This is a genomic window from Nocardia abscessus NBRC 100374 (assembly GCF_000308455.1).
In the GTDB taxonomy this organism is placed as follows: Bacteria; Actinomycetota; Actinomycetes; order Mycobacteriales; family Mycobacteriaceae; genus Nocardia; species Nocardia abscessus.
In genome coordinates this window covers 1-57671 of record NZ_BAFP01000032.1, presented here as the reverse complement: position 1 = coordinate 57671, position 57671 = coordinate 1, and the positions used below count along the sequence as shown (strand labels likewise).

Here is a 57671-nt window from a genome sequence, read left to right as displayed (position 1 = left end):
CCGCTGGCGCACTCCGTCGCCGCTGCCGGGCTGGACCGTGTTCGATGTGGTCGCCCACATCATCGGCACCGAGTCCTGGCTGCTGGGCGATCGCCCGCCCGCGCACGACCCGACCAGGGCCAAGACCGATGTGCGCACACTGCCCTACGTGCGCAACGAGACCGCGGTGCTCAACGAGATCTGGGTGGACCGGCTGCGCCCGCTGCCCGGCGCCCGGCTGCTCGAGCGCTATCGCGAGGTCGTCGAGCGCAGGCGTGCGGCGCTCGACGCGCTGGGTGACGCCGAATGGGAGAAGGAGACGGTCTCGCCGATCGGGCAGGTGACCTACGGCAGGTTCATGCGGGTGCGGTTGTTCGACTGCTGGATGCACGAACTCGACATCGCCGACGCGCTCGGCGTGACGGTCGAGGAAGGCGGGCCACGCGGCAAGCTGGCGTTCGACGAGTTCGCGGGCAGCATCCCGCGCGTGGTGGTCAAGAAGGGCGACGCGCCGGACGGTGCGCGGATCACCTTCGCGCTGAGTGGTCCGCTGGCCACGACCTTGCGCATCCAGGTGGCGGGCCGGGCGAGCTATGTGGACGCGTTCGACGAACCGGCCACCGTCGAGATCGGCTTGGACTCGGGGCTTTTCGTGCGGCTCGGTGGCGGCCGGACGACCGCCGAGGAGCACTTGGACGAGATCACCATCCACGGCGACGGCGAACTCGGGCAGCGCCTGATCCGCCACTTGGCCTTCACCATCTGACCCGCGGTGCGACTCTTCCTGTCCAGCTACCGCTTCGGGGCGCACTACGACCGGCTCGTGGCACTCGCCGGCCCGCCCGGCCGGGTCGCGCTGATACCGAATGCCTGCGACGCCTGGCCGGAAGCGTGGGCCGGAGCCGTGACCAGTGACATGACGCCACTGCGCAAGCTCGGCTACACCCCGGAGGTGCTCGACCTGCGCGAGTTCGTCGGCCAGGAAGCCGAGTTGGAACGGACGCTAACCGAATTCCCGCTGGTGTGGGTGCGCGGCGGCAACACGTTCGTGTTGCGCGCCCAGTTCGCCCGCAGCGGCGCGGACCGGGTCCTCCCCCGGCTGCTCGCCGCCGATGCGCTGGTCTACGCCGGATACAGTGCCGGCGCCTGTGTGCTGACCCCGGACCTGCACGGCCTGGAGTCGGCCGACGATCCGGCCGAGGTGGAACCGGCCTGCGGAATCGAACCGCGGTGGGACGGGCTGGGATTGGTCGATCGCCGCATCGTGCCGCACATCGATTCGGCCACCGACCCCGACGGTCACTGCACTCGGCTCGCGGCCCGTTACCGCGCCGAAGGCGTCGAGCACTGGGCGCTGACCGACAACGACGCGATCGTCGTCGACGGTCCGCGCACCGAAGTGCTGATCAATCCTGTGCCGTGATGGAAGTCGGCAGCCGCAGACCGGCCCGCGCTGCTCGAGAACACGGCGCGGTCGGATGACGCGCTGTGCCCGCCCGCGCCGCGGGTGAGCGGCGCTCGCGACCAGCACCTCAGTTCGCGCCGGGTATCAGTTCCGGTCTCGGCTCGACCGAGCGGCGGAAGACCACCCAGCGCATCGCGCTGTACATGTAGACGGCCTCGCACGCGCCCGCCAGCAAGCGGGACACGTGATACTGCAGGCCGAGCGCGGCGAGTCCGCTGCCGACGCCGAGGATGAACGCGAGATAGTTGACGATCACCACCACGACGTACACCGCGGCCTGCCTGCCGACCGGCGCGTGCGAATGGAAGTTGAACGTGCGGTTGAGCACGAAGCTGAGTCCGAACGCGCACACGTAGGCCACGGTCACCGACAACCAGATCGGCAGATCGAACCAACCGTGCAAGACGGTGAGCAGCGCCAAGTCGACAGCGAAGGTGCCGCTGTTGATCAGCGCGAAGCCGAGGAAGGTCGGCGGGACAAGACGATTCAGCCCGAACGGCAAGCGGCCGATGACGGCCTCGCACCAGTGGGTGAACCGGTCGGCGATCGTGTCGGCGGTCTCGGACAGCTCGTGCACGCGATCAGCGTGCCAGCGGTAGGTGTCCGTCAGATGAGCGGGCGGCGACCGGCCGGTGGCTCAGCTGATCTGTGCCCGGCTGGGGCCATCGTCGCTGTTATCCAAACCGGACCAGGCCGCGAGGCAGCGTCGCCGCGCGACGTCGTCGGCCTCCGCCGGCAGCGCCTCCAGCAACTCGCGGGGGTCGCGACGCCAGGTGTCGGCCAGGTCGGCCGGCGCCTCCTTGCCGAAGACACCCGAGCGGTCCAGCCCGTTCAGCCATTCCTCGTGCTCGCCCGCGTGCACCCGGCGCAGCACGTCGGGATCGATGGCTTTCGTTTGCCACACGCGCGGGGGTCGGCCGATCAGCAAATTCCGGGCGCCGGAGGCTAGCGTGAAGGTTGTGGACCTGCATGACCTGATCGCGGCTCTTCCCGACGGCACGGTGCTCACCGACGCCGACCTGATCGCCGGCTACCGGCAGGACTGGGCGCGCGACCCCGACGCGGGCACCCCCCTGGCCGTGGTGCGTGCCACCAGCACCGAAGACGTGGCCGCGACGCTGCGGTGGGCCACCGCGCACCGCGTCCCGGTGATCCCACGCGGAGCCGGTTCCGGGCTGTCCGGCGGCGCGACCGCCGTCGACGGAGCGATCGTGCTGACCACCGAGCGGATGCGCGAGATCTCCGTCGATCCGGTGACGCGGACCGCGGTGGTGCAGCCGGGACTGCTGAACGCCGAGGTCAAGCGCGCGGTCGCGGAGCACGGTCTGTGGTACCCGCCCGACCCGTCCTCGTTCGAGATCTGTTCGATCGGCGGCAACGCCGCGACCAACGCGGGCGGGCTGTGCTGCGTCAAGTACGGCGTGACCACCGATTACGTGCTCGGGATGCAGGTCGTGCTCGCCGATGGCGCCGTCGTGCGGCTCGGCGGCCCGCGTTTGAAGGACTCGGCCGGGTTGTCGCTGACCAAACTGTTCGTCGGCAGCGAGGGCACGCTCGGGGTGATCACGGAGCTCACCCTGCGCCTGCTGCCCGCGCAACCGCCGCAGAGCACGGTCGTCGCGAGCTTCGCCACGCTCACCGCGGCCACCGAGGCGATCCTGACGATCACCGGTGAACTGCGGCCGTCGATGCTCGAGTTCATGGACTCGGTGTCGATCAACGCCGTGGAAGACGAGTTGCGCATGGGTCTGGACCGGCAGGCGGCCGCGCTGCTGGTCGCGCGTTCCGACGCACCCGGCGAATTCGCCAGGCGCGAGGCCGAGATCATGGCGGCGGCCTGCGAGAAGGCAGGCGCGACAGAGGTTTTCCACACCGAGGACCCCAGCGAGGGCGAGGCATTCGCGGCCGCACGGCGTTTCGCGATTCCCGCCGTGGAGAAACTCGGGCCGCTGCTGCTCGAGGACGTCGGCGTGCCGCTGCCCCGGCTCGGCGAGCTGGTGACCGGCATCGCCGAGATCGCCGAACGCAACGCGGTGACGGTGTCGGTGATCGCGCACGCGGGCGACGGCAACACCCACCCGTTGATCGTGCACGACCCTGCCGACGCGGACCTCACCGCGCGGGCGCACCGCGCTTTCGGCGAGATCATGGATCTGGCCATCGCCCTCGGCGGCACCATCACCGGTGAGCACGGCGTCGGACGATTGAAGAAGGCGTGGCTGCCCGATCAGCTCGGCCCCGACGTGATGGCCCTGACCCGGCGCATCAAGGACGCGCTCGATCCCGACGGCATCCTCAACCCCGGCGCGATCCTGTGACCGCCGCAACGGAACATACCCCGCCGACAAGGAGTTCTACCCGAACATGACGACCAGGCTCGAGCACAACGTCGCCGACACCCGTTTCGAGATCTACATCGACGACACCCTCGCCGGGTACGCCGACTACGCCGAACGCGAGAATCCCAAAGTCCGCGACTTCCACCACACCATGACCTTCCCCGAATTCCGGGGCCGGGGAGTAGCCGCCCAGGTCGTCGGATTCGCCCTCGACGACTCCCGCGCCGACGGGTTCTCCGTCATCCCCACCTGCTGGTACGTGGAGAAGTACATCGCCGAACACCGGGAGTACGCGGACTTGGTCTCCTGACCGGCCCAGGACAACCGTCCTGCACCGCACCCCGAAGCCGGTCTCAACGGCCGCGCGCCGCGAGCAAGCCTCGGATTTCGATCTTCGTCATGCCGTGCACCGCGGTCAGAATCCGTTCGGCCGCGTCCGGTTCGGCACTGCCCAGCAGCTCACCCAGAGCTTTCGGAATGACCTGCCAGGTCACGCCGAAACGGTCGGTCAGTGAACCGCCCGGCCCTTCGTGGCCGCCATCGGTGAGGCCCGCCCACACGATGTCCACCTCCTCCTGCGTATCGCAGTCGACGTACATCGAGAGCGCTCCGGTGAAGGCGAACTGCGGTCCACCGTTGTAGGCGATGTACCGCTGTCCGGCCAGTTCGAAGGTGACGGTGGTCGCGCGACCGTCCGCGGCGCGCTGTACGTCGAGGATCTCGGAGTCCGCGATCAGCCCCGTGTAGTGGTCGGCGGCCTGCTCGGCCTGGCCGTCGAACCACAGGAACGTACTCACTCGCATGCTTGTCCTCCTCTGTTGCGTGCCGCGACCCGTGTGAACTTCGTGTAGTCCTTCAGTTCGACCGCATCGGCGACTCTTTCCATGCCTCGCCCGACCAGGCGTCTGGGCAGCAACGGCAGCATCCGGACGGACAGGTTGCGCAGCCGGAGCTGGGCACGTGAGTCCGGCATCAGGCCGCCGTCGCCGGCGCTGCGGGCGAACTTTTGGGCGTGCTCGACGAACTCGCGCATCTCCCGCTCGTAGGCGGCGTAGGCGACGCGATGGTCACCATCGGCCGCGGCGAGTTCGCCGGCCAGGACATACGCTCCGACGAGCGCCAGGCTGGTACCGATGCCCGACATCGGCGAGGCGCAGTAGCCCGCATCCCCGAGAAGTACCGTCCGGCCGCGTGACCAGGTGTCCACGTGAACCTGGTCGACCCGGTCGAAATAGAAATCGGGCGCCTCCCAGATCGTCGCGAGCATCCGGGGGATCTCCCACGCGTCGCCCTCGAAGGCGGAGACGACGATCCGCTTCTGCTCGTCGATATCCCGCTTGTCGTATCGCAGCGATGCCGAGCGCAGGAAGAACCCCGCCAACGCCTCTCCGGCAACGGGTTTCGGATACAGGCCGGCTGTCCTGCCGGGTCGACCGTCGCCGCCGGGCATGGTGTACATCAACTGCCAACCATCGTGCTCGAGCGCGGTGGTAGTACTGAACAGCGATACGTAGCAGCCGAGACCGCGGATGTAGTGCTGCTCTGGCCCGAAGACCAGCGCGCGGACGTTGGAGTGCACACCGTCCGCACCGATCAGCAGGTCGAATCGCCGGGATCCGCCTTTCTCGAAGTCGACGCGCACGCCGTCGTCGTCCTGTTCGACCGCGGTGATCGAGTCATCGAAGAGGTACTCGACGTCGTCACGGGTCGTGTCGTAGAGGATCCGGGCCAAATCGGTACGGAGAATCGCCATCTCGGCGACGGGCCCGCCCGAGTGTCCGAATACGTCGGTACCCATCGATGCGACCCGTTTGCCCTCGCGATCGACGAACGCCATACCGCGCGCTCCGGTGTGCGCCTGCCGGACCTCGGCGACGATGCCGGTGCGCTCGGCCACTTGCCGGGCGGTACCGCGTATATCGACGGCGTGACCACCGCTGCGAGGTGCGGCCGCGCGCTCCACCACCGTCGGATGGAAACCGTACTTACCCAGCCAGTACGCCAGGGTCGGCCCGGCGATCCCGGCCCCGGAGATGAGGATGCTCCGATTCTTCATACGTACTCCCTGCTGACAGTGACTGCCGATCGAGGTGGACGGCTACGGCGAGGGCCGTTCGCCACGCGCATTGTGTGCGTACGGCGTATTTGATCTGTGGACAACCGTAGCTGCGCAAGTCGAAATACGCTATCTCGCAGGCAAATAAGTGCACTAGATGAGCCAGAATTGAACTAGTACACTTGCGGTTGGCAGTGTCCTGAAGTGATGGATCGGAGAGCCCAATGTCGTCATCCGCGCAGCGGCCGGAACCGCCGTACCGGACGATCGTCGCGGAGATCCGCGCCCGGATCGAGACCGGCGATCTGCGCCCCGGCGATCGGGTGCCCTCCATCCGGCAGATCGCCCAGCGATGGGGCGTCGCGGTCGCGACCGCGACCAGAGTGACGGCGACCCTCCGCGAGGAGGGGCTGGTCGAAGCGCGGATCGGTTCCGGCACGGTGGTCAGCCCCCGTGCACGGCCGCCCGCTCCGGCGGCGCCCCACCCCGCCACCACACCACGGCCGTCCGCCCTCTCCGATCAGGCACTGAACCGGAACCACTTGGTTCGCAACGCGATCAGGATCGCCGACACCGAGGGGCTGGACGTGGTGTCGATGCGACGACTCGCGGCCGAACTCGGCGTCGCCCCGATGTCGCTGTACCGGCACGTGGCCAACAAAGACGAACTGCTGACACAGATGGCCGACATGGCCTTCGGTGAACTCGAGCTACCCGAGCCGGGGCCGGACGGGTGGCGCGCCAAGCTCGAACTGATCGCCCGCAGGCAATGGCAGCTGTGCCAGCGGCACCTGTGGCTGCCCAAGGTCATCTCGTTCACTCGCCCCCTGCTCGCGCCCAACATGATGGCGCAAACCGAGTGGACGCTGCGCGCCCTCGACGGACTCGGGCTGCCCATGACCACACGGATGCAGGAAGCACTCACCCTGCACGCACTGGTCGTCGCGCTGGCTTCCTCGATGGCGGAGGAAGTCGAAGCGGAACAGGACACCGGTATGACACTCGACCGATGGCGGATCGCGCTACGGTCCCGAGCACGCGAACTCCTCGACAGCGGACAATTCCCGCTCCTGGCCACCATCCCCCAAAACCCGTCCCCGAACCTCAACGAGCTGTTCGAATACGGCCTCGCACGCCATCTCGACGGCTTCGCCACCCTGCTGCGTCCGTGAGTGGCACACCACTGAGAGGTCTACTCGCGATTCACCGCAACCATGTGCCACTCGTGGAGGCCGTCAGGAGGGCTGGCGGTCGCCGTCAGCGATGCCGGCGGTGAAGGTATTCCAGGTGTCCGGGGTGAACACCAATGCGGGGCCGGTCGGGTTCTTCGAGTCCCGCACGCCGACGTGGCCTCCCTCGAGGAAAGCGACCTCGACGCATGCTTTGTCAGCCCCGCTGTGGCGGCTCTTGAACCACTTCGCCCCGGATAGGCCAGTATTCACCGTGCGCACTCCCTTGCTATCTGCCGGAGCAGGTTTTTACTCTGATCCGGGTTCAGCGCCGCGCGCTCGAACTGCTGGTAGGCATCGACATACCGGCGCACAGCGCCGAGCTTCTCCAGGTAAAGATCGCCTGTGTAGCTCTCGACGTAGACAACTGTAGGCTCCTTCGGCTGCCGCTTGCCGTCACCCCCGGACTTCAAAATCACGAACGGCCCGACGGCCACGCCCATGGGGAATCCGGCGGAGAAAGGAAGCACCCGGATCGTGACGTTAGGCAAAGCCATGAGGTCCACCAGGTGACGGAGTTGGGCGGACATGACGCGATCGTCACCGACGATCCCGCGTAGCACGGACTCTCGAAGGATGGCGTTCACGAGTACGGGTTTCGTTTTGCGTGTGATCAGCGCTTGGCGCTTGCGTCGGAGGTGTACCCGACGCTCGTGTTCCAGCGGTGTCTCGTCCGGGTAGCCAGCGCGAATCAGCCCACTCGCGTACGCGGGGGTCTGGAAGATCCCCGGAACCAGTTCCGGTTCGTACCAGGTCAAAGCCCGCGCGGTGGCTTCCAAGTCCACGAACACATCGAAGTTCTGCGGAATCAGGTCGCCGAACTCATGCCACCACGACTTCACACTGGCCTGGTTCGCGAGCCCGACCAGGGCGTTCGTGTACTCCTCGGTGAAGTCGTAGATCTTGCACAGCGCTTCGATATCGACGGTGCGGATTCGCTCGGTCTTGCCCACTTCCATCCGCTGAACAGTGCTGACACTCCACTGCATCCGTTCACCGACATCAGCCAACGTCAATCCGGCCGCTTCGCGACCGTTGCGCAGGTGTCTGCCGAGCTGACGACGAGGGAGGGTCGAGCCACCGCTTTCGGCCATGCCGCGTTCCTGTCTACTTGGGCGGCCCGGGCTTCTCATCTCCGGGCCAATTCTCAATGCAGAATGAAAAACGTGCTGGTGGAGCTGATGAGATCTCATCTTCACGTAGTTCATCGGGCACGTCCAGTGGTTCTCTGAAGCTGCGCCCGGCAGGGAATGCGGAAACGCGGACCCCACAACGAAGTTCGCTCCCGCCCTCGTTCTCGATCCGGGGTCGTCGGGGACCGGGCGCGCACCTGAACCCCTCCGATGAAGCAGAGGTCTCGATGCGCCACATAGCGTTCGGCGACACGCCGTTGTCTCGCTGCCACTACTACCGGCAGGTGTGCGGTCTGCCCGCGATCGTGGACCCTCCCCAGATCGGACGCATCATCGTCCGAACCGGAATGGTCTGGGCAGTGACCATGCCCGCTGTGCTGGGTCAACACGTGAAGGTGTGGATGCAGAACCACGGCCACGAGCTGGGGCCGATTCTGTCGCATCCACGGTCGAAACGGTGGACGTTCATCATCCGGCCGGACCTGCCGGACGACGTACGGCTGTTCGCCGAGATGTTCCGCTTGAACGTGTCCATCGTTCGTTACGGCGGAACTATCGCGCTGCCGAGCCCCGCAGATCGAGGAATCCGGTTCCGTGCGTGGACAACGCGGCCGAACACGGCATTTCGCCCCTCCGGTCGTCTGGTCGTCGCTGCGATCCGCAGCTGCGTGGCCGAAAAGATCGCGCGCCGTAAGCGATGGGCGGCATATGCCTGACCGCCCAACATCCCCCATCCCATCCGAGCCGGATGTTCACCTGTCGGTGTTCTGGCACGGCGCTCGCCTCGACTTCATCGCCTGCGTCACGGCCGCATGCCTTTTCGTCCAGGAATGGCGCGCCCGCCACTGGCACGACGCCGTAGAAGTATCCACAGACGACACCGACGGCTACCCCAGGCTGCCGTGCGAACGCCTCTACTTGGAGCCCTGACAGCGACTTATCGAATTGAAGGCCGCGGTGGGTAGAAGCCGACTGCCGTCGCGGTGCACGAACCGGGACGGCAGTCGGTCTTCAGCGAAACATCACTTCAGCAGCGCGCGCGACATCACCAGACGCTGGATCTGGTTGGTGCCCTCGTAGATCTGAGTGATCTTGGCGTCGCGCATCATGCGCTCGACCGGGAAATCGGTGGTGTAACCCGCGCCGCCGAACAGCTGGACGGCGTTGGTGGTGACTTCCATGGCGACGTCGGAGGCGAAGCACTTGGCGGCGGCGGAGATGAAGCCGAGGTTCTGCTCGCCGCGCTCGGCGCGGGCGGCCGAGGTGTACACCATGAGGCGAGCGGCCTCGACCTTCATCGCCATGTCGGCGAGCATGAACTGGGTGTTCTGGAAGTCGGCGATCGACTTGCCGAACTGCTTGCGGTCCTTCGTGTAGGCGATGGCCGCGTCCAGCGCGCCCTGGGCGAGGCCGACGGCCTGCGCGCCGATGGTGGGGCGGGTGTGGTCGAGGGTCTGCAGCGCGGTCTTGAAGCCGGTGCCCGGCTCGCCGACGATGCGGTCACCCGGCACCCGGCAGTTCTCGAAGTACAGCTCGGCGGTGGGCGAGCCCTTGATGCCGAGCTTGTGCTCCAGCGGGCCGACCACGAAGCCCTCGTCATCCTTGTGCACCAGGAACGCCGAGATGCCGTTGGCGCCCTTCTCCGCGTCGGTCACCGCCATCACGGTGTACCAGGAGGACTTGCCGCCGTTGGTGATCCAGCACTTGGAGCCGTTGATGATCCAGTCGTCACCCTCCCGCTTGGCCCGGGTGCGCATGCTGGCCGCGTCGGAGCCCGCCTCGCGCTCGGACAGCGCGTAGGAGGCCATCTCGCCGTTGACGATGTCCGGCAGCACCTTCTGCTTCAGCTCCTCGGAGCCGTTCAGGATCAGGCCCATGGTGCCGAGCTTGTTGACGGCGGGGATCAGCGAGGACGAGCCGCAGACCCGGGCGACCTCTTCGATCACGATGCAGGTGGCCACCGAGTCGGCGCCCTGGCCGCCGTAGGCCTCGGGCACGTGCACGGCGTTGAAGCCGGAGGCGTTGAGGGCGGTCAGCGCCTCCTCCGGGAAGCGGGAGTTGCCGTCGACGTCCTTGGCGTGCGGGGCGATCTCCTTCTCCGCGAGAGCACGGATCGCGGCGCGCAGCTCATCGTGGAAGTCCTCGAGCTTGAACAGGTCGAAATCGGGGTTTCCCGCCATCGGGCTCACTCCTGGTCGTCGGTGGTGACCGCTGATTTCCGCCGAGCGAAGTCAGCGTATCGGCACTCAGTGCCACATCTTGGTCAAGTATACCCACATGAACGCTGATCACATGGGGAGATGACGTGGCACTCAGTGTCAGATCGATCGCACTTCTAGCCAGCTCACAGCGTACCGAGCTTGCGGACCAGCAAATCTGCGATCTGCCTGGGCGGGGCGTCGCGCGGGAACACGGCGACCACCAGTTCGTCGGCGTTCGCGGCACGCCCGGCGCCGCGCGGAATCGCGGACAGCTCCACCCGCAGGTCAGCGGCGCCCGCATCCGATTCGCCGCGCACCATCCGGCGCAGCAGATAGTTGTGCGTCGCCGTCACCGCGGCGGTGAACTGCACCCGTGCCAGATCGGGGACCTCGGGCAGCCGCTCGCGCAGGTAGTCGGTGAACAACCGCTCGTAGCGGAACACCGTGACGATCTCCCGCTCCCGCAGCGCGGGCACCCGGCGCACCACTTGATACCGCCGCGCCGCGATCTCCCGCCACTGCGTGAATCGCTCGAACACCAGCACCACCGCAGCGCACACCGCCTCCCACGGGTCCTCGCGCGACGCGGATAGGAACTCCGCCGCCTGCGCCAGCTGTGACTCGTGATCGGCGAAGATCACGTCCTCTTTCGACCGGAACTGCCGGAAGAACGTCCGCCGGGAGATCCCCGCCGCCTCCGCGATCTCGTCCACACTCGTCGCCTCGTACCCCTTCTCGGCGAACAACCGCAACGCCTGATCCACCACCGTGAGCCGAAAATGCGCGGTGTCGTCGCCTCCCCGCGTCCGAGCGATATCCCCTGTAGTCACGCACTCACCGTAGTCAGGAGCCGAAGGCAAAGGTTCCCCACGCCGGATCGTTTCGATTATTTTGCTGTAGTGCCCTCACATGCCGAACTCACCACACTGCAGGCAGCGGCCATGTTGAAGATATCGCAGCCCTTCGTTGTGGCGCTCCCGGATGCAGGCGAGATCCCGTTCCGCCAGGTCGGGCGGCACCGCCGGGTTCGCTACAACGACTTGGAGCAGTACCAGCGTCGAGCCGAGGCCGAGAGCCTGGCCGCGATGGACGAACTGGCGCAACTCGGCCACGACCTCGGCATCTGACCACGAGCCGGTCGATTACAACGCGGCTTCCAGTTCGGCGCGGTGCTCGGCGACCCACCGGTGTGCGGCGCGGATGCGTGCGGGCACGCCATCCGCGCGGAGGCGCACCATCGCGGGTTCGCCTGCCGCGGCGGCGGCTTCGATTCCGCGCTGACATCGGTCCTGCCACCACAGCACCGCGTCGATGAGTTCGTCGCGTTCGCCGGTTCCGTAGGCGTCACACATCAGCCGCAGCAACGTCGCGGTCGCTCGGATATCGCTGATGCCGGGGCCGAGATCGAGATATTGCCAGCACGCGTGCGCCAGATCGTGAATTCGCCGCCCGGGAGCAGCGAGGTCCCAATCCAGGAATCCCACCGGCCGCATGCCGTCGCCGTGGTCTCGGTAAACGGTGTTCTTCGGTGACAGATCGTTGTGGCAGACCACTTCCTCGCCTGCGGCGAGGTCGGTGCCCGCGGTCAGGTCGTGGAACGCGCGGACCAGCTCCGCTACCCGCGCCAACGCCGCTCGGGTGCCGATCGACGGTGAGCGGTGCCCATCGACCGGCACGTACCCGTCCAGGTAGGTGAGGATCTCGCGGCCTCGGTCGTCCATGCCCAGCAAGCGAGGCGCGCCCGCCCACCTGAACTGCTCGAACCGGGCGAGTAGTTCGTGGACGAATTCAGCACGCGGGCCCGGATGGCGGCGAACGGTGTCGCCGACTCGAACTACCACGTTGACAACACCCCCACGCAGCGGAACTTCCGGCACCGCGTGCGGCTCAGCCCAGGAGCTTGGTGCGCAAAGCGTCGTCTTTTTCCAGGACCATCTGCTCGAGCCCGGCTTGGAACTGTTCCATGCGGGTGCGCAGGGCTGGGTCGTGGGCGGCGAGGATGCGGGCGGCGAGCAGGCCCGCGTTGCGGGCGCCGCCGATGGAGACGGTGGCGACGGGGACGCCCGCGGGCATCTGGACGATGGACAGCAGGGAGTCCATGCCGTCGAGGTACTTGAGCGGAACCGGCACGCCGATCACCGGGAGCGGGGTGGCGGAGGCGACCATGCCGGGCAGGTGGGCCGCGCCGCCCGCACCGGCGATGATGACCTTCAACCCGCGGTCGGCGGCGTCGCGCGCGTAGTCGAGCATGCGCTGCGGGGTGCGGTGTGCCGAGACGACGCCCACCTCGAAGCGGATACCGAACTCCGCCAGCGCTTCGGCGGCGGCCTCCATGGTCGGCCAGTCGGAGTCGCTGCCCATGATCAGGCCGACCGCCGGGGTCACAACCCCTGCTTCACTCATGCGGATCCCATCCATCGGTCCATACCGCGTGCGACATCCAGTGCGCCGCACGCTCGGCCTTCTCCCGTACCTCGGCCACGTCGTCGCCGAGGATGTTGACGTGCCCGATCTTGCGGTCGGGACGCTCGCCCTTGCCGTACAGGTGCACCTTCACCTCGGGAATCCGGGCGAACAGGTGGTGCAGCCGCTCGTCCATCGACATCGCCGGAGCCTGCGGCGCGCCGAGGATGTTCGCCATCACGGTGACCGGCGCCAGCGGCGTGGTGTCGCCCAGCGGATAGTCGAGCACCGCGCGCAGATGCTGTTCGAACTGGCCGGTGCGAGCGCCGTCCATCCCCCAGTGGCCGGAGTTGTGCGGGCGCATCGCCAGCTCGTTCACCAGCAGCTTCCCGTCGACGGTCTCGAACAGCTCCACCGCCATGACGCCGACCACACCGAGTGCACCGGCGAGATTCAACGCCATGGTCTCCGCCGCGGCGGCCGTGTCCTCCGGCAGGTCGGGCGCGGGGGCGATCACCACGGCGCACTGTCCCTTGCGCTGCACGGTCTCCACCACCGGCCAGGTCGCCGCCTGCCCGAACGGTGAACGGGCCACCATGGCCGACAGCTCTCGCTTCAGGTCGATCTTCGCCTCGGCGAGCAACTGGACGCCGTGCGCGAGCTGGTCGGTGACGATCGCCGCGGCGGCCTCGGCGGCCTCGGGCATCCACACGCCACGCCCGTCGTAGCCGCCGCGCACCGCCTTCAGCACGATCCGCCAGCCGTGCTCCTCGCCGAACCGCACCGCGTCGTCGACCGAGGTCACCGGCGTGAACGCGGGCACGGGCAGCCCGAGCGCGCTCAGTTTGGTGCGCATCGCCAGCTTGTCCTGCGCGTAGACCAGCGCTTGCGGCGGCGGCTGCACATTCACGCCCTCCGCGACCAGCGCCGCCAAGTGCTCGGTCGGCACGTGCTCGTGGTCGAAGGTCAGCGCGTGCGAACCGACCGCAGCCTTGCGCAGGGCGGTCAGGTCGGTGTGGCTGCCGAGCACCACCTCCGGGCTCACCTGGGCGGCCGGGTCCTCGGGGTTCTCGGCGAGCACGCGCAGCCGCTGGCCCAGCGCGATCGCCGCCTGGTGGGTCATGCGCGCCAATTGACCGCCACCGATCATGGTCACGGTGGGCATGGCGGATGGATCGAAGGAACGTGCGCTCACGTCGGACAATATTGTCATGTCCGGCGGGAATGATCGGTACCGGTACACTCCGGTCTTGTGTCATTCGTCGACGACGTGGTCAGCGTCCTCCCCAAGCCGCTGCAGGATATCGCGTACCGGCACCGGGAACTGATCAAGTTCGCGATCGTCGGCGCGACCACGTTCGTGATCGACAGCGGCATCTTCTACGCACTGAAGTGGACGGTGCTCGCGGAGAAACCGGTGACGGCCAAGATCATCTCCGGCGTCATCGCGGTCATCGCGTCCTACATCCTGAACCGGGAATGGTCGTTCAAGAATCGCGGCGGGCGGGAACGTCATCACGAGGCGCTGCTTTTCTTCGGCGTCAGCGGTGTCGGCGTCGTGCTGGCCTTCACGCCGCTGTGGATTTCCAGCTACGTCTTCGACCTGCGCCAGCCCAACGTGAGCTTCACGGTCGAGAACATCGCCGACTTCATCAGCGCGTTCGTCATCGGCAATCTGCTGCAGATGGCGTTCCGTTTCTGGGCGATGCGCCGCTGGGTCTTCCCGGACGAAATGAGCGAACTGGAAGCCGAATTCGTGGATCTCGTGGAAGAGGAACTCGGCCGCAACTGACTCACCGCGGCTCGGGCGCCCCCGAGTTGGCCGGCCGGACCTTCGAGGACCCGAGGAACACCGCGAACAGCGCGGGCCTGCGCCGCTGCAATTCCAGCCGCCCGCCGTCCGCCTCCACGAGTGCCCGCGCCAGCGCCAGCCCCACGCCGGTGGAACCGCCCGCGGAGAAGCCCCGATCGAAGATGTGCGGCGCCAATTCGTCGCGCACCCCGTGGCCTTCGTCGGCCACCTCCACGCACACCAGCGGCTCGCGGCCGACCCCCGGCCGCACCGTGCGCACCGACACCGTGCAGGTCCCGCCGCCGTGCATGAGGGCGTTGTCCACCAGCACCGCGACCGCCTCGCGCAATCGCGACCCCGTGATCGGGGCGCGCAGCGACTCGTCACCGGTGAGGGTGAGCGTCCGGCCCGCCTCGGTGAACGGGTGGGTCCATTCGGCGACCACACCGCGCAGCTCGGCCATCACCGGCACCGGATCGCGATCGGCCGCGTCTTCGTCGCGGGAGGCGCGGACCAGGTCGTCGATCGCGTCGGTGAGCCGGTCGACCTGGGCCATCGCCTCCTCGGCCTCGTGCACCACCTCCGGATCGGCGTGCGCGGACAGCTCGTCCAGCCGCAGCCGCACGGCGGTCAGCCTGCTGCGCAACTGATGTGAGACGTCCGCCACCAGGGCGTGTTCGCGCTGCAACCGTCCGGCGATCTCCACGGTCGCGGAGTCGAGCACGTCGGAGACACGGTCCAGCTCCGCGATGCCGTGCCTGCGCGGGTCGGGCCGGAAGTCACCCATCGCCAGCCGCGCCGCGCGCGCCGCCACGTCCCGCAGCGGGTCGGCCACCCGCCGCGCGGTGACCACCGCGACCGAGACCGCCGCGCCGAGCGAGGCGAGCACCGCCAGCGCGACCACCGCGACCGCCTGGCGCTGCATGGCGTGCATCGGGGCCGCGGGCACCTCCAGGCGCAGCGACCCCGACGTGCCCATCGACAGCGACTCGATCAGCGGGTCCGCTACCTCGCCCACCCCGATGTCGCGGCGCGAGGCGTTGTCGGTCCGCGACGGATAGACAATGGTGAGCCTGCCGTTCTCGGGCACCAGCGGCGCCACCGAACGGATGTCCAGCTCGCCGGACACCATGCCGTCGCGCTCCTGAGCGATGATCTCCGCGGCGATGCGATCCAGCCGGTTCTGCAAGTCGTTTCGCGTGATGTCCTCCACCCACAACCACGCCGTGTAGATCAGCGGCACACCGAGCACCACCGTGGTGAGAGTCAGCACGGTGAGCATCGAACGCAGGATGCGGCGGCGCACGTCAGTCGGTGTTCAGCCGGAATCCGACACCGCGAACGGTGACGATGCGGCGTTCCGCCATGGGCCCCTCGTCGCCGATCTTGCGGCGCAGCCAGGACATGTGCATGTCCAAGGTCTTGGAGCCGCGCAACTCCGCGTCGCCCCAGACCTCGCGCAGGATGGTCTCGCGCGCCACCACCTGGCCCGCCCGGTCGATCAGCACCTTGAGCAGCTCGTATTCCTTGTTGGCCAAACCGATTTCGACCCCGTTGACCAGCACCCGGCGCGCGGCGGGTTCCAGACGGATACCGCCCACCTCGACCGTATCGTCGCCGATTCCGCTGCGCCGCAACAGCGCTCGCACCCGGGCGAGCAACTCGGCGAGCCGGAACGGCTTGCCGACGTAGTCGTCGGCGCCCGCGTCCAGCCCCACCACGAAGTCCACCTCGTCGGTGCGCGCGGTGAGCATCAGCACGGCCAGGTCGGCCCCGCGGGCGCGCACCTGACGGCAGACCTCCAACCCGTCCATGCCGGGCAGGCCGAGATCGAGGATCAGCAGGTCGTGGCCGCCTTCCAGAGCCCGCTGCAGCACGGCGGGGCCGAAACTCTCGACGGTCACCGAGTAACCCTCGCGGCCGAGCGCGCGCGACAGCGGGGCGGCGATGGCCTCGTCGTCCTCGGCCAGCAGTACAGCGGTCATAGGCCCAGGTTACGGGCTCACCGGTAGCTGCGACGGTCGTCCCAGCGCTCGTCCCGGCCGTCCCGGTGGCGCTCCACCTCGAACACCTGGTGGTACAGCAGCGCGTGCACCTGCTGGACGGCCGGGATGTCGTCGTACTCCAGCGGCTCCGAGGAGGACGACTCGATGACCAGCGTGCCGGTGCCGAGCAACCGGTCGAACAGCCCGTGCCGGAACTGCACGCTGGAGACCCGGCTCATCGGGATGTCGATGCCGCTGTGGGTGATCACGCCCTGGCGCACCAGCACTCGCCGGTCGGTGACGATGAAATGCGTCGACTTCCAGCTGACAACCGGTGCGAGACAACGCCATAGCAGAATCGCCACATACACCACGAGCACCGTGAGCAGCAGCACCGAGCGTGTGGTGCCCTCGGCCTTCTGTGAGGCGAGCCCCCCTGCGAAACCGGCCAGCGCCGTGGCGACGATGAGCGTCACGATCGGCCAGAAAAGCATTTTCCAATGCGGATGGCGATGCAGCAGCAACTGTTCGTCGGGCGCCAGCACATCCTCCGGGTAACCCATGCCGAAAACCCTACCGCGTGAAGATCCCGGATCGGCTGACACCGCAGCGCGTCATACTGCACAATCAGCAGCCTGCGTGTGACGATTCCGCGCAGTGGCTCTCTGTACCGCGCAACGCCCGGATCACCATCATCACCGATTCCGACCGTGGAGGAACGCGTGACCAAGGACCTGACCCCGCTGCAAATCCTGACCGAACTCGAACCGGTCGCCGAGCAGAATCTGAATCGGCACCTTTCCATGGCGAAGGACTGGAATCCGCACGATTACGTTCCGTGGAGCCAGGGCCGCAATTTCGCCGCCCTTGGCGGCATGGACTGGGCGCTGGAGCAATCGAAGCTCAGCGAGGTCGCCCGGGTCGCCATGATCACCAATCTGCTCACCGAGGACAACCTGCCCTCCTACCACCGGGAGATCGCGCAGAACTTCTCCGAGGACGGCCCGTGGGGCGTCTGGGTGGACCGCTGGACCGCGGAGGAGAACCGCCACGGCATCGCCATGCGGGATTACCTGGTGGTCACCCGAGCCGTCGATCCGGTCGCCCTGGAAGAAGCCAGGATGATCCACATGGCCAACGGCGTCCAGTCGCCGGACGGCTGGGGCGGATTCCTGACAAGCGTCGCCTACGTCACCTTCCAGGAACTCGCCACCCGTGTGTCGCACCGGAATACCGGCAAGGCGTGCAACGACGCCGTCGCCGATCGCATGCTGCAGCGCATCGCCGCCGACGAGAACCTGCACATGATCTTCTATCGCAACCTGTGCGGCGCGGCGCTGGATCTGGTGCCCGACCAGGCGCTGCCCGCGATCACCAGGATCCTGACGAACTTCCTGATGCCCGGCGCCGGGATGCCCAACTTCCGCCGCTACGGGGTGCTGATGGCCAAGCACGGCATCTACGATCTGCGCCAGCACCTGGAGGAGGTCGTCCAGCCGGTCCTCAAACAGTGGAATGTCTTCGACCGCACCGATCTCGGGCCGCGCGGTGAGCAAGCGCGCGAGGAACTGGGCGAGTTCGTGGACAAGCTGGCCAAGGACGTGATCAAGTTCGAAGAGCAGCGCGACCGCTCGCTCGCCCGCGAGGCCACGCGCGGCACCGGCCGGTACACCTGAGCCACACCGCGCGCTGTCCGGCCAACGGGCGATCCGGGGAGCCACACGCGCGCTGTCCGGCCGAGGGGCGATCCGGGGAGCGCGCGCTTGGCGCGGGTCCGCGCGCTCAGTACTGAGCGCGCAGATGAGTGACGTCGCCCGCGGACACCGCTTCGCCACCGATGAGCAGGCGGCCGTAGTCATCGACGTCCGCGGCGACGCCGGTCAGTGCCCGGCCGCCGGGCAACTCGGCGCGGACCTCGGTGCCGATCGTGGCGCACCGCTCACGGTAGGCGGCGGCCAGTTCATCGATCGCCCAGTCCGCGTCACGCCAGGCGGTGAAGCGACGCGCGAACTCGGTCAGCAGCGATCGCACGAGCACCGTGCGATCGGTCTGGCGCGCGCCGGCGAGGGTCAGCGAGGTGGCGTGCGGCACCGGCAGTTCTGCTTCGGTGAGACTCACGTTGAGCCCGAGGCCGATCACCACGGCGGGCGCGCCGCCGCCCGCGCCGGCCGCGACCTCGGCCAGGATGCCCGCGACCTTACGGCCCTCGATCAGCACGTCGTTGGGCCATTTGAGTTCCGCGGCCACGCCGGCCGTGGTCCGCAGCGCGTCGACCACGGCGACGCCGGTCAGCAGCGCCAGCCAGGCGAGCGAGGCCGGGCCGATCCCGGGCAACCGCACCAGCAGCGACATCGCGAGCTGAGCACGGGCCGGGCTGACCCAGGTCCGGGCGTGCCTGCCGCGGCCCTGCACCTGGGTCTCGGCCAGCAGAACGACGTGGTCGGCGTCCGGATCGGCCGCCCGCGCGATCAGGTCCGCGTTGGTGGACCCGGTCGACTCGACCACGTCGATCCGCGAGAAGAACGACAGTTCGGGCGTCTCGACGGCGCTGCGCCGCAGCTGCTCTGCATCCAACGGTGGCCTCTGCACACCGGCAGGCTACTCGCAGTCGACGGCACTACCCGGCCAGGTCGTACCCGGAGACGATCGGGTCGCGTGCCGCCATGCCCGCGCCGTCGCCCTCCTCCGGCTCGCCTTCGGCGGTCTCGGCCCAGTACTCCGGATCGCCGTACTTCGGCGCCGTTTCGGTGGTCTGCGTCCACGCCGTGGCGGCGGCGTATTCGGCGAACGCTCTACCCCATTCCCACATGACGCGCTCCTCCCCTGAGCCCGGAAATCCGTCGCCCCCAGGCTATCCGGGCCCCACCGGCGAGCGATACTCATTTTCCGCCTTCCCAGCCCTGCTACCGACCAGGAAGTTTGTCTGGGAAATCTGATCTAGCTGCGGTTTTTCTACTCGTCGGTAGCACCGTCTGGGTTAGTAAGGACGCACTGGTACTGGTTACACTCCGAAGCCATGACGAGTGTCCAGCAGCAGCCCGCGTCAGGTCCGGCGGGCTCCCCCGATATCCACACCACCGCCGGGAAGCTGGCTGACCTGCGGAATCGGCTGGAAGAGGCCAAGCACCCGATGGGTGAGGCCGCGGTCGACAAGGTGCACGCGAAGGGCAAGATGACCGCCCGCGAGCGCATCCTCGCCCTGCTGGACGAGGGCTCCTTCGTCGAGCTCGACGCCCTGGCCCGTCATCGCAGCGTGAACTTCGGACTGGAGAACAACCGTCCGCTCGGCGATGGCGTGGTGACCGGTTACGGCACCATCGACGGCCGCGACGTCTGCATCTTCAGCCAGGACGTCACGGTGTTCGGTGGCAGTCTCGGCGAGGTCTACGGCGAGAAGATCGTCAAGGTGATGGACCTGGCCCTGAAGACCGGCCGCCCGCTGATCGGCATCAACGAGGGCGCGGGCGCGCGCATCCAGGAGGGTGTGGTCTCGCTCGGTCTCTACGGCGAGATCTTCCACCGCAACATCCAGGCCTCGGGCGTGATCCCGCAGATCTCGCTGATCATGGGCCCGGCCGCCGGTGGGCACGTGTACTCCCCCGCGCTGACCGACTTCGTCGTGATGGTCGACGGCACCAGCCAGATGTTCGTCACCGGCCCGGACGTCATCAAGACGGTCACCGGTGAGGACGTCACCATGGAGGACCTGGGCGGCGCGCACACGCACATGACCAAGTCCGGCGTCGCGCACTACGTCGCCTCCGGCGAGCAGGACGCGCTGGACTACGTCAAGGATCTGCTGTCCTACCTGCCGAGCAACAACCGCGCCGAGGCGCCGCGGTTCCCGGCCACCGACCCGATCCCGGGCGCGATCGAGGACTCGCTCACCGACGAGGATCTCGAGCTGGACTCGATCATTCCGGACTCGCCGAACCAGCCCTACGACATGCACGAGGTGATCCGTCGCCTGCTGGATGACGACGAGTTCCTCGAGGTGCAGGCCGAGCGCGCGATGAACATCATCGTCGGTTTCGGCCGGATCGACGGGCGCAGCGTCGGCATCGTGGCCAATCAGCCCACCCAGTTCGCGGGCTGCCTGGACATCGACGCCTCGGAGAAGGCCGCGCGGTTCGTGCGCACCTGCGACGCGTTCAACGTCCCGATCATCACCCTGGTCGACGTGCCCGGGTTCCTGCCCGGCACCGGGCAGGAGTACAACGGCATCATCCGGCGCGGCGCGAAGCTGCTCTACGCCTACGGTGAGGCCACTGTGGGCAAAATCACGATCATCACTCGCAAGGCCTACGGCGGCGCCTACGACGTCATGGGTTCCAAGCACATGGGCGCCGATGTGAACCTCGCCTGGCCGACCGCCCAGATCGCCGTCATGGGCGCTTCCGGGGCCGTCGGGTTCGTCTACCGCAAGCAGCTGCAGCAGGCCGCCAAAGAGGGCGGAGACGTCGATGCGCTGCGGCTCGAGCTCCAGAACGAGTACGAGGACACGCTCGTGAACCCGTACGTCGCCGCCGAGCGCGGCTACGTGGACGCGGTGATCCCGCCGTCGCACACCCGCGGCCAGATCGTGTCCGCGCTGCGACTGCTCGAACGCAAGATGGTGACCCTTCCGCCGAAGAAACACGGCAACATCCCGCTGTGATCAAGCGATACCCTCGATAGGCCGCGCACAAAGGGTGGCATCAGACTCGGTACCACTTACCCTGGCGTGTACCGCCTTGTTGCGAAGAGGCAACAAGTGAATCCGAGGATGATCGCTTCATCCATAGCTTGTCGGAAAACGGGAACAGCCTGATCAGTTCACCTGATCGAGGCGAAGAGAGGACCTGGCACTGTGACGACCGTGGCAGAAGAAGATGTGTTGAGCGCCGTCGAACTGGATCTCACAGTCGACCCGATCGCGGACGAGGTCGGTGCGTCCACCTCGAACGCGGCCGCGCTACCCGCCGAGGCCACCGCTGAGCCGTTCTTCCGTGTCGTGAAGGGCTCGCCCACCGACGAGGAGCTCGCCGCGCTGGTGTGCGTGCTGTCCGCGGCAGCGAACGGCACCGGGCCGACCGGCCCCGCCGGCCCGCCCGACATGTGGGGCCGTCCCACCCTGATGCACCGCGGCTCTTCGCCGTTCTCCCCGTACGCCTTCCCACAGTTGTCCCACCTGCGCGGGTGACCCGCCTCATCCTGGCTTCCGCGTCCCCGGCCCGCCGGGAGGTTCTCCGCTCGGCGGGCATCGACCCGATCGTCCGGGTCTCCGCCGTGGACGAGGACGCGGTCGCCGCCGCCCTTCCGCAGGGCACGCCGCCCCAAACGGTGGTGGTGGAACTCGCTCGCGCCAAAGCGGCCGCCGTAGCCGCCGACATCCCCGAACTGGCTGTCGATTGCGTTGTGGTGGCCTGCGATTCGATGCTGCTCGTCGACGGCGAGTTGCAGGGCAAGCCGCACACACCGGAGGTCGCCCGCGCTCGGTGGGGTGACATGGCCGGGCGCAGCGCCGATCTGGTCACCGGTCACTGCGTGCTGCGGATGCGGGACGGCCAGATCACCGCGGAAGCGGTCGACTGCAGCAGCACCACCGTGCATTTCGCCAAGCCGGAACCGGACGAGCTGGACGCCTACATCGCGACCGGCGAGCCGCTCCAGGTGGCGGGCGCGTTCACCCTCGACGGGCTCGGCGGCTGGTTCGTCGATCGCATCGATGGCGATCCCTCCAGCGTCATCGGCATCGGGCTACCACTGCTGCGCCGACTGCTTGGCGATATTGGGATCGGCGTTACGCAGCTGTGGGGCCACACGGCCTGACGGCGCGGTCAACGCCTCGGCGTCACCGCTCGCGGACATCGTCGCCGCCTCCGCGGTTTCCTCGCGCCGCGCGGCGATGAGTTCCAGTCGAGCCACGCACAACTCCGGCTCGACGAAAGGATGCATCCGCACGTCGATCGCGCCGCGCGCGCCGCCCCGGTCGAGCACCTCTTCGATCAGGCCCAGGTGCACACCGCACACCACCTCGGAGTGCGTCCGCGCGAGTTCGCGCAGCGGACACGCCGTCAGCCGGATCAGTACCTTGCCCTCGGTCTCGGCGGACGGGTCACGCTCGGGCGCGAAGCCGAGTTCCGACATCAGCGTGATGGTCAGGTCCTTGGCGTCTTCCAGCGACTCCACCCGATGGTCGCCGACGTCGAGTCTGGAACCCCACGCGCGGCCCGCCGCGACCGCGGCTTCCGATCTGCGCCGCGGATCGGGGCCGAGCTGATCGGCGAGCACCTGCGCCAGATCCTGGTAGCCGACCGATCGCTGCACCGCGCTGTACCCGATGCGCGGCCGCCCGCGGCCGCGCGGCGGCTGCTGGAACTGCCGGACCAGGGATTCTCTGGTGAGCACATCGAGGTGGAACCGGACCGTTGTGACGTGCTGTCCGGTGATTCTGGCCAGTTCCTGGGCGTCGAGAGGCTCGCTGGCGCCACGTAGGATCGCGAGCAGTCGCCGCCGCGGCCAAGAATCGGACATAGCTCACCCCTCCTCCCGGGAGACTTTATCGGATGTAGGTGCCCTTTATTCGGCCCTCATCCGATTTGTGATCTGAAACGAGAGTCACTGTCGACTCACACCTACCATCGCTGTGAGACCCCGAACCGCTGCCACCACCGTCCACCCATGTGTGAAGGACCCTGACACCGTGCCCGTCGCCCCGGACCCTCATCCCTCACTCGGTTCCTACGCACATCCTCACCGACTAGTAACCACGGAGTGGCTGTCGGCAAACATAGGCGCGCGGGGACTCAAGATCATCGAGGCCAACGAGGACACGCTGCTGTACGACATCGGGCACGTTCCGGGCGCCACCAAACTGGATTGGCGAAGCGATCTGAACGATCCGGTCACGCGCGACTATATCGACGGAACCCGCTTCACCGAACTGATGCGCGCCAAAGGGATAGAACGTGACGACACAGTCGTGATCTATGGGGATCGCGACAACACGCAGGCGGCGCACACGGCGTGGGTGTTCACCCTGTTCGGACACGAGGATGTGCGGCTGCTCGACGGCGGGCGGGCGGCCTGGATCTCCGAGGGGCGCGACACGACCTTCGAGCACGACTACCCGGTGCGCAGCGGCTATCCGGCCGTCCGCCGCGACGACAGCACCTTCCGCGCCTTTCGCGAGGACGTGCTCGCCCACCTCGGCAAGCCGGTGATCGACGTGCGCTCGGCCGAGGAGTACTCCGGCGCGCGCACCCTGGCACCGGGCACCCCCGAGGACGCGGCGTTGCGCGGCGGCCATATCCCCAGCGCGTCCAATATTCCGTGGGCCGAGGCGCTCAACACCGACGGGCGATTCCGATCGCGCGCCGAACTCGGCGAGGTCTACGGCGACTTGACCGGTCCGGACGAGGTGATGGTCTACAGTCGAGTCGGCGTGCGATCCAGCCACAGCTGGTTCGTGCTGACCTACCTGCTCGGGCGTCCGGGCGTGCGCAACTACGACGGTTCCTGGACCGAGTGGGGCAACTCCGTGCGCATGCCGATCGCCAAGGGGAACGAACCGGGCGAGGTACCCACGCGGAGCGGTACGCGACGCATGCGGAGCAGGTAGGGCAGGGTGAGGTCCCAAACACAGCCCGCATACGTTGTGATCCGCGACCTACTGCTCAGTAGGACTGGCCGAGTGCGGCGTCTGTTGGCAGACTGCCTACACTCGCCCCAGACGTAAGTTTGTCGATCACGGGAGCGGAGCCTACAGCAACCCATCCCCCGGCGAAGCGACCAAAAGAATGCACACAGGAGGCTCAGTGCCCAGCCATGCCAGCGCGCGGATCACGAAGGTACTCGTAGCTAACCGAGGCGAGATCGCCGTGCGCGTGATCCGGGCGGCCAAGGACGCCGGCATCGGCAGCGTCGCGGTGTACGCCGAGCCGGACGCCGATGCCCCGTTCGTCAAGCTCGCCGACGAGGCCTTCGCCCTGGGTGGGCAGACCTCGGCCGAGTCGTATCTGGTGTTCGACAAGATCCTCGACGCCGCCGCAAAGTCCGGCGCCGACGCCATCCACCCGGGTTACGGCTTCCTGTCCGAGAACGCCGACTTCGCCCAGGCTGTCATCGACGCCGGGCTGATCTGGATCGGCCCCTCGCCGCAGTCCATCCGCGACCTGGGCGACAAGGTCACCGCGCGGCACATCGCCGAGCGCGCGAAGGCACCGATGGCCGCGGGCACCAAGGACCCGGTCAAGGACGCGACCGAGGTCGTGAAATTCGCCGAGAAGTACGGCGTGCCGGTCGCCATCAAGGCGGCCTTCGGCGGTGGCGGACGCGGCATGAAGGTCGCGCACTCCATCGAGGAGATCCCGGAGCTGTTCGACTCGGCCGTGCGTGAGGCGACCGCCGCCTTCGGTCGCGGCGAGTGCTTCGTCGAGCAGTACCTGGACAAGGCCCGCCACGTCGAGGCACAGGTCATCGCCGACAAGCACGGCAACGTCGTGGTCGCGGGCACCCGCGACTGCTCGCTGCAGCGGCGCTTCCAGAAGCTCGTCGAGGAGGCCCCGGCGCCGTTCCTGTCCGACGAGGTGCGCGCGAAGATCCACGCTTCGGCCAAGGCCATCTGCAAGGAAGCCGGCTACTACGGCGCGGGCACCGTCGAGTACCTGGTGCAGGGCGAGACGGTCTCCTTCCTCGAGGTGAACACCCGCCTGCAGGTGGAGCACCCGGTCACCGAGGAGACCGCGGGCATCGACCTGGTTCGCCAGCAGTTCCGCATCGCCAACGGCGAGAAGCTGGAGATCACCGAGGACCCGACGCCGCGTGGGCACTCCTTCGAGTTCCGCATCAACGGCGAGGACGCCGGCCGCGGCTTCCTGCCCGCCCCCGGCCCGGTCTCGGTGTACCGGGAGCCGTCGGGCCCCGGCGTGCGCGTGGACTCCGGCGTGGTGGCCGGCAGCGTGATCGGCGGACAGTTCGACTCGATGCTGGCCAAGCTGATCGTCACCGGCGAGAACCGCACCCAAGCGCTGGAGCGGGCACGGCGCGCGCTGGCCGAGTTCGAGGTCGACGGCCTGGCCACGGTCATCCCGTTCCACCGGGCGATCGTCGAGGACCCGGCGTTCATCGGTGACGGCGAGAAGTTCGACGTCTACACCAAGTGGATCGAAAACGAGTGGGTCAACACCGTCGAACCGTTCGCGGGCGCGGGCGCCCCGGCCGAGGAGGACGAGGCAGAGCCCCGGCAGAAGGTCGTCGTCGAGGTCGGCGGACGCCGGGTCGAGGTGTCGCTGCCCGGTAACTTCACCGTCGGCGCCGGTGCGGCCGGTGCGGCGGGCAACGGCGCGGGTGTGATCCGCAAGAAGCCCAAGCCGCGCAAGCGTGGCGGCGCGGGCGGCGGCGCGGCCTCCGGTGACGCGGTCACCGCTCCGATGCAGGGCACCGTCGTCAAGGTCGCCGTGGAAGAGGGCCAGTCGGTCGAGGCGGGCGATCTGATCGTGGTGCTCGAGGCCATGAAGATGGAGAACCCGGTCAACGCCCACAAGGCCGGTGTGGTCACCGGCCTGTCCGTCGAGACGGGCGCGGCGATCACCCAGGGCACGGTTCTCGCAGAAATCAAGTAATACCCGGCGAAGACCGCACGGAGCGGGCGCGTGACGACGGAGTCCGCGCCCGCTCCCACTGTTTACGAGGTGGTCCTCGCCTGGTCACGTACGTTGCCTCCGCCGGACCCGATCCGCACACTGTGGTGTCGTATCGTGATCCGGTGACCAGCTCGACAAGCGTCTCCCCCGTCGCGGAGCTGCTCCGCGCGCGCCGTGCCACCTCCAGCCGCGCCGACGGTCACCGTCTGGCGCTGGTGGTGGAGGGTGGCGGCAGCCGGGGCGTGTACTCCAGCGGCATGGTGTCCGCGCTGGAGGAACTCGGACTCGCCGGGGTGTTCGACGCGGTGTACGGCACGTCGGCGGGCGCGATCAACGGCGCCTGGCTGCTGTGTGGGCGCGCGATTCCCGGCATGCGCTCCTGGACCGATCCGGTGATCATGCGCCGCGCCATCGACCCGGCCCGCCTCCTGCGCGGACGTCCGGCGTTCGATCTGCGGTATCTCGTGCATCAGGTGTACGACGGCATCGAACCGATGGATTTCCAGGCGATCCTGGCCAACGCCACGACGTTCCATCCGATCGCCACCGATATCCGCACCGGGCAACCGGTCGACCTGCATCCGCACATCACCGACAAGCGGACGCTCATGCGCGCGTTGCGGGCGTCGGCGGGCCTGCCCATCCTGGCCGGTCCACCGGTCGCCCTGGGCGACTCGGCCTACTTCGACGGCGGCCTCTCCGAAACCGTTCCGATCCGCACCGCGGTCCGGGCGGGCGCCACCCATGCCTTGGTCCTGCGCACCCGGCGGATGGACGAAAGACGTCCGCCGGCTTCGCGCCTGCACCAGATCGTCGGCGGCGGCTATCTGCGCGCGGTGGCGCCCGGCGCGTACCGGGCCTGGCTCGAACGCCCGCGCCAGCAGGACATCGAGGACCGGGCGCTCGCCGGTCTGGGCGACTCCGTCCTGCAGATCCACCCGCCCGCCGGCTCTCCCGATATCGACAGCGCCGCCCGCGACACCACCCTGCTGGCCGCTGCCCTGCAGATCGGCCGTCGAGCCGTCCTCAGCGCGCTCTCCGCCGTTCTGCCTGCCGTCTGACCGCTTCCGCTCGCGCTCTGCTTCGCGGAGCGTCGCGAACAGCGGCAGTGGGAAAGCGGTCAGTCCAGGCGGACTCGGACACCGTTGGACAGCACGAAGTCGTGGAGTTCGAGGTGTCCGGGAGTGGCGGTCGCGGGGAGGTCGAAGACGAGCTGGGTGGTCGCGGATTGCCCGGGGCGCAGCTCGAAGGAGTAGCCGAGGCGCTGCTGGGTGTTCTGCCATATCGTGGCGGTGGCGTTGTGGTCGAAGGCAGTGCTCTGCGTGTCCAGCAGGCGCTGCCCCAAGGGAAGGAACCACTTCGTCTCGTCGGAGATATTGCGCACGGCCAGTGTGACGATCAGGAACGAGCCCGCGGCCGTCTGTAGTCCGACCCGTGACACGCCCGCGTCGACCTTCGTCACGACGAACTCGAACTTGCCGTCGCGAACGGGTGTGCCCACCGCCGGGTCGGGCACTCGATCGTCTCCGGGTGGTCCCGGATGCTCCACGGCCACCGCCGAAGGCGGCAATGAAGGCCCGGGCGTGCCCGCGTCGCCGGTTCTGCTGCCCGCCGCGATCAACGCGACGCAACCTGCCGCGAACGCGAACGGGGCAAGGAAGACGACGACCAGCGCGCCGATCATCTTCGACAGCAGGCTGCGACGGCGGCGCGGCCGTCGGCGCGGGACCGGGACGCCCGGCCGCCGCTGTGCGGACGGCGGATAGCCCGGCCGCTGCACCGCTGGGAAAACCTTCCGCGCCGGTACCCCCGGCCTCCGATAAGGCGGTACGGCCGGACCCGGCTTCGGGGTCAGCACACGCGATTGCAGCGCGAGCAACCGTTCCTGCCAACCCGGCTGTCCCCGCCGGGCAGCTCCAGCGGCATACGACCCGTTCTGATACCACCGCCGGGGGGCTGGATAAGGTTGCCCGGCGAACGGATAACCATTGCCTGCCGGACGCTGGGGGTCGGCATATCCCCGCACCGACGATCCCGGATTCGAAACGTGCCCGCCCGCGCCGCGATTCGGGCTGGGCGTGACCGAAGACCAGTCGAGCTTGGTCGCCACGAGCGTCGGCGTCGGACCTGGCTCCGGCAGCACTTCGGTCGGGTGAGGCGTTTGCCGTCGTTCCGGCTCCGCAGCGACGGGTTCCGGTGTGCCGCCTTCCGCGACAGCAGATTTCGAGCTTACCGGCGAATGTTGCTCTGGCGCAGCCTGTTTCGCCGGACCGCCGCTTTCGGGCGGATACGCGTCACCCCTCTGCGGTGGCACGGCCGCCGCGGCGGCTATCCCCGGCACCGGCTTTGTCGGTTGACGACGCGATCCGAACGGCGTCGGCGCAACGGCTCGCGAGTCCGGGGCCGGAGCGCCGATCGCGGCGCACGCGGCCGCCGCGAAGTCTCCTGCGGTGGAGTACCTTTCGCTCGGCTCCTTGGCCAGTCCGCGGGCGATGACTGCGTCCAGCGCGGCGGGGACGGCGGCGCACACCGCACCGGCTCGGGGCGGCGCCGCCATCAGGTGCGCATGCATCTGCTGCGCGGGATCGGTGTCGCCGTAGAGCCGGGAGCCGGTGAGGCATTCGTAGAGCACGCAGGCCAGCGAGTAGACGTCGGCGCGCCCGTCCACCGTTCCGCCGAACCGTTCCGGCGCCATGTACGCGAGGGTGCCGATCGCCATGCCGGTGGCGGTCACGGCCGACTGACCGAGGGCGTGCGCGATACCGAAGTCGATCAGGTAGGTGAAGCCGCTGGGATGGACGACGATGTTCGACGGTTTGACGTCACGGTGTACCAGTCCGGCCCGATGCGCCACGTCGAGCGCGGTGGCGACGTGCCCGATGATGCCGACCGCCACTACCGGTGGCATCGGCCCCTCGGCCGCCAGCTTGCCCGCCAGGTCGACGCCCTCGACGAATTGCATGTCGATGTAGAGCCGTCCATCGATCTCGCCGAATCGGTGGATCCTGGGTACATGCGGGTCGCGCAACTGCGCCACCGCCTGGGCCTCGCGCTCGAATCGCTTGCGGTATCCGCCCGTGGCCGCCAGGTCGGCGGGCAAGAGTTTCAACGCCACCTGCCGTGCCGCCACCGTGTCGTACGCCAGCCACACCTGCCCCATGCCGCCCTTGCCGAGCAGCCGTTCCAGCCGGTAGCCCGCGAATCGCACCTCCCCCATCGCGAACCTCCAGTCACCGTCGACGTCTGGTCGGCCGGCCTCCACCGCGGAGCGGACAACCGCAAATCAGCAGATCACCGCGCGAATACCGAAGACGTGGCCTCTTTCGGAGCGTAACCCCGCCCCGCGTCACGCACCACTGTGTGCTCCACGACAGTCCGGGAGCCGTCGCGCCTACTTGTTCGGCTTGGGCTTGTCTCTGCCGTTGCCCTGGTTCGAATGGCCGGGCTTGCCCCGATCGCGCTTGTCGTCCGCGCCCTGATAGGAGTCGTTCGCGCCGCCTCCGGTGCTGCCGGTGACGACGCCGGTGGGGGCCGCCACGGCAGGCAGCCAGCTCGCCCGGTCCGCCGCCAACGGAGTACAGGCCAGCGCGAGACCGTCGACGGTGACGCGGTGCACGTCGACCGCCGGGTCGCACGGCTGCCCAGCGCCGGGCAGGACCAGGATGGGTGCGGAAATCGGCACCGGCGGCGGCGTGACCGGGGCATGCGACGGCAGCGCCGGTTGCGCCGCGCCTTCCCGCTGGAAAGACGGAATCGGGGACGCGTCCGGGCCCGCGTCGGCCACCTCCGGCCGTCCGAGCCACAGCGTCCCGGCGACCGCCGCGGCGAGCGTCCCGAAAGCCGCCAGCGCGAGGCGCGGACCGGCGGACGCCCACGCCCGGGGCGAGCCGCCCGGCCGGGGTGTGCCACCGGCCCGAGGTGAGCCACCGGTCCGGGCGGCCCAGCGGGGTGGCGGCAGCACGGTGGTCGGCACCGAGGAGGAGAGCTCGACCGTCGTCGCGTCGCGGCCCGTCACGGCCGCGTACCCGGCGGACGCCAGTTCCCCCGCGCTGGACCACCGCCGGGCCGGGTCTTTCGCCATGCCGCGCGCGATAACCGCATCCAACTCCGGCGGCACGGCCGGATTCAGCGCGGACGCCGGCGGCGGGGTCCGCATCAGGTGGGCGCGCAACAGCTGAGGCGGATCGCTGCCCTCGAACGGTCTGCGCCCGGTGAGACACTCGTACAGCACGCAGGCCAGCGAGTACTGATCGGACGGAGGTCCCGCCGTGCCGTCGAACCGCTCCGGCGCCATGTAGGCCAGCGTGCCGACCACGTTGCCGGTGGCGGTGATCGAGGGCTGGTCGCTGCGGTGCGCGGTACCGAAGTCGATCAGGTACACCGTGCCGTCCGGTGTCACCATGATGTTGGAGGGCTTGACGTCGCGGTGCACCAGGCCCGCGCGATGCGCGATATCGAGGGCGGTGGCCGTCTGCGCCACGATCTCGATCGCGCGCTCGGGCGCCAGCCGCCCTTCGCGCCGCAGCAGCGCGGCGACGTCCGAGCCTTCGATGAACTCCATATCGATGTACAGGCGGCCGTCGAGTTCGCCGAAGGAATGAATCGGCACCAGGTGCGGCCCGCGCACCTGGGCGGCGAGCCGGGCTTCCCTGGTGAATCGCTGCCGGAATCTCGTATCCGCCGCGTGTCCGGCGGTCAGCACCTTCAATGCGACGGCACGGTCAGTTCTGGTGTCGTGCGCGAGCCAGACTTCGCCTGTGCCGCCGCTGCCCAGCAACCGGTCGAGGCGGTAGTGGCCGAACCATAGCTCGTCCATCTCGATAGAACCTCCCGCTAGCCTTTTCCGCATGATCGAGCTACCCGAAATTCACGTCCGCACCGCGGAAAGCGCAAAAGCGACGTCGCGGCCATCCGATCATGTCCCAGCTAGGCCGCTCGGCGTCGGGAAATTCGCGGGAGTGTTTCCGGGTGCGCAGCCCGCCGCACCGGGCAGCGGGCACGGAACGGGTGAGCGCTGATGGAGCCGATCGAGATCAACGCGGGCGCCTGGTATCTGCGCGCGCTGCGCGCCGACGACCGCATCGATGACCGCCCCGCCTTGGCGGCGGGCGGCATCACGGAACCGGACTACGTGGCCCGGCGCACTGCGGGCTGGGCGGAGGAAACGCACTTCTCCTGGGCGGTCTGCGAACCGACGACCGCCGAACTGGTGGCCGAGATCGGGGTGACGCCCGCGAGTGACGGAACCGCGAACGTGCGCGGATGGGCGCGCCCCGGCTACGAAGCCGCTCTGGACGCCGGGCTGAGGTCCGTATGCCGCTTCGTCGAAGGCGGTTTGGGGCTGCGTCCGGTCACGTCCTGACCGGCGCACCGGGGTTTCGGTGGGACCGCGGGTTCAGCGCATGACGCCGGTGTGCCCGGTGGAGTAGCGTCCGGGCTGCGGCCAGATGGTGAGTCCGTGCGGTCCTTTGCCGACGGGGATGCGCGCCAAGAGTTGCCAATTGACGATGTCGATGGCGTACACCTCGCCGTGATGACGGCCGGACGCCCAGAAGACGCGCCCGTCGGCGGAGATGTTGCCCATGTCGGGACTGCCGCCCCCGGGCACGAACCACTTGTGCACCAGCCCGTTCGCCGCGAAGTCCCACACCGAGACGCTGCCTTCGTGCCGGTTGGTGATGAGCATCCGGGTGGAATCGCGAGTGACGTAGAGCCCGTGGGTCCCCTTGCCGGTCGGCACGAATCCGGTGTTGTCGAAGGTGTGCGCGTCGAAGAGGTAGATGCCGTCGGCGGCCATGTCGGCGACGAAGAAGGTGTGACCGTCCGGCGACAGCTTCACATCCTGCGGCTTGCCCGAGCGGCCTCCGGGCAGGTCGATCGTCTTGACGACTCTGCGCTCGGCCACGTCGAAAGCCAGCATCCGGCCGATGAATTCGCACGACGCCAGGGCGAAGCGGCCGTCGGCGGTGAAGTCCATGTGGTCGACGCCCGCGCAGTCGGGCACCGCCATGGCGTGCGTCTTCTGCCAGGTGTGCGGATCGTAGAAATCCAGCGACTTGTCCGCCTCCGCGACGACCAGCGCGTACCGGCCGTCCGGCGTGTAGTACATGTTGTACGGATCGCGGACGGGAAAGGGTTCGCCCGGCTTGCCGGTCCGCGGATCGATCGGAAGCAGGCTGCCGCTGCCCAGTGGCATGTCGTTGGTGACGTAGAGCGTCTGCATGTCGTAGGACGGCACGACGTGCTGCGGCTCGAACCCGCCCGCGGGGAAGGTGTCGATCACCCGGAAGGTGTCCGGATCGATCACCGACACCGTGTTCGACTGGCTGTTGGGCACGTAGACCAGCGGGCGATGGTCGGCCACGGTGGGGCTGAGCTCGCGGTTGGCCGCGTACACGTCGGTCGGTGAGAGCGGCGGCGGCATCCCGGGCAACAGATCGGTCATGTGCGGCGGGAGCACATCGGTGGTCGGTGCGGCCACGGTGGTCGGTGCCACCACCGTGGACGGTGCGGCCACGCTGGTCGTGGCGGCCTGGCTTCCCTCGGTGTCCACCGTGCCCGCGTCACTGGCGGCGCAGCCCGCCACCGCGGACAGCACGACGAGAGGGACCACGAGGTGTGACGCGCAGCATCGGTACGTGCGCTGTCGGTTCACGCGCCGCACCTGCTCTGGGAGTGGTGAAGACGAGAGGACATGGCTGCGAAGCCTAGGAGGTGGATCCGGGATTCCGGCGGACCCCGCGCCGGAGCACACCGGAATGCCCGGATCATCCCGTTCTGGCGTTATTCGAGGCTGGTCAGCACCCGATCGAGCGCGTCGACGGCCTCGTCCAACTCGGCGACGGTGACCGTGAGCGGGGGACGGAACCGGATGCCTCGCTCACCGGTGCCGAGGATCAGCACGTGCTCGCGCTCGCGCAGCGCGGCGAGCACCTCGTCCCGCAGCCGCGACGACGACAGCGTGATCGCGCACATCAGTCCGCGCCCGCGCGGCTCGCTGACATCGAGACGGCGGGCGGCCAGCGCGCCCAGCCGCTCGAGCAGGTGCGCACCCAGCGGACGGGACCGTTCGATCAGCTCGTCCCGCTCGAGCACCTCCAGGATGCGCCTGCTGCGCGCCATGTCGGCGAGGTTGCCGCCCCAGGTCGAGTTGAGCCGGGAGCTGACCGCGAAGACGTTGCCGGGCACCTCGTCCACGCGCCCGCCCGCCATGACGCCGCACACCTGGGTCCGCTTACCGAAGGCGACGACGTCCGGCTCCAAGCCGAGTTGCTGGTAGGCCCAGGTGGTTCCGGTCATGCCCACGCCGGTCTGCACCTCGTCCAGCACGAACAGCGCGTCGTTCTCGTGACACAACTGCTGCACGGCTTGCAGGAACCGCGGGCGCAGATGCCGGTCGCCGCCCTCGCCCTGGATCGGCTCGGCGATGAAACACGCTATGTCGTGCGGGTTTTCCTCGAATGCTCGCCGCGCCTGGGCGAGCGCGCACGCCTCCGCCTCCTCGACGTCGAAGGCGTCGGTGAGGTAAGGGGACTTGATGCGGGGCCAGTCGAACTTCGGGAAACGCGCGGTCTTCACCGGATCGGTGTTGGTGAGCGACATCGTGTAACCGGTGCGGCCGTGGAACGCCCCGGTCAGGTGCAGCACCTTGGTGCCGAGTTCCGTTGCGCGGCCGTGCGATTCGTTGTGCCTGCTCTTCCAGTCGAACGCGACCTTGAGGGCGTTCTCCACCGCGAGGCCGCCGCCGTCGATGAAGAACAGATGCGGCAGCCGCGGATCACCGAGCACCCGCACGAACGTCTCGACGAAGCGGGCCATCTCGACGGTGTAGATGTCGGAGTTGCTGGGCTTGTTCAGTGCCGCGGTGAGCAGTTCGGCACGGAACTCCGCGTCGTCGGCCAGGGCGGGATGGTTCATGCCCAGCGCGTTGGAGGCGAAGAAGCCGAACATGTCGAGGTAGGAGCTGCCGTCGCGTTCGTCGACGAGACGGCAGCCGCGGGACCGATTGAGGTCGAGAACCAAGTCGAAGCCGTCGGCCAGGATGCTCGCCGACAAGATCTCACGAACCCGGGCGGCGGGGGTGACCGCCGGGCGGGTGCGTTCCAGTTCGATGGTCACGCCCCTGAGGGTACGTAAAAATTTACGGAACCTCTACAACAAAACGGATTAATTACGAGCAAACCCTACCTGTCATAGAATGTCTGCAAGATGATGGTGCTTCGGGTTCGCACGTTGGCGGTGGCTCTGATCTCCTGGAGCAACTGCTCGAGGTGCCGCGGGGACGCCACTCGCACCAGCAGGACATAGCTCTCCTCGCCGGCCACCGAGTGGCAGGCCTCGATGCCGGGGATGTGCTGCAGGACCGCGGGAGCGTCATCGGGTTGCGACGGGTCGAGAGGAGTGATGGCGACGAATGCCGACAGCAGTTGACCGAGCGCTTCGGGATCGACGTGCGCGGTATACCCGCGGATCACACCGCGTGCCTCTAATCGGCGGACCCGGGACTGCACCGCGGACACCGACAGACTCGCCTTCTCCGCCAGGTTCGACAGGGTGGCCCGTCCATCGGCCATCAGTTCACGAATCAGCAGGCGATCGATGTCATCGAGTACGGGTCTTGCCGGTGTATCCGCCATCAGCGAAGGCTAACTCAGCCGACGCGCCTCGTGTCCGAAACCTGACCTCCATCCTCCCGCCCTGTGGGACAGACACGCCGCGACGCGGCCGAAAGGTACGGCGGAACAACACATGACCGAGGTACTCGACGACCAGACCACCCAGCGACTCGCTGCCCGCGCGGAGGCGGTGCTGCGCGAATTCGCCGCGGGACCACCGGAACCCGGCGACCTGCCCGCGCGCACTCCGATCACCGGAGGGCAGCTGATGACCTTGCGGTCCAGCTCGCTCACCGAGGTCGACGCCGCGATCGGCCGGGCCGCCACCGCCTTCCGCGCCTGGCGCGGCGTTCCGGCGCCCGTCCGGGCCGCGGTCGTGCGCAGGCTGGGGCAGCTGCTCACCGCGCACAAGAGCGACCTGGCCGAGCTGGTCACGCTGGAGGCGGGCAAGATCCCCGCCGAGGCCACGGGCGAGGTGCAGGAGATGATCGACATCTGCGAATTCGCCGTCGGTCTGTCCCGCCAGCTCTACGGCCACACCATGCCCTCGGAGCGCCCCGGCCACCGGCTGATGGAGACCTGGCACCCCCTCGGCGTGGTCGGGGTCATCTCCGCGTTCAACTTCCCGGTCGCGGTCTGGGCGTGGAACACGGCGATCGCGCTGGTCTGCGGCGACACCGTGGTGTGGAAGCCCTCCGAGACGACGCCACTGACGGCGCTGGCTTGTCACGCGCTGCTGCGGCGCGCGGCAGGCGAAGTCGGCGCGGATCCCGAAATACACCAAGTGATCCAGGGCGGCAGCGACGTCGGGGCACGACTGGTCGACGACGAGCGAGTGCCGCTGGTCAGCGCGACCGGCTCGGTGCGGATGGGGCGGCTGGTCGCGCCGCGGGTGGCCGAGCGGCTCGGGCGCTGCCTGCTGGAGCTCGGCGGCAACAACGGCGCGATCGTCACCGCGTCCGCCGACCTGGACCTCGCGGCGCGGGCCATCGTGTTCGCGGCGGCGGGCACTGCCGGGCAGCGGTGCACCACGCTGCGGCGGCTGATCGCGCATCGTGACGTCGTCGGCCCGCTGCTGGACCGGCTGGAGCGGGCGTACCGGCAACTGTCGGTGGGCAATCCGCTCGACGAGGGAGTGCTGGTCGGGCCGCTGATCGACGGGAAGGCCTACACCGGGATGCGCGCCGCGCTGGACAAGGCGGTGACCGACGGCGGCGAACTGGTCTGCGGCGGCGAGCGAGTCGACGGGTTCGGCGACGACGCCTACTACGTGCGGCCCGCCATCGTGCGCATGCCGACGCAGACCGCCGTGGTGCGGGAGGAGACCTTCGCGCCGATCCTCTACGTGCTCACCTACGACGACTTCGACCGCGCGATCACCCTGCACAACGAAGTGCCGCAGGGTCTGTCGTCCTCGATCTTCACCACCGACCAGCGCGAGGCCGAACGCTTCCTCGCCGCCGACGGGTCCGATTGCGGCATCGCCAACGTCAATATCGGCACCTCCGGCGCCGAGATCGGCGGCGCCTTCGGTGGCGAGAAGCAGACCGGCGGCGGGCGCGAATCCGGCTCGGACTCCTGGAAGGCCTACATGCGCCGAGCCACCAACACCGTCAACTACTCCACCGAGCTTCCCCTCGCCCAAGGCATCGAATTCGGCTGAGCCACCCCGCCCCACCAGGCGATTCGGTCATTCGTACCCACCCTGTGTAGTGTTATCCGTACGACGCGGGGTGGAGCAGCTCGGTAGCTCGCTGGGCTCATAACCCAGAGGTCGCAGGTTCAAATCCTGTCCCCGCTACTGTAGGCCCGGGTCGGCGGTTCACCCCGCCGACCCGGGCCATTTTGCTGTCGACCTCAGGGAAGACGATCACCTTCCTGCGCCGCCGCACGGTAGCCGATAGATGGCTGATTTGGGCTCTTACCACTTCGCACAGCCGGAGATATGCGCGAATGTGTGACCCGCGCCGCTATTCTTCGATCTCAGCTGCCTGATCACCAGGTAAGACGTTTCGACGCAAGTTCCAGCGACGCCGTCGCGGCCCGCGATGCCCGTGGTTTGCCACGAACGCGAAGGAGAGAGCTGTGCAGCGCAGAGCGATGCTCAAGGGATGTGCGGCGGCGGTCGCCGTGCCGATGTTCGCCACCGCCTGCGGTGTGCTGGACGGCGGCGCGAAAGCGGTGGACGAGCTGGCCTTCGACCCGGACGCGTTCACGACCGAGAAGAAGACAGTCGCCACCTTCGATCGCGACAAAGAGGTGACCTATCGCCGCTACACGGAGGTTGCCTATGTCGCGAAGCCGATCGACAAGGCGTACCAGAGTTTGAACGTCAGCGTGCCCGTCGAGATCGATGGCCGCTCCGTCGACGCGAGCAAGGCGCCCATCCTCTTGAGCAACTCCGTCGCGGGATATCTGTCATCGTCGGTTGCGAACGGCGAACCGGACGACGGCGGTGATCGGACCAGGAACCAGGATCTCGCGCTCGCGGCGGGTTATGTAGTCGTCGACTCCGGCGCTCGCGGGCGCGACCTGGTGGCCCCCGACGGCATGTACTACGGCGTGGCTCCCGCCGCCATCGTGGATCTGAAGGCCGCCGTCCGGTACCTGCGGCACAACTCGGGCCGCGTGCCGGGAAACACCGACCGGATCGTGGTCACCGGGGTCAGCGCGGGAGGCGCGCTGTCCGCCCTGCTCGCCGTGTCCGGGGACAGCCGGATGTACGACCGGTATCTCGCCGAACTCGGCGCGGCGGACGCCAGCGATGCCGTCTTCGCTGCCGCGCCCTACTGTCCGATCACCGACCTCGAACACGCGGATATGGCCTACGAGTGGAATTGGGGCGCGAACCCGTCGCGCTCGGGTGCACTCGACGCCGTGGCCTCACGGGACCTGAGCGCGGCGTTCACCGACTACCAGGCTTCGCTGGAACTACAGGGCAGGAACGGATTCGGGCGCCTCACTGCCGCGAACTACGGCGACTATCTCGTACGGACCTACCTGGAACCGGCGGCGACCGAGTACTTGACCGCACTGCCGGACGCAGACCGCTCGAGCTATCTCGCGGCCAACACGTGGATCACGTGGGCGGGCGATCGGGCGGAGTTCACCTGGCCGAACTTCCTCGCGCACGTCGGTGAGCGGAAGAAGGGCGTACCCGCGTTCGACGCCTTCGACCTGTCCTCGGGCGAGAACAACGAGTTCGGTGGCGGAACCGTCAAGGCCAGGCACTTCACCCTGTTCAGCCTGCGGCATGCGACCGGCGACCCCGGCGCGCAACTCGACAGCGACCTGCCCGAGAAGATCAGCATGATGAACCCCATGTTCTTTCTCCGACAGCGGAATCCCGCCCGAGCGAAGCACTGGTGGATCCGCGTCGGCACCAAGGACACCGACACCTCGCTGACGATCGTGGGCAACCTCGCCGCGAGCCTGGAGAATCTGGGCGCCGAGGTCGACGCCGCGATGTACTGGGACGCGGGCCACGGCAGCAACGAGGACGCCGCGGATTTCATCGCGTGGATCGGAAGGGTGACCGGTTACGCGGGGTGAGTCGTTCGCGAACCCGGCACCCTCGCACTCGCAGGCCGGTGGACCACCACGCGGCATCGAGATCGGATCACGGAGCCCGCGGACTGGTGGACGCGCTGGTATCGCCTGCCTGCGCCGTTCTCCTGGTAGGCGACGGCGAAGTCCGCAGCCGTTCCGATGATCGACCGGCGACCGGGCGACGCGGCGTGCGGTACCCCGTCACCATCGCGGCGGCTCGATACCGAGTTCCCGCAGGCGTTCGGCGTACAGCGCGACGTTGGCGAGCTTGATGTCCTCGTATCCGCGCACCACGTCGGCGAGAGCCACCGCCTGTACGGCGCGGTCGTAGCCCGATCGGTCCAGCATGCCGGCCAGGTCCGTCACCATCCCGGTGTAGTGCGTGCGCAGCTCGCGTTCCACGCGTCGCACGTGCGCGTAGCCGAACGGATCGAACGCGGTCCCGCGCAGTAGCTTTCCCTTGGCCAGCAAGCGGAGGGCGAAGTGGCTGCCCGGTCGCAGGCCGATCTTCTTCTTCCGTCCCATCGCGCGCAGGAGTGGCGGGTGCAGCCGGTAGCTGAGGTTCGCCCCCTCGGGGACCTGCGCGGCGACCTCGGCCAAGAAGGCCGGGTCGGTGAGTCGTCGCGCCACTTCGTACTCGTCTTTGTAGGCCGTGAACTTGTACAGTCCGCGCGCCACCTGCTCGCTGAACTCGGTGCGGTCGGTCACCCGGCGCTCGGCCTCCCAGATACGTTGCACCGTGGCGACGTAGTCGCGCGCCACTGCCGCGCTCTGATAACCGATCAGCTCGACAGCCCTCAGTTCGGTCAGGCGCCGCGTCTCTCCCGTCGCGGTCAACCCCTCGAACAGGTCCGCGGGTATCGTCACCGTAGCTGCCGCGGCCGGGCGGCGCGTGGTGGCAGCGGCGAACTCCTCCGGCCGCGCGATCGCGACCCGCCCCCAGCGGAAGGCCGCGAGGTTGGCCGAAACGGCGACTCCGTTGATCTCGATGGCCTCCTCGATCGCGGTGCGCGGCAACCGCAGACCGCCGGTCTGGTAGGCGGCACCCACCAGCAGGAAGTTCGCTGCGGCCGTGTTGCCGAAGAGGGCCTGCGCGGCGGCCAGCGCGTCGAAGGACCGCACCGACCGCGAGACCTTCGCCAAGCGCACCAGCAGCATCGCCTCGTCGGGATGGGCGACCGACTTGTCGTAGACCATGTCGCCGGTCGGGGTCCTGCTGGTGGAGGCGACCGACACGGTGGTCGTGGCGCGGCCGTAGGCCAGGTTCTTGTTGTCGGTGGCGGCCAGCAGATCGAAGGCCACGATGCAGTCGGCGGAGGCGGGGGCCAGCCGGTTGGCGGGTTCCAGCGCGTGCACGGCGAAACGCAGGTGCGAGACCACGGGTCCGGCCTTCTGGCTCATGCCGATCTGGTCCAGGCTCGCCACCTCGTACCCGGCTCGCATCGCGGCGGTCGCCAGCACCTGGTTCACGGTGACGATACCGGTGCCGCCGATGCCTGCGAGGAAGACGTTCTGCGTGGTCGTCGGCGGTTCGTGCACGAGTTCGGGCAGTTGCGGCGGCTGCGGCCCGCGCTGCGCGGCACGCGGCTTCCGGTCGGCCGGATCGGGTAGCTCCACCGTGACGAACGAAGGGCAGTCGCCGTCGAGGCAGCTGTAGTCGGTGTTGCACGAGGTCTGGTCGATCCGGGTCTTGCGCCCGAATTCGGTGTCCACCGGCTGCACCGACAGGCAATTGCTCTTTACGCCGCAATCACCGCAGCCTTCGCACACCGCCTCGTTGATGACCACCCGAGTGCGGCGCACCGGAAGGGTGCCCCGCTTACGCTGCCGCCGTGCGTCGGCCGCACAGTGCTGGTCGTAGATCAGCACCGTGACACCGGGTACCTCGCGCAGCGCGCGCTGCGCTTCGTCGAGGCGGTCCCTGTGCCACAGCAGGGTGCCGGGAGCGAGATCGCGCTTGCGGTAGCGCTGGGGCTCGTCGGCGCAGACGATGATCCGGCGGACGCCTTCGACGGTGAGCTTGTGGGTGAGCATCGGCACCGTGAGCGCGCCCTCGGCGTGCTGCGCGCCCGTCATGGCGACGACGTCGTTGTGCAGCAGCTTGAACGTGATGTTCACCCCCGCCGCGACGCACGCCTGCACGGCGAGCTGACCGGAGTGGAAATACGTGCCGTCGCCGATGTTCTGGAACAGGTGCGGTACGTCGGTGAACGGGGCCTGGCCGATCCACTGCGCGCCCTCGCCGCCCATCTGGGTCAACCCGGTGACCTTGCTGTCGGTGCGGCCGGACATGGTGACCAAGGTGTGACAGCCGATGCCGCCGCCCGCCAGTGAGCCGTCCGGGACGGCGGTGGAGCGGTTGTGCGGACAGCCGCTGCAGAAGTAGGCCGCGCGCTTGGCGGGCAGCACCGATAGCGAGAGCGGCTGCGGCAGCGCGCGTTTCAACGCGACGTGACCGTCGAGCACGCGGCGCAGCGGTGCGGCGATCCGCCCGGAGGTGAGTTCGCCGTCGCTGCCGAACAGCGGGCGGCCCGCACCGTCGCGCTTGCCGACGATCTCGGGCGCGCCCGCGGCGCCGTACAGGATGTCGCGGATCTGGGTCTCGAGGAAGGCGGTCTTGTCCTCGACGACGATCAGCCGGGTGAGCCCGGCGGCGAACTGCCGGACCCGTTGGGGTGCCACCGGATACGGCATCCCGATGCGCAGCAGCCGGATGCCCGCCTCGTGCAGCGCGTCGTCGTCCACGCCGAGATCGATCAGCGCTTGGCGGACCGCGTCGAAGGTGGTTCCGGCGGCGGCGATGCCGATCGTGGCGCGCTCCGGGTGGACCTCGATCACGTCCAGCCCGTTGCGCGTGCTGTAGGCCCGCACCAGTTCCCAGCGCGGACCGTAGAGATCCGCCTCGGCGAGCAGGCTGTCGGCCGGCGCGGCCATCGGACGCTGCCGGTAGCGGAACGGCGCGCCCGCCCAGTCGATCTCGGGCACGACGATGTCGATGTCTCCCACCGATCCGTCGACGGTCCATGCGCCGTCGGCGACGTCGGCCACGATCTTCAGCGCCACGAGACAGCCGGACGCGCGCGACAGGGCCACGCCGTGCAGGCCCATGGTGATGATCTCGCGGGCGTTGCGCGGGAACAGCACCGGGATGTTCAGCGCCGCCAGCGAACGCTCGCTCACCGCGGGCACGGTGGAGGACTTCAACGCCGGATCGTCGCCGACCAGCAGCAGGACGCCGCCGCGCGGGTTCGCGCCGTACATGTTGGCGTGGCGCAGGGCATCGGTCGCGCGATCCAGGCCGGGGCCTTTGCCGTACCAGACACCGACCACGCCGTCGTGGGTCGCGGCGCCCGCGGGCAGCACCGCCTGGCTGCCCCACACCGAGGTCGCGGCCAGCTCCTCGTTCAACCCGGGCACGAACGAGATGTCGTGCTCGGCGAGGACGTCCGGCATTCCGGCCAGCATCTTGTCGACGCCGCCGAGCGGACTGCCCTGATACCCGGAGACGAACGTGCCGACCCGCGAACCGGCGCGCAGATCACGCACGTGCTGCTCGACCAACTGCCGGGCGATGGCCTGGACGCCGGTGAGGACGACGGTCCGCGAACCGACGCGGTAACGGTCGGCCAGATCGTAGGGGGCTGCGATCAGATCGCGGTCGGCGAGCTCGGTCATACAGATCCACCCGTCCACTCGGCGCCGATTCGGCGCTGGGCCATGTTGAGCACTTGTTGCCGATATCGTGTCCCTGAAGAACGGAACGCACAACCTATGGCTAAAGCCTTGAGCAATCTGCGCAATTCGTCAGTATCTCGATGGGCACAACCTAAGCAGAGTGCGAGGTCCGTGTGACGGCGCGCACACAATGGGTCGCGGGCGGGTGGCATTCGGCGAGCCGGTCCGGTGCCACACCGGGATACCTCCGCCGCGCCCGCGCCCGGCTGTGTGAAGGTGGAGAGATGGCATTGCTCAGGAGGGGCACGGCGATCCTCGCCGCCATCGCGTTCGGGGCGCTGACCGCGTGCGGGCAGCAGCCGGACCCGGCCCTCCCCTCCACACCGGATCAGGCTGCGGGAGCGGCGCCCGGGACGCGGGCCGACCCCGGCCCCCGGCGCTACGCGGGCGGGACGATGGTCGTCATCCCGCAGGCCGCGGATCTGGAACCCAGTTCGGCGATGCCCTTCTCGGAGTACGACGTCGAAGACGGCACCGACAAGCTCGCGATCCACATACCGGGGCCGGTCGGCTGCCCGAGCATCGGGTTCACCGCGCGGGTGGAGGAATCCGCCGACCTGGTGAACGTGCGGCTGATCCGCGGCCTGCATCGCGGCATGCCGCCGTGTCAGGGCGCGAACCCGGAGCAGAAGCGCGAGTACGGTGTGGTGGTCGTCGATCTGGAACGCCCGCTGGGCGATCGGACGGTGCTCAGCTTCCCATGAGCCACGCGACACGGGGTCGAGCCGGCGGGCGACCGGGGAGGCCGCCTCCGTTAGTGATCTTGTCGAATGGCGGGCCACGGGCATTGTGAATTGTCCGGTTTTTCTCTCGCCGATTCGGTGTTCTTCCCGGTCGGGCGCTATTTTCGCAGCGGATGGTGCCGCCTTCGCGGCTACCGGCGGTCCCGGAGTCGAAGGAGGTGCGCCAGTCCGCCGAGATCGGCTCAGGCCGTTCCGGCGGCGGTTCCTTCCGCTCTGTCCCGCAGTGAACGAGGTTCGCTGCGGATTTCCGTGTAGTGCCGGTCCGTCCGGCGCACCCGCGGCGGGCACGCCAGGCCGGTGCGCCGATGACGGCTGACTTTCGAAGGAAAACCGTGTCCAGAGTTCCGTTCAGGATTGCGATCTTGCTGGTGAGCGTCGTCTCGCTCGGCCTGCTCGGCCTGCAGGCAACGGCTCAGCCGTTGTATCCCACCCCCGATCCTGATTTGTTCTACTCCGCGCCGTCCGACCTGGCGGCGTACGCACCCGGCGATGTCGTGCGCACCCGCAAGATCGACACCGGTCTCTACATAGGGACCGAAGGCTGGCAGGTGGCGTTCCGGTCCACCAACTCGCAGGGCAATCCCGTCATGGGCATCACGACGGTCCTGCTGCCTGCCGGGGTCGAGAACCCGCCGCTGGTCTCCTACCAAGCGCTGATCAATTCCCTCGGCACCCAGTGCAACCCGTCGCGTTCGCTGTTCAACGGTGAATTGCAGGACGCGGTAGGCGCGATGCTGCCCATCGGACGCGGATGGGCTATCTCGCTGCCCGACTACCTGGGTCCGACTTCCGCCTACGGCGCCGCGCGACTGGCCGGCATGATGACGCTGGACAGCGTGAAGGCCGTGCGCAAAGTCGCCGAACTCGGCCTGTCCCAGTCGCCCGTCGCCATCGCGGGCTATTCCGGCGGCGGCATGGCCACCGCGTGGGCCGCCGCGATGCAACCCACCTACGCGCCGGATCTGCAGCTCGCCGCCGCCGTGGCCGGTGGCATCCCCGCCGACATGGAGGAGATGGCGATGTCGCTGGGCTTCGACCCGCATCCCGGGTTCGGCCTCGCCTTCGCCGCGGCCATGGGACTGGAGCGGGAATACCCGGACCGGCTGCCGATCTCGGATCAGCTCAACGAGAACGGCTTGTGGTTCCGGGAATTCACGCACGACGCGTGCCGGCGATTCCTGCTGTTCCACGGCGCCTTCCGCAGCGCCGAGCAGATGGCGGCGACCAAGAGCCTGATGGACAGCCCGGAGGCGCACGCCGTGCTGCGGGAGAACAGCCTGCGGTACTTCGACGGCGTGCCGACCGTGCCGACCTATCTGTGGCAGGGCCGCTTCGACACGCTCACCTTCTACCGGCCCGTCGCCGAGGTCGCCGACCGGTACTGCAAGGCGGGCGCGCCGGTGCAGTTCCACACCGTCGACATCTCCGAGCACATGACCGCGGCGGTCGCCGGATTCGCCGACGCGTGGAACTACGTCGAGGCCAGGTTCCGCGGCGAACCCGCGGCGACGACCTGCTGACCGCAACCCCCACCGCGGCCCGGGAGATGTTTTCCCGGGCCGCTTTTCGTTCGGTCAGTCGATGGAGCGCACTTCTCGCTCGTACGCCGCGCGAGTCTGCTCGTCGGCCGGATGCAAGGCGCGATCACCGTCGAAGAGGCTGCGGACCAGGCGCACCGCGCGTTCCGGCGCGGCGGCCAGCGCGATGTCCACCGGGCCGAGGTAGCTCGGCACGGCCACTTCGGCTTTGCGCGTGGCGCAGGTGCGCAGGATGGCGGCGGCGACGTCCTCCGGGTCGACCGTCGGCATGCCGTGGCCGAGCCGCAATCCCGAGGAGAGGCGGGTTCGCACGGCCGACGGCAGGACGCAGCTGACGCTGACGCCGTGGGCGGCGAATTCCAGACGGGTCGCCGCCGAGAGGCCGACGGCCGCGAACTTGCTCGCGTTGTAGACGGCCAAGCCGGGGATGGGGACCTTGCCCGCCAGGGAAGCGACGTTGACGATATGGCCGCGGCCGCGCTCGATCATGCCCGGTGCGACGGACCGCATGCCGTGGATGAGACCCCAGACGTTGATGTCCAGCGTTGCCCGGCCGACCGCGTCCGGTTCCTCCAGGAACGCCCCGGCGGGCATGACACCCGCGTTGTTGATCAGGACGTCGACTCCGCCCACCGCCGCGACGACCGCGTCCCACTGATCGCGCGAGCGCACGTCCAGCTCGAACGCGCTCGCCCCGATCGCGGCGGCGGCCGCTTCGGCGGCGGGTTCGTCCACGTCCGCGAGCACGACCTGCGCTCCCTTCGCGGCGAACGCCGCCGCGGTGGCCCGGCCGATGCCGCGCCCGCCGCCGGTGATCAGGACTCTTGCCTCGCGCAGGTCGATGCCGGGGTAGCCGGATCCGGTGATTCTCATACGAAAGCTCCTCGTTCGAGTGCGCGCCGGGTACTGCGCAAGCTGTGTTCGAAAGTGGCGAGACGACGGCGGCCGTCCATGAAGTTGGGGCCCATCACCGCGAGATCGTCGGCGGTGGCGCCCAGGAAGAGCACTTTGGTGCCCGCCGCGCGCAACTGCGCGATCTCGGCAAAGAGCTTGTCGCTCATCCGATTGCGCAACTGTCGCTCCAGAAAATGCCCAGGCCCCGTAGCCGGGATTCGAGTAGTCGAGGCCATCGGGGCGAGCACGAGCACCTCGTCCAGTTTCTCGGGAACGAGCAGGTCCGCCGACGCGGTCGAGCCGGCGCCGCCGTCGACGAAACGACGGCCCGCGATCGTGACCGGCGGAAACCAGCCGGGAACGGCCCACGAGGCCCGCAGCGCCGCGCCGATGGTCGTGTCGGGTGCGCCCGGCGAGCCGAAGGCCACCCGCTCACCGGTCGCGTAGTCCATCGCCACCAGACGAGTCGCCGGATGCGGCACCCAGGTGCGGCCCGGAGTCAGCCGCTCGGCCAGCCGTTGCAGCCAGCTCGGGTCACCACCGCCGACCGGCAGCAGTCCGCTGGCGGCGGCCAGGAGCTCCTGTCCCGGTTCCTGGCGCCGCAGCGACAGCCGGGGCGAGCCGAGTCGCGGGCGCGGCAGCGGCGGAAAGCGCCCGGGCTCGCAGGCACGGTGCTCGCGCAGGATCGGATCGGTCGACGTGCCACGCTGCGCGGCCACCAGGTCGTCGACCGAGACGCCGCTGCCGAGCAGCGTGACCGTCTCCGCCCCCGCCGAGGTGCCGAGCAGCACATCCGCCGCGCGCGGATCCCAGTCGAGCACGTCGCGGGCGGCGGCGAGCGCGGCGACGATCCACGCGGCCCCCACGGTGCCACCGCATCCGATGGCCAGGCCGCGCCGATACGACCCATTGTTGTTACCCATAGTCTCAGACACTAGCTCGGCGCGGCTCGAATGCCACCCGTCGCGCGATCGGCCGGCGGATCAGGCCGTGAAGTGCAACGTCCATTCACCGCGATAGTGCAGGCGGGTGACGCTGCCGGGCGGGATATCGATGCGCCAGAAGGATTTCGGCGGCGCGTCCAGCGTCACCAGCAGCGCGGCCCTGATGATCGCCGGGTGGGTGACCGCGATGGTGGACACGGCCTGCGCGGCGACCTCGGCCATCCACGATCTGGTCCGTTCGATCACGTCCACCACCGACTCGCCGCCGTGCCCGCGGAAGGCCGGGTCGGTGAGCCAGGCATACAGCTCGGCCTGGGGCACCGACATGAGTTCACCGCCGCGCCAGGCGCCCGCGTCCAGGTCGCGCAGCCGGTTGTCCTCCTCGCCCGGCAAACCCAGCAGCGCGGCGGTCTCCACCGTCCGGCGCTCCGGCCCGGTGAGCACCCGGGGAGCGGTGAGTGGTCCACACCCTGTCATCGCACGCCGGCCTGCCTCGGTGAGCGATTCGTCCACCGGGAAACGTGCCTTCCGCATCGCCTCGGTCATCCCATGGCTGACCAGGTCGAGTCTGAGCACTTTTTGCACCTGTGGAAGCGTACGGCCCGGCGTCGGCGGCTGTCGTTCGATTGCTCCGGCTTCGCTCGCGAAACGGTACGGGCGTGCTTGTCGGTAGGCCGGTGCACACTGAATCCATGGCCCCGTTCTCCCGCGCGACCCAGGAGTGGTTCGACGGCGCGTTCCCCGCGCCGACCTCCGCTCAACTCGGAGCGTGGCGGGCGATCGCGGCGGGCGAGCACACGCTCGTCGTCGCGCCGACCGGGTCCGGGAAGACGCTCTCGGCGTTCCTCTGGGCGATAGACCAGCTGGCCGCCCGGGAGCAGCGGCCCGAACAGGCCGGTACCTCCGTGCTGTACGTGTCCCCGCTGAAGGCGCTCGCGGTGGACGTGGAACGGAATCTGCGGGCGCCGCTGGTCGGCGTCACGCAGACCGCCAAACGCCTGGGGCTGGAGCCGCCGGAGATCACCGTGGGCGTACGGTCCGGCGACACCAGCGCGTCCGATCGGCGGTCCATGCTGCGCACCCCGCCGGACATCTTGATCACCACGCCCGAGTCGCTGTTCCTCATGCTCACTTCGGCGGCCAGGGAGACGCTGCGGAACGTGCGCACGGTGATCGTGGACGAGGTGCACGCGATCGCCGGTTCCAAGCGCGGTTCGCACCTGGCGCTGTCGCTGGCCCGGCTCGACCTGCTGACCGAGCGGCCCGTCCAGCGCATCGGGCTGTCGGCCACCGTCCGGCCACCGGAGGAGGTCGGGCGATTCCTGGTCGGCAACGCGCCGATCACCCTGGTCGCCCCGCCCGCACCGAAGACGTTCGACCTTTCGGTGCGGGTGCCGGTGGCGGACATGACCGAGCCGGGCGAGTCCGATCAGCCGGGGTCGATCTGGCCGCATGTGGACGAGGCGATCGTGGATCTGGTGCTCGAGCACCGGTCCTCGATCGTGTTCGCGAATTCCCGCAGGCTGGCCGAGCGTCTCACCGCACGGCTGAACGAGGCCTACGCCGCGCGGCTCGGCGAGCCGGTGGATGTCGAGCACAAGCCGCCCGCCCAGCTCGGCGCGTCCACCGAGGTGATCCACGGCGCCGGGCCCCTGCTGGCGCGAGCCCACCACGGTTCGGTCAGCAAGGAGCAGCGCGCGCTGATCGAAGACGATCTCAAGAGCGGACGGCTGCGCTGCGTCGTCGCGACCAGCAGCCTGGAACTCGGCATCGATATGGGCGCGGTCGACCTGGTGGTCCAGGTGGAGGCGCCGCCCTCGGTGGCCAGCGGATTGCAGCGGATCGGGCGGGCCGGGCACCAGGTCGGCGAGATCTCGCGCGGGGTGATCTTCCCGAAGCATCGCACCGACGTCATCCACTGCGCGGTGGCCTCGCAGCGGATGACAACGGGACAGATCGAGGCGATCCAGATCCCGGCGCACCCGCTGGACATCCTCGCGCAGCAAACCGTCGCCGCGTGCGCGCTGGACCCGGTCGACGTCGACGAGTGGTTCGAGGTGGTGCGCGGCACCGGGAGTTACGCGGCGCTGCCGCGCTCGGCCTACGAGTCGGTGCTGGATCTGCTGTCCGGGCGCTATCCGTCCGACGAGTTCGCCGAGTTGCGTCCCCGGCTGGTCTGGGACCGCGACGCGGGGACGCTCACGGGGCGGCCCGGCGCGCAACGCCTTGCCGTCACCTCGGGCGGCGCGATCCCCGATCGCGGCATGTTCGCGGTCTACATGGTGGGCGAGAAGGCCTCCCGGGTCGGGGAGCTCGACGAGGAGATGGTCTACGAGTCGCGAGTCGGCGACGTGTTCGCGCTCGGGGCGACGAGCTGGCGGATCGAGGAGATCACCTTCGACCGCGTGCTGGTGACGCCCGCGTTCGGACAGCCGGGCCGGTTGCCGTTCTGGCACGGCGACGGGCTCGGGCGACCGGCCGAACTCGGCGCAGCACTGGGCGAGTTCGTGCGCACGGTCGCACAGGACCGGGCCGCCGAGACGGCCGCTCCGGCGAGCAGGAAGACGTCCCGGCGCGACGGCAGTGCGCCGTCGAAAACCTCACGCGCGCAGGCGCAGTCGCGACATGACGGGGCCGAAACGGCCGTCGGGAACGGATCGCGCGAAATTCCGGTCCCGGAGCGCGTCGCGGGACTCATGCGCTCCGCCGGCCTGGACGACAACGCGACCACCAATTTGCTCACGCTGCTGGACGAACAGCGCACCGCGACGGGGCATCTGCCCACCGACCGCACCCTGGTGGTGGAGCGGTTCCGCGACGAACTCGGCGACTGGCGGCTGGTGCTGCACTCGCCCTACGGCCTCCCGGTACACGCGCCGTGGGCGCTGGCCGTCGGAGCGCGGCTGCGCGAACGGTTCGGCGTGGACGCCGCGCCGAACGCCTCCGACGACGGCATCGTCGTGCGCCTGCCCGACACCACCGACGACCCACCCGGCGCCGAACTGTTCGTCTTCGAATCCGACGAGATCGACGACGTCGTCACCGAGCAGGTGGGCGGCTCGGCGCTGTTCGCCTCCCGGTTCCGCGAATGCGCCGCGCGGGCGTTGCTGCTGCCCCGCCGCGATCCCGGCAAGCGCGCACCGCTGTGGCAGCAGCGGCAGCGCTCGGCCCAGCTGCTCGACGTGGCGCGCAAGTTCCCCGAGTTCCCGATTCTGCTGGAGACGGTGCGCGAGTGCCTGCGCGACGTCTACGACCTGCCGTCGCTGCGCGAGCTGCTCGGCCGGGTGGGGCGGCGCCAGGTACGGCTGGTCGAGGTGGAGACGGCGACGCCGTCACCCTTCGCGAACGCCCTGCTGTTCGACTACATCGGGCAGTTCATGTACGACGGCGACAGTCCGCTGGCCGAGCGGCGCGCCGCCGCGCTCTCGCTCGACTCGGGGCTGCTTGCCGAGTTGCTCGGCCGGGTCGAGCTGCGCGAACTGCTCGACGCCACGATCATCGAGCAGACCGAGCGGGAACTGCAACGGCTCACACCGGAGCGGCACGCGCGCGACGCCGAGGGATTGGCGGATCTGCTGCGGCTGCTCGGCCCCCTCACCGCCGCCGAGGCCACCGAACGCTGCGACGAAGACCCCACGGCCTGGTTCGAGAGCCTGGTAACCACCCGGCGGGCACTGCACGTTTCCTTCGCGAACCGCACCTGGTGGGTCGCGGTCGAGGACGCGGCCCGGTTGCGTGACGCGCTCGGGGTCCCGCTGCCGATCGGCACGCCCTCGGCGTTCATCGAGCCGGTGGCCGATCCACTCGGCGATCTGATCGGCCGCTACGCCCGCACGCACGGCCCGTTCGGCACGGAGGCGGTAGCGGCCCGGTTCGGTCTCGGCACCGCGGTCGCCGCTACCGCGCTCCATCGACTCATAGCCGAGAAACGCGTGGTGGAGGGTGAATTCACGCCCGGAGCAGCCGGGTCGGAATGGTGTGACGCGCAGGTGCTGCGCCGGCTGCGCCGCCGGTCGCTCGCCGCCGCCAGGCACGAGGTCGAGCCGGTCTCGACCGCCGCGTTCGGACGCTTCCTGCCGTCCTGGCAGCACATCGGCAGCGGGGAGCTGCGCGGCGTCGACGGCGTGGCGTCCGTCGTGGAACAGCTTGCCGGCGTGCCGATTCCGGCCTCCGCGTGGGAATCGCTCGTCCTGCCCGCGCGGGTGCGCGACTACACCCCCGCCATGCTCGACGAACTCATGGCGACCGGCGAGGTGATCTGGTCCGGGCACGGCGCCATCACCGCCAAGGACGGCTGGATCGCGTTGCACCTGGCCGAGCAGGCGCCGTTCACGCTGGCGCCGCCGGACGAGATCGACCTCACCGACGTGCAGCTTCGGCTGCTCACCGCGCTGGGCGCGACCTTCGTACCGTGGACGCCGCCCGACCCCGAACAGACTGTGCCGGATCGAGCGCCCGTGCCGTTGGACGACCCGGATCCGCCGCCCGGCAGCGCGGTCGACGGTCGCGGCACGCACCGGCGATCCGCCGAGACAGCCGGTCACACCGACGGTGCTGCCACATCCAACGGGTCCGGGACGGATGGCGGCCGACGTGGACGACGCTCACCGGTCGACTCGAAATCAGCGGCCGCCGTGGGACATCCGATCTCCGGCACCCCGTCGGAACGGCTGATCCCGGTGCCACAGAGCGGCGGGGCCTACTTCTTCCGGCAACTCTCGGACGCCACCGGCCTGCTCGATGACGCCGCGGTGGCCTCCGCGCTGTGGGAATTGGCTTGGGCGGGCATGGTCGCCGGGGACACGTTCGCACCGGTGCGGGCGCTGCTGTCCGGCACGACCCGGACCACCACGGCCCATCGCACTCCCCGGCGCGCCCCACGGGGCCGTGCCTACCTGCCCCGCCCGAGCATGCCCACCCGTTCCGGTCCGCCCTCGGTGGCCGGGCGATGGTCGCTGCTGCCCGAGCGTGTGTCGGACAACACGGTGCGCGCACACGCCACCGCCGATCTGCTCCTGGAGCGATATGGGGTGCTGACCAGGGGCTCGGTGCAGAACGAGGGCGTCCCCGGCGGGTTCGCGCTGATGTACCGGGTACTCACCGAGTTCGAGGACCGCGGTCGTTGCCGCCGGGGATACTTCGTCGACTCGCTCGGTGGCGCCCAGTTCTCCACCACCGACGTGGTGGACCGTTTGCGTTCCTTCGATACCGAACGCGCCCGTCCCGAGTCCAGGCAGCCGACCGGCACCGTACTGGCGCTGGCCGCGTGCGATCCCGCGAACCCGTACGGCGCCGCGCTCGCCTGGCCGAAGAGCGACGTCGAGGGCGGGCATCGCCCCGGACGCAAAGCCGGGGCGCTGGTGGTGCTCGTCGACGGTGAACTCGTCCTCTACCTGGAACGGGGCGGCAAGACCCTGCTCACCTTCACCGAGGACCCAGAGGCCCGCCGCGCCGCAGCAGCAGCGCTCGCCGACCTGGTCCGCCGCCGCCGGGTGGACTCGCTGGTGATCGATCGCGTCAACGGAGACACCGTGCACGGCAACACCTTCGCCGTATTCCTGACCGAAGCGGGCTTCTCCGCCACCCCGCGCGGGCTCCGTCTCCGGAGCCGCCCGTGAGTAGTCACCTCGGGAGCCTCCGGCACGGACGGGGCCGAGATTCGGGTGGTGCGCCGCGAGATCACGAGGTTGTGAGCGCGCCGGGGCTGTCGTATGCCTGAGGGGGACACCGTCTTTCTGGCCGCCAAACGGCTCCGCGCCGCACTGGAGGGAAAGGAATTGACGCGCAGCGATTTCCGGGTACCTCGCTATGCGACGGTCGATCTGCGCGGACAGGTGGTCGAGAGCGTCGGCAGCTACGGCAAACACTTGTTCATCCGGACGCCGACCGTGAGCGTCCACACTCACCTGAAGATGGAGGGCAGCTGGCGCGTGTTCCACTGTGGACAGCGCTGGACCAAGCCCCGCGTCGCCGCCCGGGTCGTCTTGAGCACGGCGGAGGTCGAGGCCGTCGGGTTCTCCCTCGGCACCGTGGAAGTGGTTCGGGTGCGCGACGAACACCGGGTCGTCGACCATCTCGGACCCGATCTGCTGGGGCCGAATTGGGATGCCGCGGAGGCCGTCCGGCGATTGGAGCGCTACCCCGACCAGTCCATCGGCGTTGCCCTGCTGGACCAGCGCAACCTCGCCGGGATAGGCAACGTCTTCCGCAGTGAGGTGTGTTTCCTGCGCCGCGTCCACCCCGCGACCAAGGTCGGTGACGTTCCCGACTTGCTCGCACTGGTGAACGAGGCGCACCGCATTCTGGCCGAAGCGGCCGCGAAACCACCGCGACGGCCTTTGGCCTACGGCCGCACCCACCGTCCGTGCCCGCGCTGCGGCACGCCGTTCGCCGCCGATCTGCTCGGTGACACCGCACCCGATTACGACCGCGTGGTGCAACGGGAACGCGGCATTTTCTTCTGCCCCCAGTGCCAGCCGATCCCCGCTGACTGACCCGCGTCGAGCCAAAAGCCGCTCCGCCCTTGACGAGTCACTCCCGCCCACCTAACTTACAACTTGTCAGCTATGGCGGGAGGCACCATGGGCGACCCACGGCGATATGTGGTGATCGGAGGCGGCCTGGCCGGGCTCGCCTCGGCGGTCTGGCTGGCGGAGGCGGGCAAGCAGGTCACCCTGCTGGAGCGCAGAGGCCGGCTCGGTGGCCGCGCCCACGCCATGCGCGCCGAGGCGGTGGACGATACGCCGGACAACGGTCAGCACGTGATCGCCAGTGGCTACGACCACTTGTTCCGCTATCTCACGAGTGTCGGCACGCGGCAATACGTCGCTTTTCCGCACGGGGGCACACTGCGCTGGCCCGATGGCCGCAGCGTCACCATGCGCACCAAAGGAATCGCCGCGCTGCGCACGCTGTCCGGCGCGCATCCCGACGCGAACCCATCCGAACGCGTGCGTGCGGCCCTCGCCACGCTCCGGCTCGGCTGGCAGTGCCTGCACCAGCCCGCCGACCTGCCCGACCTCACCACCGAGCAATGGTTCGACCGGATCGGCATGCCCGCGAAAGCGCGTGAGGCGCTGTGGGATTGGCTCGCGCTCGGCATCGCGGCGGAGCCGGTGCAGCGGGAATCGGCGAAGGTGTTCGCCGACGTGCTGGCCACCGGCATCCGGCTCGGCCTGCGGCACCGGCGGGCCGTCGACATCGGTTACCCGACCACCGACCTGGACACCCTGTATGTCACCGGGGCGCTGCGGATCTTCGATCAGCACGGCGTGCGGGTGCGCCATCGGGCCGTGGCCCGTCGCATTCATATCGCGGACGGCCGGGTCACCGGTGTCGCCTTGGCCGACGGCACCACGATTCCGGCCGACGCGGTGGTGTGCGCGGTGCCCAATTCCAGTATCGGCGGGTTGCTCGACGAACTGCCCGAGCATGCCGAGATCTACGCGGCGGCCGACAAACTGGGCTACACGCCGATCGTCAGCACCAACCTCTACCTCGACCGCCCGCTGGGCACCACGGCCGAGTTCGAGGCGCTGATCGGGGGAACCGGCGTCATCGACGAGGTCTTCGACCGCCAGCGGATGACCGGACGCAGCACCGCGAAAGGCTGGCTGTACTGCCTGACCACCAGTGGCGCGTACGAACAGATCCACAAGTCCAGCGACGAGATCGTCGCCGAGCAGATGGCGCTGCTGCGCCGCTACTATCCCGAGGCACGAGCGGCGAACGTGGTGCAGGCGCAGGTCGTGCGCATGCCGAAAGCCACTTTCTCGCAGGTCGTCGGCACCCACGGGCTGCGACCGGGCCAGCGCACCTCGGTGCCCACATTGGTGCTCGCGGGCGACTGGACCGCCACCGACTGGTCGGCGACGATGGAGAGCGCTGTGCAGAGTGCGGCACGGGCGGTGGATCTGCTGCTCGAGCTACCTTCGATGGCGTGACCACGGACCGCTCCACGTCCGAGCGCGGCATCGCCGAACTCCCGGATCCGCCTCGGGCGCGGCCGAAGCGCCGGATGTCCGCCGCCGACCGCCGTACCCAACTGTTGAACGTGGCGCGCGACATCGTCGCCACCGAGGGCTTCGGCGCGGTGAGCATCGACCGGGTCGCCCGCGAGGCGCGAGTGGCCCGTGCGCTGGTGTACCAGCAGTTCACCGATCTGTCCGGGCTGACGTCGGCGCTGCTGGATCGCGAGTCTGCCATCGCGTTCACCGGTGTGCGCAGCGTGGACTGGGACCACGGTGACGTGGACCGGGTCGGCCGGGGCATCCTCGCCTACCTGCACGCCGCGCCGACCAGCTGGCGCATCATGCTCAGCCCGTTCGACGGCGGGCCGCCCGAACTCCGCGAGCGACTCGCGCTCGGCCGGGCCTACGCCCGCGCGATCGGCGCGCGCCATCTGTCCCGATACCTCGGCGTCACCGTGGATCCGAACGGCCCGACGGAGCGAATCCTGTTGGCCGCCATGGAGGAACTGGCCCGCCTGCACCTGACCGACCCGATCGAGTACCCGGACGAGCTGGTGCTGCGCTATCTGCGCTCACTGGTCGCCTGGGCTATGCGGATGGAAACGTCCGACGGCGAAGACTGATCGAGCCGATCACCTTCGGGCGGTGATGCACAGGTGAACCGCCACGGGCTGCGTCGATGGCTGCGGTCAGGTCAGGGGTGAGCCGCCGGTACAGGCGACACCGCTACCGCATCGTGCCGACCTGCACCCTGCGCATCGCCGATGCCACGGGGCGCGGAGCAACCGTGCCGCACCGATGGATCAGTATGCGGCCATCCGGCTCAGCTTCCCGCGCCCGCCGGGTATGCCGGTCGGCTCACCCTTCCGATGGCACCGGCTCCAAAATCTCCGGGCGTGGCTCCGGAGCCGCGATCCGCAGGGCGTCGGCGGAGGCGTCGTCCGGCTGGGTCTGCGAGTGGACCTCCGCGTCGACCCGCGCCTGATAGGTGCGGACCTCCCGGTCGATTTCCTCGTCGTCCCAGCCCAAGATGGGTGCGATCAGCTGAGCCACCTGCTCCGCGCAATTGGCCCCGCGATGCGCGTACTCGATCGAGATCCTGGTCCGCCGGGCCAGCACGTCGTCCAGGTGCAGGGCGCCCTCGGCAGCCGCCGCGTAGACCGCCTCCACCTGCAGATAGGACGGTGCGTCCGTAATCGGTTGCAGGAGTTCGGGTTTGTCCTCGGCGAAGGCCATGACCTCCTCGATGAGCGAACCGTACCGATCCAGCAGGTGCTTGATCCGGTAGGGATGCACGCCAAAGGTCTCGGCCAGCTGGACCGTCTGGTTGACCAGCGCGAAATAGCCGTCGGCGCCGAGTAACGGCACCTTCGCCGTGACCGAGGGCGAGACCCGGGCCGGAATGTCTTCCGCCACCTCGTCCACCGCGTCGTAGGCCATCACGCGATAGGTGGTGTACTTGCCTCCCGCGATGCCGACCAGCCCGGGTGCCACCCGGGCGACGGCGTGCTCACGCGACAGCTTGGACGTCTCGTCGCTCTCCCCCGCCAGCAGCGGGCGCAGACCCGCGTACACGCCGTCGATGTCGTCGGGTGTGAGCGGCGTGACCAGTACCTCGTTCACCCGTCCCAGCAGGTAATCGATGTCGGCCTTGGTCGCGGCGGGATGCGCCAGGTCGAGGTTCCACTCGGTGTCGGTGGTGCCGACGATCCAGTGCGCGCCCCACGGGATGACGAACAGCACCGAGGTGGCGGTGCGCAGGATGATCGCGGTGTCGCTGACGATCCGGTCCCTGGGCACCACGATGTGCACGCCTTTGGAAGCGCGCACGTGGAACCGGCCCCGCTGATGCGACAGGGCTTGGACTTCGTCGGTCCACACGCCGGTCGCGTTGATCACCACATGTCCACGGACCTCACCGGTACGCCCGTCCTCGGTGTCGCGCACCTTCACACCGACCACCCGGTCCGCCTCCCGGAGGAACCCGACGACCTGGGTGGACGTGCGGATCACCGCGCCGTAATGGGCGGCCGTGCGCGCCACCATCATGGTGTGGCGCGCATCGTCCACCACCGTGTCGTAGTAGGCGACACCGCCGATCAGCGAGTCGCGCCGCAACCCCGGCGCCAGTCGCAGAGCGCCCGCGCGCGTCAGATGCTGTTGACCCGGTACGGATTTGGAGCCGCCCATGGTGTCGTAGAGGACCAGGCCCGCGGCTACATACGGACGCTCCCAGACACGGTGGGTAAGCGGGTACAGAAACCGCAGCGGCTTCACCAGGTGCGGCGCCAGGGTGGACAGCGTGAGCTCGCGTTCTCGCAGCGCCTCGCGCACCAATCCGAACTCCAGCTGTTCCAGATAGCGCAGCCCGCCGTGGAACATCTTCGACGACCGGCTGGACGTGCCGGACCCGAGATCGCGGGCCTCGACCAACGCGACCTGCAAGCCCCTGGTCGCCGCGTCCAGCGCGATGCCCGCACCGACCACGCCACCGCCGACGACGACCACATCGAAATGATCCTTGCCGAAGCGCTCCCACGCCGTACTGCGCTGCTCCGGGCCGAGGAACTGCGAATCCGGTTTCTTGGCCATGCTCGACTCCTCCAGCCGACGCGGATGTGTCCGATCGAGCCTTCAGGTCCAGGCTAGGCGAATCGCCGCGAATCGACCGCCGCACCCGAATCCGTGTCGCCCCGACCTACTCACCAGTAACAAGACCCACCCTACCGACCCGCGAGCCCCCACCCACGCCCCAGTGAGGCAAGGAACACCGAGCCGCGCCCGCCACACCGCACACCGCACACCGCACACCGCACACCGCACCGACCATCGCAGCGAACCGAGACCCGCCCCGGCCACGCATCGAGCCTCACGATCACCCTCCGCCTTCCGAACCACCGGGGCGAAGCCGAAGAGTCCGAACATGCACAGTTGGGCTGCCCACGTCGGCGCCGAAGGAAAGCAGCCGCCACTCCGACGCGAGTCCCAACACGGTCGCAAGCATCCAGCGCGCAGCGCCTGGTCAACGAACAAGGTCGGCACACACCTCAGCGGCTGCCGCACAGGCGGTTGACCAGTACCGGTCGACCTGACGATCAGCCACCCGAACACCGTGCACTTCATCCGGAGCGCGAATGCCAACGCGCCCGGCGCACCCGAACCCCAGGTTCCGAGCGAAGCGAGACCGAGCATGCGCCCGTTCGCGGCCCAGCTCGCGCCCGCGCGGCCGCCGCACCCGCGACGAACGAGCACGCAGCCGTCGCTCGGACGCGAGCCACAGAGGGGCCGATCACCCAGCGCCGCAGACCCTGGAAAACCAACCCAGCCCGACTCACCTCCGAGCAGCGGCCGCGTAGGCGGTTGACCACGAGCACCGGTCGACTTGACGATCAAGCGCTCGAAGCCGGGTGCACCGAGCTGCGTGCACTATGTCTTGCGCTCGACTACCAACGCGCCCGGCGCACCCAACTCCAGG

General features: G+C 68.9%; 51 protein-coding genes and 1 tRNA gene (1 of these 52 running past the window's edge). 25 read left to right on the top strand and 27 right to left on the bottom strand.

The annotated features are described in order from the left end of the window. Both ON19_RS06020 and ON19_RS06015 read left to right on the top strand, forming a co-directional pair. Positions 1 to 745 carry the 3' portion of a maleylpyruvate isomerase family mycothiol-dependent enzyme gene (locus tag ON19_RS06020; RefSeq protein WP_043688111.1) on the top strand. 92 nt of this gene lie to the left of the window's left edge, so only the last 745 of its 837 coding nucleotides appear in the window; the start codon falls outside the window, past its left edge; the stop codon is at positions 743 to 745. Between the two features lie 6 nt (positions 746 to 751). After that, on the top strand, positions 752 to 1402 hold the full coding sequence (locus tag ON19_RS06015) for a Type 1 glutamine amidotransferase-like domain-containing protein (protein ID WP_043688109.1): 651 nt from the start codon (positions 752 to 754) through the stop codon (positions 1400 to 1402). Positions 1403 to 1511: 109 nt separating this feature from the next. On the opposite strand, the gene ON19_RS06010 is transcribed toward ON19_RS06015, so the two are convergent. Next, positions 1512 to 2021 carry a GtrA family protein gene (locus ON19_RS06010; RefSeq protein WP_043688107.1) on the bottom strand — a complete coding sequence of 170 codons (510 nt, stop codon included), beginning with the start codon at positions 2019 to 2021 and terminating at the stop codon, positions 1512 to 1514. Between the two features lie 60 nt (positions 2022 to 2081). Beyond that, positions 2082 to 2348 carry a hypothetical protein gene (locus ON19_RS06005; RefSeq protein WP_051168577.1) on the bottom strand — a complete coding sequence of 89 codons (267 nt, stop codon included), beginning with the start codon at positions 2346 to 2348 and terminating at the stop codon, positions 2082 to 2084. Positions 2349 to 2403: 55 nt separating this feature from the next. Here ON19_RS06005 and ON19_RS06000 point away from each other — a divergent pair, with 55 nt between their 5' ends. Further along, entirely contained in the window at positions 2404 to 3762 is a 1359-nt protein-coding gene (locus ON19_RS06000; RefSeq protein WP_227954455.1) for an FAD-binding oxidoreductase, read from the top strand. A 46-nt stretch (positions 3763 to 3808) separates the two neighbouring features. Beyond that, entirely contained in the window at positions 3809 to 4093 is a 285-nt protein-coding gene (locus ON19_RS05995; protein ID WP_043688104.1) for a GNAT family N-acetyltransferase, read from the top strand. A gap of 43 nt (positions 4094 to 4136) precedes the next feature. Here the strand turns inward: ON19_RS05995 and ON19_RS05990 are convergent, their stop codons facing one another. Further along, positions 4137 to 4586: a VOC family protein gene (locus tag ON19_RS05990; RefSeq protein ID WP_043688103.1), complete on the bottom strand. Its 450-nt coding sequence runs from the start codon at positions 4584 to 4586 to the stop codon at positions 4137 to 4139. Continuing rightward, positions 4577 to 5839, bottom strand: a complete 1263-nt coding sequence (locus ON19_RS05985; protein ID WP_051168576.1) for an FAD-dependent monooxygenase — start codon at positions 5837 to 5839, stop codon at positions 4577 to 4579. The genes ON19_RS05990 and ON19_RS05985 overlap by 10 nt, the downstream gene beginning before the upstream one ends. A gap of 224 nt (positions 5840 to 6063) precedes the next feature. Between ON19_RS05985 and ON19_RS05980 the strand changes: the two genes are divergently transcribed. After that, on the top strand, positions 6064 to 7011 hold the full coding sequence (locus tag ON19_RS05980) for a TetR/AcrR family transcriptional regulator C-terminal domain-containing protein (protein WP_043688101.1): 948 nt from the start codon (positions 6064 to 6066) through the stop codon (positions 7009 to 7011). A 63-nt stretch (positions 7012 to 7074) separates the two neighbouring features. Here the strand turns inward: ON19_RS05980 and ON19_RS05975 are convergent, their stop codons facing one another. Both ON19_RS05975 and ON19_RS05970 read right to left on the bottom strand, forming a co-directional pair. Then, positions 7075 to 7281 (bottom strand): DUF397 domain-containing protein, encoded by a 207-nt coding sequence (locus ON19_RS05975; RefSeq protein WP_043688147.1) that lies wholly within the window; start codon positions 7279 to 7281, stop codon positions 7075 to 7077. Then, positions 7278 to 8162: a helix-turn-helix domain-containing protein gene (locus tag ON19_RS05970; RefSeq protein ID WP_043688099.1), complete on the bottom strand. Its 885-nt coding sequence runs from the start codon at positions 8160 to 8162 to the stop codon at positions 7278 to 7280. Before ON19_RS05970 ends, ON19_RS05975 begins: the two co-directional genes overlap by 4 nt. 266 nt (positions 8163 to 8428) lie before the next feature. On the opposite strand from ON19_RS05970, the gene ON19_RS05965 reads away from it, so the two are divergent. Further along, positions 8429 to 8917 carry a hypothetical protein gene (locus ON19_RS05965; RefSeq protein ID WP_043688097.1) on the top strand — a complete coding sequence of 163 codons (489 nt, stop codon included), beginning with the start codon at positions 8429 to 8431 and terminating at the stop codon, positions 8915 to 8917. A 306-nt stretch (positions 8918 to 9223) separates the two neighbouring features. Here ON19_RS05965 and ON19_RS05960 read toward each other — a convergent pair whose 3' ends face one another. Then, entirely contained in the window at positions 9224 to 10381 is a 1158-nt protein-coding gene (locus ON19_RS05960) for an acyl-CoA dehydrogenase (RefSeq protein WP_043688095.1), read from the bottom strand. A 164-nt stretch (positions 10382 to 10545) separates the two neighbouring features. Continuing rightward, the gene (locus tag ON19_RS05955; protein WP_051168575.1) at positions 10546 to 11232 is read right to left on the bottom strand and encodes a TetR family transcriptional regulator; all 687 of its coding nucleotides are present in this window, start codon (positions 11230 to 11232) and stop codon (positions 10546 to 10548) included. Between the two features lie 69 nt (positions 11233 to 11301). Between ON19_RS05955 and ON19_RS05950 the strand changes: the two genes are divergently transcribed. Continuing rightward, positions 11302 to 11529 carry a helix-turn-helix domain-containing protein gene (locus ON19_RS05950; protein ID WP_051168574.1) on the top strand — a complete coding sequence of 76 codons (228 nt, stop codon included), beginning with the start codon at positions 11302 to 11304 and terminating at the stop codon, positions 11527 to 11529. Positions 11530 to 11544: 15 nt separating this feature from the next. Here ON19_RS05950 and ON19_RS05945 read toward each other — a convergent pair whose 3' ends face one another. From ON19_RS05945 to ON19_RS05935, 3 genes are read right to left on the bottom strand one after another with little or no spacing between them, the layout of a single operon-like run. Next, on the bottom strand, positions 11545 to 12243 hold the full coding sequence (locus ON19_RS05945) for a phosphotransferase (RefSeq protein ID WP_218006377.1): 699 nt from the start codon (positions 12241 to 12243) through the stop codon (positions 11545 to 11547). Positions 12244 to 12289: 46 nt separating this feature from the next. After that, positions 12290 to 12805 (bottom strand): 5-(carboxyamino)imidazole ribonucleotide mutase, encoded by a 516-nt coding sequence (gene purE, locus ON19_RS05940; RefSeq protein ID WP_043688091.1) that lies wholly within the window; start codon positions 12803 to 12805, stop codon positions 12290 to 12292. Then, positions 12798 to 14018 carry a 5-(carboxyamino)imidazole ribonucleotide synthase gene (locus ON19_RS05935; RefSeq protein ID WP_043688088.1) on the bottom strand — a complete coding sequence of 407 codons (1221 nt, stop codon included), beginning with the start codon at positions 14016 to 14018 and terminating at the stop codon, positions 12798 to 12800. The genes purE and ON19_RS05935 overlap by 8 nt, the downstream gene beginning before the upstream one ends. 39 nt (positions 14019 to 14057) lie before the next feature. Between ON19_RS05935 and ON19_RS05930 the strand changes: the two genes are divergently transcribed. Continuing rightward, positions 14058 to 14597, top strand: coding sequence for a GtrA family protein (locus ON19_RS05930; protein ID WP_043688086.1), 540 nt, complete (start codon positions 14058 to 14060; stop codon positions 14595 to 14597). A 1-nt stretch (position 14598) separates the two neighbouring features. Here ON19_RS05930 and ON19_RS05925 read toward each other — a convergent pair whose 3' ends face one another. From ON19_RS05925 to ON19_RS05915, 3 genes are read right to left on the bottom strand one after another with little or no spacing between them, the layout of a single operon-like run. Continuing rightward, positions 14599 to 15903 carry a sensor histidine kinase gene (locus tag ON19_RS05925; RefSeq protein WP_043688084.1) on the bottom strand — a complete coding sequence of 435 codons (1305 nt, stop codon included), beginning with the start codon at positions 15901 to 15903 and terminating at the stop codon, positions 14599 to 14601. 1 nt (position 15904) lies between these two features. Further along, positions 15905 to 16582: a response regulator transcription factor gene (locus ON19_RS05920; RefSeq protein WP_043688083.1), complete on the bottom strand. Its 678-nt coding sequence runs from the start codon at positions 16580 to 16582 to the stop codon at positions 15905 to 15907. 17 nt (positions 16583 to 16599) lie between these two features. Then, positions 16600 to 17145: a PH domain-containing protein gene (locus ON19_RS05915; protein ID WP_043688080.1), complete on the bottom strand. Its 546-nt coding sequence runs from the start codon at positions 17143 to 17145 to the stop codon at positions 16600 to 16602. A 159-nt stretch (positions 17146 to 17304) separates the two neighbouring features. Between ON19_RS05915 and ON19_RS05910 the strand changes: the two genes are divergently transcribed. After that, entirely contained in the window at positions 17305 to 18258 is a 954-nt protein-coding gene (locus ON19_RS05910; protein ID WP_043688144.1) for an acyl-ACP desaturase, read from the top strand. A gap of 106 nt (positions 18259 to 18364) precedes the next feature. On the opposite strand, the gene ON19_RS05905 is transcribed toward ON19_RS05910, so the two are convergent. Further along, entirely contained in the window at positions 18365 to 19171 is an 807-nt protein-coding gene (locus tag ON19_RS05905; protein ID WP_043688078.1) for a biotin--[acetyl-CoA-carboxylase] ligase, read from the bottom strand. A gap of 28 nt (positions 19172 to 19199) precedes the next feature. Next, positions 19200 to 19391 carry a hypothetical protein gene (locus ON19_RS05900; RefSeq protein WP_043688077.1) on the bottom strand — a complete coding sequence of 64 codons (192 nt, stop codon included), beginning with the start codon at positions 19389 to 19391 and terminating at the stop codon, positions 19200 to 19202. A gap of 207 nt (positions 19392 to 19598) precedes the next feature. On the opposite strand from ON19_RS05900, the gene ON19_RS05895 reads away from it, so the two are divergent. From ON19_RS05895 to ON19_RS05885, 3 genes are all read left to right on the top strand, one after another. Further along, positions 19599 to 21239, top strand: a complete 1641-nt coding sequence (locus ON19_RS05895; RefSeq protein WP_043688075.1) for an acyl-CoA carboxylase subunit beta — start codon at positions 19599 to 19601, stop codon at positions 21237 to 21239. A gap of 201 nt (positions 21240 to 21440) precedes the next feature. Continuing rightward, positions 21441 to 21764 carry an acyl-CoA carboxylase subunit epsilon gene (locus tag ON19_RS05890; RefSeq protein WP_372478632.1) on the top strand — a complete coding sequence of 108 codons (324 nt, stop codon included), beginning with the start codon at positions 21441 to 21443 and terminating at the stop codon, positions 21762 to 21764. Next, the gene (locus ON19_RS05885) at positions 21761 to 22393 is read left to right on the top strand and encodes a nucleoside triphosphate pyrophosphatase (RefSeq protein ID WP_043688071.1); all 633 of its coding nucleotides are present in this window, start codon (positions 21761 to 21763) and stop codon (positions 22391 to 22393) included. The genes ON19_RS05890 and ON19_RS05885 overlap by 4 nt, the downstream gene beginning before the upstream one ends. Here ON19_RS05885 and ON19_RS05880 read toward each other — a convergent pair. Next, complete coding sequence (locus tag ON19_RS05880) at positions 22322 to 23098, bottom strand: helix-turn-helix transcriptional regulator (protein ID WP_043688069.1); 777 nt, start codon at positions 23096 to 23098, stop codon at positions 22322 to 22324. The genes ON19_RS05885 and ON19_RS05880 overlap by 72 nt on opposite strands. A 169-nt stretch (positions 23099 to 23267) precedes the next feature. On the opposite strand from ON19_RS05880, the gene ON19_RS05875 reads away from it, so the two are divergent. The 3 genes from ON19_RS05875 to ON19_RS05865 all read left to right on the top strand — a co-directional run bounded on the left by ON19_RS05875 (position 23268) and on the right by ON19_RS05865 (position 27269). Next, entirely contained in the window at positions 23268 to 24185 is a 918-nt protein-coding gene (locus tag ON19_RS05875) for a sulfurtransferase (protein WP_043688142.1), read from the top strand. 196 nt (positions 24186 to 24381) lie between these two features. Next, entirely contained in the window at positions 24382 to 26187 is a 1806-nt protein-coding gene (locus tag ON19_RS05870) for an acetyl/propionyl/methylcrotonyl-CoA carboxylase subunit alpha (protein ID WP_043688068.1), read from the top strand. Between the two features lie 143 nt (positions 26188 to 26330). Further along, positions 26331 to 27269: a patatin-like phospholipase family protein gene (locus ON19_RS05865; RefSeq protein WP_043688140.1), complete on the top strand. Its 939-nt coding sequence runs from the start codon at positions 26331 to 26333 to the stop codon at positions 27267 to 27269. Positions 27270 to 27328: 59 nt separating this feature from the next. Here ON19_RS05865 and ON19_RS38710 read toward each other — a convergent pair whose 3' ends face one another. Next, positions 27329 to 29425 carry a serine/threonine-protein kinase gene (locus ON19_RS38710; RefSeq protein WP_051168573.1) on the bottom strand — a complete coding sequence of 699 codons (2097 nt, stop codon included), beginning with the start codon at positions 29423 to 29425 and terminating at the stop codon, positions 27329 to 27331. A 174-nt stretch (positions 29426 to 29599) separates the two neighbouring features. After that, complete coding sequence (locus ON19_RS38705) at positions 29600 to 31024, bottom strand: serine/threonine-protein kinase (RefSeq protein ID WP_051168572.1); 1425 nt, start codon at positions 31022 to 31024, stop codon at positions 29600 to 29602. Positions 31025 to 31225: 201 nt separating this feature from the next. On the opposite strand from ON19_RS38705, the gene ON19_RS05850 reads away from it, so the two are divergent. Further along, complete coding sequence (locus ON19_RS05850) at positions 31226 to 31570, top strand: hypothetical protein (protein WP_043688067.1); 345 nt, start codon at positions 31226 to 31228, stop codon at positions 31568 to 31570. Between the two features lie 33 nt (positions 31571 to 31603). Here the strand turns inward: ON19_RS05850 and ON19_RS05845 are convergent, their stop codons facing one another. The 3 genes from ON19_RS05845 to ON19_RS05835 form a co-directional block, all read right to left on the bottom strand. Next, positions 31604 to 32863, bottom strand: coding sequence for a YVTN family beta-propeller repeat protein (locus ON19_RS05845; RefSeq protein WP_227954456.1), 1260 nt, complete (start codon positions 32861 to 32863; stop codon positions 31604 to 31606). Between the two features lie 128 nt (positions 32864 to 32991). Beyond that, positions 32992 to 34326, bottom strand: a complete 1335-nt coding sequence (lat, locus tag ON19_RS05840; protein ID WP_051168571.1) for an L-lysine 6-transaminase — start codon at positions 34324 to 34326, stop codon at positions 32992 to 32994. A 65-nt stretch (positions 34327 to 34391) separates the two neighbouring features. Next, complete coding sequence (locus ON19_RS05835; RefSeq protein WP_043688065.1) at positions 34392 to 34844, bottom strand: Lrp/AsnC family transcriptional regulator; 453 nt, start codon at positions 34842 to 34844, stop codon at positions 34392 to 34394. A gap of 112 nt (positions 34845 to 34956) precedes the next feature. Here ON19_RS05835 and amaB point away from each other — a divergent pair, with 112 nt between their 5' ends. The 3 genes from amaB to ON19_RS05820 all read left to right on the top strand — a co-directional run bounded on the left by amaB (position 34957) and on the right by ON19_RS05820 (position 38375). Then, on the top strand, positions 34957 to 36486 hold the full coding sequence (gene amaB, locus ON19_RS05830; RefSeq protein ID WP_043688063.1) for an L-piperidine-6-carboxylate dehydrogenase: 1530 nt from the start codon (positions 34957 to 34959) through the stop codon (positions 36484 to 36486). 64 nt (positions 36487 to 36550) lie between these two features. Next, positions 36551 to 36624 (top strand) — tRNA-Met (locus ON19_RS05825). Between the two features lie 284 nt (positions 36625 to 36908). Beyond that, positions 36909 to 38375 carry a subtype B tannase gene (locus tag ON19_RS05820; RefSeq protein WP_083899163.1) on the top strand — a complete coding sequence of 489 codons (1467 nt, stop codon included), beginning with the start codon at positions 36909 to 36911 and terminating at the stop codon, positions 38373 to 38375. A 198-nt stretch (positions 38376 to 38573) separates the two neighbouring features. Here the strand turns inward: ON19_RS05820 and ON19_RS05815 are convergent, their stop codons facing one another. After that, entirely contained in the window at positions 38574 to 42047 is a 3474-nt protein-coding gene (locus tag ON19_RS05815; protein ID WP_043688061.1) for an indolepyruvate ferredoxin oxidoreductase family protein, read from the bottom strand. A 284-nt stretch (positions 42048 to 42331) separates the two neighbouring features. On the opposite strand from ON19_RS05815, the gene ON19_RS05810 reads away from it, so the two are divergent. Then, positions 42332 to 42811 (top strand): hypothetical protein, encoded by a 480-nt coding sequence (locus ON19_RS05810; protein ID WP_043688058.1) that lies wholly within the window; start codon positions 42332 to 42334, stop codon positions 42809 to 42811. A gap of 344 nt (positions 42812 to 43155) precedes the next feature. Next, a complete protein-coding gene (locus ON19_RS05805; RefSeq protein WP_051168579.1) occupies positions 43156 to 44370 on the top strand; it encodes a lipase family protein in 1215 nt (404 codons plus the stop codon). Positions 44371 to 44424: 54 nt separating this feature from the next. On the opposite strand, the gene ON19_RS05800 is transcribed toward ON19_RS05805, so the two are convergent. Genes ON19_RS05800 through ON19_RS05790 form a run of 3 tightly spaced genes read right to left on the bottom strand, consistent with a single transcriptional unit; the run spans position 44425 to position 46811 of the window. Beyond that, the gene (locus tag ON19_RS05800; protein ID WP_043688056.1) at positions 44425 to 45261 is read right to left on the bottom strand and encodes an SDR family NAD(P)-dependent oxidoreductase; all 837 of its coding nucleotides are present in this window, start codon (positions 45259 to 45261) and stop codon (positions 44425 to 44427) included. Continuing rightward, complete coding sequence (locus tag ON19_RS05795) at positions 45258 to 46205, bottom strand: patatin-like phospholipase family protein (protein ID WP_043688054.1); 948 nt, start codon at positions 46203 to 46205, stop codon at positions 45258 to 45260. The genes ON19_RS05800 and ON19_RS05795 overlap by 4 nt, the downstream gene beginning before the upstream one ends. A gap of 60 nt (positions 46206 to 46265) precedes the next feature. Beyond that, the gene (locus ON19_RS05790) at positions 46266 to 46811 is read right to left on the bottom strand and encodes a histidine phosphatase family protein (RefSeq protein WP_043688052.1); all 546 of its coding nucleotides are present in this window, start codon (positions 46809 to 46811) and stop codon (positions 46266 to 46268) included. Between the two features lie 107 nt (positions 46812 to 46918). Between ON19_RS05790 and ON19_RS39960 the strand changes: the two genes are divergently transcribed. The 4 genes from ON19_RS39960 (at position 46919) to ON19_RS05770 (ending at position 54819) form a co-directional block, all read left to right on the top strand. Continuing rightward, complete coding sequence (locus tag ON19_RS39960) at positions 46919 to 51844, top strand: ATP-dependent helicase (protein WP_043688050.1); 4926 nt, start codon at positions 46919 to 46921, stop codon at positions 51842 to 51844. 93 nt (positions 51845 to 51937) lie between these two features. Next, positions 51938 to 52720 carry a DNA-formamidopyrimidine glycosylase family protein gene (locus ON19_RS05780; protein ID WP_043688049.1) on the top strand — a complete coding sequence of 261 codons (783 nt, stop codon included), beginning with the start codon at positions 51938 to 51940 and terminating at the stop codon, positions 52718 to 52720. Between the two features lie 87 nt (positions 52721 to 52807). Further along, positions 52808 to 54169 (top strand): hydroxysqualene dehydroxylase HpnE, encoded by a 1362-nt coding sequence (hpnE, locus tag ON19_RS05775; protein WP_043688126.1) that lies wholly within the window; start codon positions 52808 to 52810, stop codon positions 54167 to 54169. A 74-nt stretch (positions 54170 to 54243) separates the two neighbouring features. Then, positions 54244 to 54819, top strand: a complete 576-nt coding sequence (locus ON19_RS05770; protein WP_043688125.1) for a TetR/AcrR family transcriptional regulator — start codon at positions 54244 to 54246, stop codon at positions 54817 to 54819. A gap of 235 nt (positions 54820 to 55054) precedes the next feature. On the opposite strand, the gene ON19_RS05765 is transcribed toward ON19_RS05770, so the two are convergent. Further along, entirely contained in the window at positions 55055 to 56788 is a 1734-nt protein-coding gene (locus tag ON19_RS05765; protein ID WP_043688046.1) for a glycerol-3-phosphate dehydrogenase/oxidase, read from the bottom strand. Between the last annotated feature and the right edge of the window lie 883 nt (positions 56789 to 57671).

Bases quoted from the DNA above. Each gene is read 5' to 3' on its own strand.
- ON19_RS05995 (WP_043688104.1), top strand. From the start codon at position 3,809: ATGACGACCAGGCTCGAGCACAACGTCGCCGACACCCGTTTCGAGATC.
- ON19_RS05990 (WP_043688103.1), bottom strand. From the start codon at position 4,586: ATGCGAGTGAGTACGTTCCTGTGGTTCGACGGCCAGGCCGAGCAGGCC.
- ON19_RS05985 (WP_051168576.1), bottom strand. From the start codon at position 5,839: ATGAAGAATCGGAGCATCCTCATCTCCGGGGCCGGGATCGCCGGGCCG.
- ON19_RS05980 (WP_043688101.1), top strand. From the start codon at position 6,064: ATGTCGTCATCCGCGCAGCGGCCGGAACCGCCGTACCGGACGATCGTC.
- ON19_RS05970 (WP_043688099.1), bottom strand. From the start codon at position 8,162: ATGGCCGAAAGCGGTGGCTCGACCCTCCCTCGTCGTCAGCTCGGCAGA.
- ON19_RS05965 (WP_043688097.1), top strand. From the start codon at position 8,429: ATGCGCCACATAGCGTTCGGCGACACGCCGTTGTCTCGCTGCCACTAC.
- ON19_RS05960 (WP_043688095.1), bottom strand. From the start codon at position 10,381: ATGGCGGGAAACCCCGATTTCGACCTGTTCAAGCTCGAGGACTTCCAC.
- purE (WP_043688091.1), bottom strand. From the start codon at position 12,805: ATGAGTGAAGCAGGGGTTGTGACCCCGGCGGTCGGCCTGATCATGGGC.
- ON19_RS05935 (WP_043688088.1), bottom strand. From the start codon at position 14,018: ATGACAATATTGTCCGACGTGAGCGCACGTTCCTTCGATCCATCCGCC.
- ON19_RS05920 (WP_043688083.1), bottom strand. From the start codon at position 16,582: ATGACCGCTGTACTGCTGGCCGAGGACGACGAGGCCATCGCCGCCCCG.
- ON19_RS05915 (WP_043688080.1), bottom strand. From the start codon at position 17,145: ATGGGTTACCCGGAGGATGTGCTGGCGCCCGACGAACAGTTGCTGCTG.
- ON19_RS05900 (WP_043688077.1), bottom strand. From the start codon at position 19,391: ATGTGGGAATGGGGTAGAGCGTTCGCCGAATACGCCGCCGCCACGGCG.
- ON19_RS05895 (WP_043688075.1), top strand. From the start codon at position 19,599: ATGACGAGTGTCCAGCAGCAGCCCGCGTCAGGTCCGGCGGGCTCCCCC.
- ON19_RS05880 (WP_043688069.1), bottom strand. From the start codon at position 23,098: ATGTCCGATTCTTGGCCGCGGCGGCGACTGCTCGCGATCCTACGTGGC.
- ON19_RS38710 (WP_051168573.1), bottom strand. From the start codon at position 29,425: ATGGGGGAGGTGCGATTCGCGGGCTACCGGCTGGAACGGCTGCTCGGC.
- ON19_RS38705 (WP_051168572.1), bottom strand. From the start codon at position 31,024: ATGGACGAGCTATGGTTCGGCCACTACCGCCTCGACCGGTTGCTGGGC.
- ON19_RS05850 (WP_043688067.1), top strand. From the start codon at position 31,226: ATGGAGCCGATCGAGATCAACGCGGGCGCCTGGTATCTGCGCGCGCTG.
- ON19_RS05835 (WP_043688065.1), bottom strand. From the start codon at position 34,844: ATGGCGGATACACCGGCAAGACCCGTACTCGATGACATCGATCGCCTG.
- amaB (WP_043688063.1), top strand. From the start codon at position 34,957: ATGACCGAGGTACTCGACGACCAGACCACCCAGCGACTCGCTGCCCGC.
- ON19_RS05815 (WP_043688061.1), bottom strand. From the start codon at position 42,047: ATGACCGAGCTCGCCGACCGCGATCTGATCGCAGCCCCCTACGATCTG.
- ON19_RS05810 (WP_043688058.1), top strand. From the start codon at position 42,332: ATGGCATTGCTCAGGAGGGGCACGGCGATCCTCGCCGCCATCGCGTTC.
- ON19_RS05805 (WP_051168579.1), top strand. From the start codon at position 43,156: ATGACGGCTGACTTTCGAAGGAAAACCGTGTCCAGAGTTCCGTTCAGG.
- ON19_RS05800 (WP_043688056.1), bottom strand. From the start codon at position 45,261: ATGAGAATCACCGGATCCGGCTACCCCGGCATCGACCTGCGCGAGGCA.
- ON19_RS05795 (WP_043688054.1), bottom strand. From the start codon at position 46,205: ATGGGTAACAACAATGGGTCGTATCGGCGCGGCCTGGCCATCGGATGC.
- ON19_RS39960 (WP_043688050.1), top strand. From the start codon at position 46,919: ATGGCCCCGTTCTCCCGCGCGACCCAGGAGTGGTTCGACGGCGCGTTC.
- ON19_RS05780 (WP_043688049.1), top strand. From the start codon at position 51,938: ATGCCTGAGGGGGACACCGTCTTTCTGGCCGCCAAACGGCTCCGCGCC.
- hpnE (WP_043688126.1), top strand. From the start codon at position 52,808: ATGGGCGACCCACGGCGATATGTGGTGATCGGAGGCGGCCTGGCCGGG.
- ON19_RS05770 (WP_043688125.1), top strand. From the start codon at position 54,244: ATGTCCGCCGCCGACCGCCGTACCCAACTGTTGAACGTGGCGCGCGAC.
- ON19_RS05765 (WP_043688046.1), bottom strand. From the start codon at position 56,788: ATGGCCAAGAAACCGGATTCGCAGTTCCTCGGCCCGGAGCAGCGCAGT.